This is a genomic window from Halomonas sp. HAL1 (genome assembly GCF_030544485.1).
GTDB classification, from domain to species: domain Bacteria; phylum Pseudomonadota; class Gammaproteobacteria; order Pseudomonadales; family Halomonadaceae; genus Vreelandella; species Vreelandella arctica.
In genome coordinates, this window is sequence record NZ_CP130610.1 from 1,200,514 (window position 1) to 1,258,184 (window position 57,671).

General features: G+C 54.5%; 47 protein-coding genes, 7 tRNA genes and 3 pseudogenes (2 of these 57 only partly in view). 32 read left to right on the forward strand and 25 right to left on the reverse strand.

Going from position 1 to position 57,671, the window contains the following annotated elements; genetic code table 11:
- The 8 genes from Q3Y66_RS05710 to Q3Y66_RS05745 form a co-directional block, all read right to left on the reverse strand.
- On the reverse strand, nt 1–697 hold the 5' portion of the coding sequence (locus tag Q3Y66_RS05710) for an isocitrate lyase (protein ID WP_008958442.1). 902 nt of this gene lie to the left of the window's left edge; 697 of the gene's 1,599 nt are visible here — the first part of the coding sequence; it begins with the start codon at nt 695–697; its stop codon lies beyond the left edge, outside the window.
- 392 nt (nt 698–1,089) lie between these two features.
- A complete protein-coding gene (locus Q3Y66_RS05715; protein WP_008958441.1) occupies nt 1,090–1,515 on the reverse strand; it encodes a GNAT family N-acetyltransferase in 426 nt (141 codons plus the stop codon).
- Complete coding sequence (locus tag Q3Y66_RS05720) at nt 1,515–2,705, reverse strand: cupin domain-containing protein (protein WP_008958440.1); 1,191 nt, start codon at nt 2,703–2,705, stop codon at nt 1,515–1,517. Before Q3Y66_RS05720 ends, Q3Y66_RS05715 begins: the two co-directional genes overlap by 1 nt.
- 77 nt (nt 2,706–2,782) lie before the next feature.
- The gene (gene purB, locus Q3Y66_RS05725; protein ID WP_008958439.1) at nt 2,783–4,168 is read right to left on the reverse strand and encodes an adenylosuccinate lyase; all 1,386 of its coding nucleotides are present in this window, start codon (nt 4,166–4,168) and stop codon (nt 2,783–2,785) included.
- Nucleotides 4,169–4,249: 81 nt separating this feature from the next.
- Nucleotides 4,250–4,891 (reverse strand): high frequency lysogenization protein HflD, encoded by a 642-nt coding sequence (gene hflD, locus Q3Y66_RS05730; RefSeq protein WP_008958438.1) that lies wholly within the window; start codon nt 4,889–4,891, stop codon nt 4,250–4,252.
- Nucleotides 4,888–6,060 (reverse strand): tRNA 2-thiouridine(34) synthase MnmA, encoded by a 1,173-nt coding sequence (gene mnmA / locus Q3Y66_RS05735; protein WP_050805307.1) that lies wholly within the window; start codon nt 6,058–6,060, stop codon nt 4,888–4,890. The genes hflD and mnmA overlap by 4 nt, the downstream gene beginning before the upstream one ends.
- A gap of 82 nt (nt 6,061–6,142) precedes the next feature.
- A complete protein-coding gene (locus tag Q3Y66_RS05740; RefSeq protein ID WP_008958436.1) occupies nt 6,143–6,583 on the reverse strand; it encodes an NUDIX domain-containing protein in 441 nt (146 codons plus the stop codon).
- Nucleotides 6,580–7,203, reverse strand: a complete 624-nt coding sequence (locus Q3Y66_RS05745) for a pseudouridine synthase (protein WP_008958435.1) — start codon at nt 7,201–7,203, stop codon at nt 6,580–6,582. Before Q3Y66_RS05745 ends, Q3Y66_RS05740 begins: the two co-directional genes overlap by 4 nt.
- A 213-nt stretch (nt 7,204–7,416) precedes the next feature.
- Here Q3Y66_RS05745 and Q3Y66_RS05750 point away from each other — a divergent pair, with 213 nt between their 5' ends.
- From Q3Y66_RS05750 to clpA, 3 genes are all read left to right on the forward strand, one after another.
- Nucleotides 7,417–9,651, forward strand: coding sequence for an NADP-dependent isocitrate dehydrogenase (locus tag Q3Y66_RS05750; protein ID WP_008958434.1), 2,235 nt, complete (start codon nt 7,417–7,419; stop codon nt 9,649–9,651).
- A 310-nt stretch (nt 9,652–9,961) separates the two neighbouring features.
- Nucleotides 9,962–10,270 carry an ATP-dependent Clp protease adapter ClpS gene (clpS, locus tag Q3Y66_RS05755; protein WP_008958433.1) on the forward strand — a complete coding sequence of 103 codons (309 nt, stop codon included), beginning with the start codon at nt 9,962–9,964 and terminating at the stop codon, nt 10,268–10,270.
- A gap of 140 nt (nt 10,271–10,410) precedes the next feature.
- Nucleotides 10,411–12,687, forward strand: coding sequence for an ATP-dependent Clp protease ATP-binding subunit ClpA (clpA, locus tag Q3Y66_RS05760; protein WP_008958432.1), 2,277 nt, complete (start codon nt 10,411–10,413; stop codon nt 12,685–12,687).
- Between the two features lie 187 nt (nt 12,688–12,874).
- Here clpA and infA read toward each other — a convergent pair whose 3' ends face one another.
- From infA to aat, 3 genes are all read right to left on the reverse strand, one after another.
- Entirely contained in the window at nt 12,875–13,093 is a 219-nt protein-coding gene (infA, locus tag Q3Y66_RS05765; RefSeq protein WP_007111068.1) for a translation initiation factor IF-1, read from the reverse strand.
- A 131-nt stretch (nt 13,094–13,224) separates the two neighbouring features.
- Nucleotides 13,225–13,959 carry an arginyltransferase gene (locus Q3Y66_RS05770; protein WP_035586988.1) on the reverse strand — a complete coding sequence of 245 codons (735 nt, stop codon included), beginning with the start codon at nt 13,957–13,959 and terminating at the stop codon, nt 13,225–13,227.
- A gap of 36 nt (nt 13,960–13,995) precedes the next feature.
- Nucleotides 13,996–14,742 (reverse strand): leucyl/phenylalanyl-tRNA--protein transferase, encoded by a 747-nt coding sequence (gene aat / locus Q3Y66_RS05775; RefSeq protein WP_008958430.1) that lies wholly within the window; start codon nt 14,740–14,742, stop codon nt 13,996–13,998.
- Between the two features lie 170 nt (nt 14,743–14,912).
- Between aat and Q3Y66_RS05780 the strand changes: the two genes are divergently transcribed.
- The gene (locus Q3Y66_RS05780; RefSeq protein WP_008958429.1) at nt 14,913–18,104 is read left to right on the forward strand and encodes a DNA translocase FtsK; all 3,192 of its coding nucleotides are present in this window, start codon (nt 14,913–14,915) and stop codon (nt 18,102–18,104) included.
- Between the two features lie 225 nt (nt 18,105–18,329).
- Nucleotides 18,330–18,980 (forward strand): outer membrane lipoprotein chaperone LolA, encoded by a 651-nt coding sequence (lolA, locus tag Q3Y66_RS05785; RefSeq protein WP_008958428.1) that lies wholly within the window; start codon nt 18,330–18,332, stop codon nt 18,978–18,980.
- Nucleotides 18,981–19,030: 50 nt separating this feature from the next.
- Here the strand turns inward: lolA and Q3Y66_RS05790 are convergent, their stop codons facing one another.
- Nucleotides 19,031–20,365 carry a replication-associated recombination protein A gene (locus Q3Y66_RS05790; RefSeq protein WP_008958427.1) on the reverse strand — a complete coding sequence of 445 codons (1,335 nt, stop codon included), beginning with the start codon at nt 20,363–20,365 and terminating at the stop codon, nt 19,031–19,033.
- 237 nt (nt 20,366–20,602) lie between these two features.
- Here Q3Y66_RS05790 and Q3Y66_RS05795 point away from each other — a divergent pair, with 237 nt between their 5' ends.
- From Q3Y66_RS05795 to Q3Y66_RS05815, 5 genes are all read left to right on the forward strand, one after another.
- Nucleotides 20,603–21,148 (forward strand): hemerythrin domain-containing protein, encoded by a 546-nt coding sequence (locus Q3Y66_RS05795; RefSeq protein ID WP_008958426.1) that lies wholly within the window; start codon nt 20,603–20,605, stop codon nt 21,146–21,148.
- Between the two features lie 151 nt (nt 21,149–21,299).
- Nucleotides 21,300–22,097: a glutamate racemase gene (murI, locus tag Q3Y66_RS05800; protein ID WP_008958425.1), complete on the forward strand. Its 798-nt coding sequence runs from the start codon at nt 21,300–21,302 to the stop codon at nt 22,095–22,097.
- A gap of 50 nt (nt 22,098–22,147) precedes the next feature.
- Nucleotides 22,148–23,269 carry a tRNA (uridine(54)-C5)-methyltransferase TrmA gene (gene trmA / locus Q3Y66_RS05805; protein WP_008958424.1) on the forward strand — a complete coding sequence of 374 codons (1,122 nt, stop codon included), beginning with the start codon at nt 22,148–22,150 and terminating at the stop codon, nt 23,267–23,269.
- A 173-nt stretch (nt 23,270–23,442) separates the two neighbouring features.
- Entirely contained in the window at nt 23,443–28,266 is a 4,824-nt protein-coding gene (locus Q3Y66_RS05810; RefSeq protein ID WP_008958423.1) for an NAD-glutamate dehydrogenase, read from the forward strand.
- 110 nt (nt 28,267–28,376) lie between these two features.
- Complete coding sequence (locus tag Q3Y66_RS05815; protein WP_008958422.1) at nt 28,377–29,393, forward strand: quinone-dependent dihydroorotate dehydrogenase; 1,017 nt, start codon at nt 28,377–28,379, stop codon at nt 29,391–29,393.
- 125 nt (nt 29,394–29,518) lie between these two features.
- Here Q3Y66_RS05815 and rmf read toward each other — a convergent pair whose 3' ends face one another.
- A complete protein-coding gene (gene rmf, locus Q3Y66_RS05820; RefSeq protein WP_007111057.1) occupies nt 29,519–29,728 on the reverse strand; it encodes a ribosome modulation factor in 210 nt (69 codons plus the stop codon).
- 344 nt (nt 29,729–30,072) lie between these two features.
- Between rmf and rlmKL the strand changes: the two genes are divergently transcribed.
- Both rlmKL and Q3Y66_RS05830 read left to right on the forward strand, forming a co-directional pair.
- Nucleotides 30,073–32,310, forward strand: a complete 2,238-nt coding sequence (gene rlmKL, locus Q3Y66_RS05825) for a bifunctional 23S rRNA (guanine(2069)-N(7))-methyltransferase RlmK/23S rRNA (guanine(2445)-N(2))-methyltransferase RlmL (RefSeq protein WP_008958421.1) — start codon at nt 30,073–30,075, stop codon at nt 32,308–32,310.
- Between the two features lie 29 nt (nt 32,311–32,339).
- The gene (locus Q3Y66_RS05830; protein WP_008958420.1) at nt 32,340–32,675 is read left to right on the forward strand and encodes a glutaredoxin family protein; all 336 of its coding nucleotides are present in this window, start codon (nt 32,340–32,342) and stop codon (nt 32,673–32,675) included.
- Between the two features lie 12 nt (nt 32,676–32,687).
- Here the strand turns inward: Q3Y66_RS05830 and Q3Y66_RS05835 are convergent, their stop codons facing one another.
- Nucleotides 32,688–32,969 (reverse strand): WGR domain-containing protein, encoded by a 282-nt coding sequence (locus tag Q3Y66_RS05835; RefSeq protein WP_008958419.1) that lies wholly within the window; start codon nt 32,967–32,969, stop codon nt 32,688–32,690.
- Nucleotides 32,970–33,082: 113 nt separating this feature from the next.
- Here Q3Y66_RS05835 and pdxB point away from each other — a divergent pair, with 113 nt between their 5' ends.
- Nucleotides 33,083–34,240 carry a 4-phosphoerythronate dehydrogenase PdxB gene (gene pdxB, locus Q3Y66_RS05840; RefSeq protein WP_008958417.1) on the forward strand — a complete coding sequence of 386 codons (1,158 nt, stop codon included), beginning with the start codon at nt 33,083–33,085 and terminating at the stop codon, nt 34,238–34,240.
- 76 nt (nt 34,241–34,316) lie between these two features.
- Here pdxB and htpX read toward each other — a convergent pair whose 3' ends face one another.
- From htpX to Q3Y66_RS05880, 8 genes are all read right to left on the reverse strand, one after another.
- Entirely contained in the window at nt 34,317–35,222 is a 906-nt protein-coding gene (gene htpX / locus Q3Y66_RS05845; RefSeq protein WP_008958416.1) for a protease HtpX, read from the reverse strand.
- A 152-nt stretch (nt 35,223–35,374) separates the two neighbouring features.
- Nucleotides 35,375–36,622: a pyridoxal phosphate-dependent aminotransferase gene (locus Q3Y66_RS05850; protein ID WP_008958415.1), complete on the reverse strand. Its 1,248-nt coding sequence runs from the start codon at nt 36,620–36,622 to the stop codon at nt 35,375–35,377.
- A gap of 94 nt (nt 36,623–36,716) precedes the next feature.
- A complete protein-coding gene (ylqF, locus tag Q3Y66_RS05855; protein WP_008958414.1) occupies nt 36,717–37,673 on the reverse strand; it encodes a ribosome biogenesis GTPase YlqF in 957 nt (318 codons plus the stop codon).
- A 97-nt stretch (nt 37,674–37,770) separates the two neighbouring features.
- Nucleotides 37,771–38,169 (reverse strand): peptide-methionine (R)-S-oxide reductase MsrB, encoded by a 399-nt coding sequence (msrB, locus tag Q3Y66_RS05860; protein WP_008958413.1) that lies wholly within the window; start codon nt 38,167–38,169, stop codon nt 37,771–37,773.
- A 126-nt stretch (nt 38,170–38,295) separates the two neighbouring features.
- Nucleotides 38,296–39,882 (reverse strand): gamma-glutamyltransferase family protein, encoded by a 1,587-nt coding sequence (locus Q3Y66_RS05865; RefSeq protein ID WP_008958412.1) that lies wholly within the window; start codon nt 39,880–39,882, stop codon nt 38,296–38,298.
- Between the two features lie 40 nt (nt 39,883–39,922).
- Nucleotides 39,923–41,248: a TRAP transporter large permease subunit gene (locus Q3Y66_RS05870; protein ID WP_008958411.1), complete on the reverse strand. Its 1,326-nt coding sequence runs from the start codon at nt 41,246–41,248 to the stop codon at nt 39,923–39,925.
- 3 nt (nt 41,249–41,251) lie between these two features.
- Nucleotides 41,252–41,761, reverse strand: coding sequence for a TRAP transporter small permease subunit (locus Q3Y66_RS05875; RefSeq protein WP_008958410.1), 510 nt, complete (start codon nt 41,759–41,761; stop codon nt 41,252–41,254).
- 1 nt (nt 41,762) lies between these two features.
- Nucleotides 41,763–42,866, reverse strand: a complete 1,104-nt coding sequence (locus tag Q3Y66_RS05880) for a TRAP transporter substrate-binding protein (protein ID WP_008958409.1) — start codon at nt 42,864–42,866, stop codon at nt 41,763–41,765.
- A 332-nt stretch (nt 42,867–43,198) separates the two neighbouring features.
- On the opposite strand from Q3Y66_RS05880, the gene Q3Y66_RS05885 reads away from it, so the two are divergent.
- The 12 genes from Q3Y66_RS05885 (at nt 43,199) to Q3Y66_RS05940 (ending at nt 48,307) form a co-directional block, all read left to right on the forward strand.
- Nucleotides 43,199–43,274 (forward strand) — tRNA-Glu (locus Q3Y66_RS05885).
- Between the two features lie 54 nt (nt 43,275–43,328).
- A tRNA-Gly gene (locus tag Q3Y66_RS05890) sits at nt 43,329–43,403 on the forward strand.
- A gap of 94 nt (nt 43,404–43,497) precedes the next feature.
- Nucleotides 43,498–43,573 (forward strand) — tRNA-Glu (locus Q3Y66_RS05895).
- Nucleotides 43,574–43,628: 55 nt separating this feature from the next.
- Nucleotides 43,629–43,703: transfer RNA gene (locus Q3Y66_RS05900), tRNA-Gly, on the forward strand.
- 85 nt (nt 43,704–43,788) lie between these two features.
- Nucleotides 43,789–43,864 (forward strand) — tRNA-Glu (locus Q3Y66_RS05905).
- Nucleotides 43,865–43,891: 27 nt separating this feature from the next.
- Nucleotides 43,892–43,966 (forward strand) — tRNA-Gly (locus tag Q3Y66_RS05910).
- A gap of 257 nt (nt 43,967–44,223) precedes the next feature.
- Nucleotides 44,224–45,192 (forward strand): ABC transporter ATP-binding protein, encoded by a 969-nt coding sequence (locus Q3Y66_RS05915; RefSeq protein ID WP_008958510.1) that lies wholly within the window; start codon nt 44,224–44,226, stop codon nt 45,190–45,192.
- The gene (locus Q3Y66_RS05920; RefSeq protein ID WP_008958511.1) at nt 45,189–45,962 is read left to right on the forward strand and encodes an ABC transporter permease; all 774 of its coding nucleotides are present in this window, start codon (nt 45,189–45,191) and stop codon (nt 45,960–45,962) included. Before Q3Y66_RS05915 ends, Q3Y66_RS05920 begins: the two co-directional genes overlap by 4 nt.
- Before the next feature lie 36 nt (nt 45,963–45,998).
- Nucleotides 45,999–46,832: an NADPH-dependent 7-cyano-7-deazaguanine reductase QueF gene (gene queF, locus Q3Y66_RS05925; RefSeq protein ID WP_008958512.1), complete on the forward strand. Its 834-nt coding sequence runs from the start codon at nt 45,999–46,001 to the stop codon at nt 46,830–46,832.
- Nucleotides 46,833–47,048: 216 nt separating this feature from the next.
- Nucleotides 47,049–47,609 carry a nitroreductase family protein gene (locus tag Q3Y66_RS05930; RefSeq protein ID WP_008958513.1) on the forward strand — a complete coding sequence of 187 codons (561 nt, stop codon included), beginning with the start codon at nt 47,049–47,051 and terminating at the stop codon, nt 47,607–47,609.
- Nucleotides 47,610–47,611: 2 nt separating this feature from the next.
- A complete protein-coding gene (locus tag Q3Y66_RS05935) occupies nt 47,612–48,118 on the forward strand; it encodes a YiiD C-terminal domain-containing protein (protein WP_008958514.1) in 507 nt (168 codons plus the stop codon).
- A gap of 101 nt (nt 48,119–48,219) precedes the next feature.
- Nucleotides 48,220–48,307: transfer RNA gene (locus tag Q3Y66_RS05940), tRNA-Ser, on the forward strand.
- 481 nt (nt 48,308–48,788) lie between these two features.
- On the opposite strand, the pseudogene Q3Y66_RS05945 reads toward Q3Y66_RS05940, so the two are convergent.
- A pseudogene (locus tag Q3Y66_RS05945) lies at nt 48,789–49,923 on the reverse strand (transposase).
- 646 nt (nt 49,924–50,569) lie between these two features.
- Between Q3Y66_RS05945 and pxpB the strand changes: the two are divergent.
- The 7 genes and pseudogenes from pxpB to Q3Y66_RS05980 form a co-directional block, all read left to right on the forward strand.
- Nucleotides 50,570–51,244, forward strand: a complete 675-nt coding sequence (gene pxpB / locus Q3Y66_RS05950; protein ID WP_008958517.1) for a 5-oxoprolinase subunit PxpB — start codon at nt 50,570–50,572, stop codon at nt 51,242–51,244.
- The gene (locus tag Q3Y66_RS05955) at nt 51,241–52,206 is read left to right on the forward strand and encodes a biotin-dependent carboxyltransferase family protein (protein ID WP_008958518.1); all 966 of its coding nucleotides are present in this window, start codon (nt 51,241–51,243) and stop codon (nt 52,204–52,206) included. The genes pxpB and Q3Y66_RS05955 overlap by 4 nt, the downstream gene beginning before the upstream one ends.
- Nucleotides 52,193–52,621, forward strand: a complete 429-nt coding sequence (locus Q3Y66_RS05960; RefSeq protein ID WP_008958519.1) for a hypothetical protein — start codon at nt 52,193–52,195, stop codon at nt 52,619–52,621. Before Q3Y66_RS05955 ends, Q3Y66_RS05960 begins: the two co-directional genes overlap by 14 nt.
- Nucleotides 52,608–53,381, forward strand: a complete 774-nt coding sequence (locus Q3Y66_RS05965; protein ID WP_008958520.1) for a LamB/YcsF family protein — start codon at nt 52,608–52,610, stop codon at nt 53,379–53,381. Before Q3Y66_RS05960 ends, Q3Y66_RS05965 begins: the two co-directional genes overlap by 14 nt.
- Nucleotides 53,382–53,409: 28 nt before the next feature.
- Nucleotides 53,410–54,312 (forward strand): LysR family transcriptional regulator, encoded by a 903-nt coding sequence (locus Q3Y66_RS05970; RefSeq protein WP_008958521.1) that lies wholly within the window; start codon nt 53,410–53,412, stop codon nt 54,310–54,312.
- A gap of 361 nt (nt 54,313–54,673) precedes the next feature.
- A pseudogene (locus Q3Y66_RS05975) lies at nt 54,674–55,232 on the forward strand (IS630 family transposase); the annotation flags it as partial.
- Nucleotides 55,233–56,204: 972 nt separating this feature from the next.
- A pseudogene (locus tag Q3Y66_RS05980) lies at nt 56,205–56,531 on the forward strand (transposase); the annotation flags it as partial.
- A 36-nt stretch (nt 56,532–56,567) separates the two neighbouring features.
- Here Q3Y66_RS05980 and Q3Y66_RS20935 read toward each other — a convergent pair.
- Nucleotides 56,568–57,152: a transposase gene (locus Q3Y66_RS20935; RefSeq protein ID WP_368411716.1), complete on the reverse strand. Its 585-nt coding sequence runs from the start codon at nt 57,150–57,152 to the stop codon at nt 56,568–56,570.
- Nucleotides 57,056–57,671: the 3' portion of a transposase DNA-binding-containing protein gene (locus Q3Y66_RS05985; protein ID WP_368411722.1), read on the reverse strand. The gene runs 329 nt beyond the window's last position; the window shows 616 of its 945 coding nt (coding positions 330–945); its start codon lies beyond the right edge, outside the window; the stop codon is at nt 57,056–57,058. The genes Q3Y66_RS20935 and Q3Y66_RS05985 overlap by 97 nt, the downstream gene beginning before the upstream one ends.

Below are 57,671 nucleotides of genomic sequence, written 5' to 3' on the forward strand. Positions count from 1 at the left end.
GGGGCACGGTGACTTTACCGTCCTGGTGACCGCACTGCTTCTCATCGGAGACCTGATTTTCCAGCTGGATGCAGCAGGCGCCCGCTTGAATAAACTTTTTGGCGAGCAGGTAGGTGGCTTCTGCGTTACCAAAGCCAGCGTCGATATCGGCGATGATCGGGACGATATGGGTTTCATAGTTGTCGATTTTACCGACCAGTTCCTGCTCTTTTGATTTGTCGCCAGCCTCTTTGGCTTCATCCAGGGCACGGAACAGGTGGTTAAGCTCCCACGCATCAGCTTGTTTCAGGAAGGTATAGAGTTCTTCGATGAGATTCGCGACAGAGGTTTTTTCGTGCATTGACTGGTCGGGCAGCGGGCCGAACTCGGAGCGCAGCGCGGCCACCATCCAGCCGGAAAGGTAGAGGTAGCTACGCTTGGTGGTGCCAAAGTGCTTTTTGATCGAGATCAACTTCTGCTGACCAATAAAGCCGTGCCAGCAGCCCAGCGACTGGGTGTACTGTGAGGTATCAGCATCATAGGCGGCCATATCCTCGCGCATGATTTTGGCGTTGTAGCGCGCAATATCCAGGCCGGTGTGAAAGCGGTTTTGAGCACGCATACGGGCGGCGTACTCCGGTTTGATGGCTTCCCATTTGCCGCCTTGCGCTTCGCGTAACTGGGCCATTGCTTTGATATCGTCGAGCAGTCCTGTCATGAGCTTATCCTCTTCGGGCTGGATAGTGTTTCGCAAATCAGCTTTTGCTTATGCTGCACCTGCGAAATTGTATTTAGCATTATTGAATTTCTTGATTGTGTCTCTAGGCCAATCGTCTCTCATGCAAACGTCTTGAAAGCTGGAAGCAGTAACGCTAGAGACCTCAGCTACAGCGTTGAGCGGGGTGATGGATTGACCAAATCGGCTTAACGCTGCAATGCAATAACTATCCACGAGGATGGCGCCTTCAACAATTGACACTTGGGGGCAGAGGTCGTTGTAACCCGACGACAGGGAGGTAGAGGAAGGGAGGGTTTGTGTAGTGGTTTTTCGTCAAACAGGCATAAAAAAGCACTGCCGAGGCAGTGCTAGAGATTAATCAAGAGGGCTTATTAATCGAGCGAAAGTGTCATTTCTCGATGTGGAATGCCCGCATCCAAGAATTCATCGCCATGAGCGACGAAGCCCAGCCGCTCATAAAACGCCAGCGCATGCACCTGAGCGCTCAGGGCCACCTGGGGGTGGCCCGCATGACGTGCCGCCTCAATCGCAGCCTGCATCAGCAGTACGCCAATACCGGTGCCGCGGGCATTAGCGACTACCGCGACACGGCCAATGTGCGCATCGGGAAGCAGGCGTGCGGTGCCCACTGGCTGGCCGTCAAGCATAGCGAGAAAGTGCTGGCACGCGGGATCCAGTCCATCCCACTCCTCTTCCTGTGGCACGTTCTGCTCATCGATAAACACCTTGCGGCGGATCTCGCTAGCCGCCGAGCCAAGTGTCTCCCAGTCACCAGTGCTAATGTGAGTAATGGCCATTAATACTCCTCGTCGTCCTCACTCTCATCGCTCATAAAGCCCAAGCTGCCGGTGTTGACCAACTGGGTAATAAGCGCGGCGGCACCGTCAAGCTCAAGGTCTTCAGCGTAAAGGGGCGTGGTGTCGGCTAGGCGTTTGGCTAATTCAGTTGAACAGGCGTGGCCGTCACCATCCACAAATAGCGTGGTACCGCTGGTATCGCGGCGCCAGGCAAAGCGTGAGCCAGGCATATGGTAGAGCGGTTCACCCTCTTGTAGTTGAGCAACAAGCGCTGCTTCGGTTAGCGGTGTTTCAAGCGGCACTACTTGATCAACATATTTTGGCTGGGTCATCACTCGACCAAACCACTGGGCAACTTGGGTCGGGTTATCCAACGTCGACATAATTAGTTGACGCATGCGCTCAACGGCGGCGTCGTCCAGCTCACCGGCCTGCTCGGCAGGCGCCATGCCCGCATCACTATAACGCTGTGATGCAGGAAGCTGTTCGCCCAAATAATCGGCATAGGAGGTAATCGCCTCATCGGCGGAGGGCGCGCGAAAGCCAATCGAGATCGTCATACAATCATCGCTTTGGCTCACACCGTGATGTGCCCAGCCGGGGGGTAGATAGAGCATGTCGCCGGGATCAAGCACCCAGTCGGAATCCGGCTCTACGGTGAATTCTTTCAGGATGCGGAGATCGATACCTTGGATGATCGGCGCATCTTCCGTGAGCTTGCCGCCCAACTGCCAGCGACGATGGCCGCTGGCTTGGAGTAAAAAGACATCGTATTGATCGATATGCGCGCCCACGTTGCCGCCAGGAGGCGCGTAGCTGATCATGACGTCATCGAGCCGCCAGCGTGGCAGGAAGTCAAACTCGTCCATTAGCGCGGCGACCGCAGGCACGTAATGGTCAACGGCCTGCACGAGAAGACTCCAGTTGTTCTCTGGCAGTCGTTCAAAGGTGGCTTCATCAAAGGGGCCGTGGGAGACCTGCCAAGGCCCATCGGGGCCTTCTTCTTCGACCAGGCGCGCCTCTACGCCAGGCTCGCAGGCGAGTCCCGCCAGCTCATCAGCTTCAATCGGGCTAATGAAGTCGGGCATTGCGCCACGAATCAGCAGCGGCTTTTGCTGCCAATAATTGGCCAGAAAGTCTGCGGCGGTAAGATCGCCCAGCAGTGTTAGCGGCTTATCGTGATGGTTCATGGCGTGTCCTGGTGTAGTGGTCGCAGTAACGTTGGTCACAGCAAGTTGGTCACAACAAATGGGTTACAGCAAATGGGTTATAGCGAGTCTAGCTGATGTGTCAGCGCTTCGGCCTGTGCCTTAGCATTACCAATATAGTTGGCCGGTGAGAGTGCCTTCAATTCGGTTTTGACGTCGCTGGGCAGTTCAAGCGTATCAATAAACGCTGCAAAGCCCGCTTGGTCAATACGTTTGCCCCGGGTCAACTGCTTGAGTTTTTCATAGGGCTTCTCGATGCCGTAGCGGCGCATCACCGTTTGAATCGGTTCGGCGAGCACTTCCCAGCTGTTATCCAGGTCAGCGTCTAAACGTTCAGGGTTGGCTTCAAGCTTGCTGATGCCTTTGAGGCTGGCGTGATAAGCAATCAAGCCATAGGCCAGGCCGACGCCAAGGTTACGCAGCACGGTGGAGTCAGTCAGGTCGCGCTGCCAGCGGGAGATCGGCAGCTTTTGCGCAAGGTGGCTAAGCACCGCGTTGGCCAGGCCCAGGTTGCCCTCGGAGTTCTCAAAGTCGATTGGGTTAACTTTATGCGGCATGGTGGATGAGCCAATTTCGCCCTCGACCGTGCGCTGCTTAAAGTAGCCCAGTGAGATGTAACCCCATACGTCTCGATCAAAGTCGATCAGGATCGTATTGAAGCGGCAAATGGCATCAAACAGTTCGGCGATATAGTCATGAGGTTCGATCTGAGTCGTGTAAGGGTTGAACGTTAGTCCCAGGCCTTCCACAAAAGTACGCGCATTGGCTTCCCAGTCGATCTCAGGGTAGGTGGTCAGGTGGGCGTTGTAGTTACCCACGGCGCCATTGATTTTGCCAAGCACTTCCACCGCTTCAATCTGCTTAAGCTGGCGCTTAAGGCGGTAGGCAACGTTGGCCATCTCTTTGCCTAATGTGGTCGGGGTGGCGGTTTGACCATGAGTACGCGACAGCATGGGCTGGGCGGCATGGGCAATTGCCAGCTTGGCGATTTCGTCAGCCACTTCGTGCATGGTGGGCAGCATGGCTTTTAAGCCGTCGCTGAGCATCACACCGTAAGAGAGGTTGTTGATATCTTCGCTGGTGCAGGCAAAGTGAATGAACTCGGTGACTGCGTGGAGCTCGGCCTGACCGGCGATCTTCTCTTTCAGGAAGTACTCAACCGCTTTGACGTCGTGATTGGTGGTGCGCTCAATCTCTTTGATCCGCTCGGCATCGGCAATCGAAAACTCACGAATCAACTGCTCAAGAAACGCCGTCGCTTCAGCGGAGAGGGGCGGCACTTCAACGATTTTCGTGTGCTCGGCCAAGCGCTGCAACCAGCGAACTTCCACAATCACACGGGCGCGGATCAGGCCGAATTCGCTGAAGTGTTCGCGCAGGGCGGCGGCTTTAGAGGCGTAGCGGCCGTCAACGGGGGAGAGGGCGGTCAAAGCAGAGAGTTGCATGGCATGGTTTCCAGGAAGTTCGAAAGAAAATTAGTCGAGAGCAGATTAATCGAGAACAAGTCGGTCAAATAGATCGGCGGACTAGTTGAGGCTGTCCAGTGCACGGCGTAGCGCTTTGCGCTGAAACACGAGCTTCCAGCGCCGACCGCCTTGCTGGTGCCACAGTAGTCCAAAGCGAATGCCAGCCATTAAGCAGGCGCGAACGCGTTCAGGCATCATGCGACTTTGCAGCAGGGATGGGTCGCCTTGCACCACAATGCGGGTTTTAAAGGTGGAGATCGTCTCTTGGTACGCCTCCCCTAGGCTGGCGACCACGTTTTCATGGGTGGGGCCGAAGTGCTCGGCCTGACCCTGGATACGGGTAAGCTTTTGGCCCAGGGAATCCATCATGCCGGTATTGGTGCGCAGCTTATTCATCAGCATGAGCAGTGAAAAACCGTAACGCAGTACCACCGGGTTCGCCTGCTTGCGACCTACCAGAGCTTCCAGCGTGTCCAGGCCGCGGCGCAAGTTGTTGGGGTGGCCGCCATAGATGGCTTCGAAGCTTGCCGGATTGGTATCCACGGTGGCTTCAATCAACGTTTCCCAGGCGCGCGGGTCTACCTGACCGGTGCGGGCGAGTTCGTCCACCAGACTGGCGGCTTGAAACACACCGGCCAGCGCCAGCGCTTGGCGAGCTGCCGGGGAATCAGGCGCGCGATGAATCGGCGTAGTGGGGTTCATGCAGCAGCCTCCGCGGCTTTCTTCCAGGTGGCACGAATAACGCCGCCGCCCAAGCAAATGTCGCCATCGTAAAGCACCAGCGACTGGCCAGGCGTGACTGCCCACTGCGGATCATCGAAGGTGACCTCTACGCCGCCGTCGGGCAGTACGCGTATTTCACAGCCGCAGTCACTTTGCCGGTAGCGCGTTTTGGCGGTAAAGCGACCCTGCTGAACCGGCGGCTCGCCTGCCACCCAGTCCATCGCCTCGGTGGCCAAGGTGTCGGAGTAAAGCAGTTGATCGTGCTTACCCTGCACCGCGATCAGTACGTTGCGATCCAAGTCTTTCGCCGCCACGTACCAGGGCTCTTCTGAGTAGTTGGCAAGCCCACCAATGCCTAGCCCCTGGCGCTGGCCAAGGGTGTAGTACATCAGCCCCATATGTTTGCCGATGACATCGCCATCCGGCGTTTCAATGGTGCCAGGCTGGGCGGGTAGATACTGCTGAAGGAAGTCGCGAAAGCGCCGCTCGCCGATAAAGCAGATACCGGTAGAATCTTTTTTCTTGGCGGTAATCAGTCCATGCTCTTCTGCCAGCGCACGCACGGCGGGCTTTTCCAGTTCGCCCACGGGGAACAGGGTGCGGGCAATGGCGGCTTCCGGCACCGCATGCAGGAAATAGCTTTGGTCTTTATTACCGTCGAGCCCTTTCAATAGGCGCGGTCGGCCTTCACGAACGCCTTGGCGAACATAGTGGCCGGTAGCGATTTTGTCGGCCCCGAGCATTTCGGCGTACTCAAGAAACACCTTAAACTTGATTTCCCGGTTACACAGAATATCCGGGTTGGGCGTGCGGCCCGCTTTGTATTCGGCTAAAAAGTGCTCAAATACGTTATCCCAGTACTCGGCGGCAAAATTAGCAGTATGCAGCTTAATACCCAGCTTTTCGCAGACAGCCTCGGCGTCGGCGAGATCCTCTTTGGCCGTGCAGTATTCAGTGCCGTCGTCTTCATCCCAGTTTTTCATAAACAGGCCTTCCACCTCATAGCCTTGCTGCATGAGAAGAAGGGCAGAAACGGACGAGTCAACGCCGCCGGACATACCGACAATCACTTTTCCATTAACGGCTGTGGCGGATGACACAGTAGTGGATGAGCTTGGTGTAGTTGGGTCAGTGGATGACATGGGCATCCTCAGTTGAAGTAGGGTGCAAATATGCAATGCGCAATTGGGCGAGGATTATACACGATGGGGAGTGACTGCTTCGAGTGCTTCACTCGCGAATCACCGCCAGCGGGTAACACGGCCCGCTGAGTGCATCCTCAATACGTTTGAGTACCAGTGGGCTGCGAAGGCGTGACTGCTGTTCCAAGGCGCGTATTTGTTCCAGCGTTAGCCAATGGGTGGCGGTAATGTCAGGGTCCAGGGCGAGGTCGAGCTGTTCCAGCGGCGTGCCGATAAAGCCGTGGCTGTGAAACGTTTGCCCTTCGTCGGTATGAAAAACGTATAGGCCCAGGTAGCCGGTAAGCGACACTTGCCAGGCAGTCTCTTCCACTACTTCACGCAGAATGGCTGTAATGGGCCCCTCGCCAGATTCGATATGCCCGGCGGGCTGATTAAATACGTTATGCGGTCCGCCGCGCTGCTCTTCCACCATTAAGAAGTGCTCGCCTCGCTGTATGACACAGGCAGCAGTGCTGTGAATAAGGCTCATGATGGCTTCCTGCGTTTCGCGGCGGGTCGTGCTCGCTGAGCCGTTCGCTTATTTGGGGTTGTATTCGCCGGTCGGGGCGCGTGTAGGGTCTCTTTACGCCACTCGCCAGGCGCTAACCCTTCCAATGTCCAGGGGCCAATGGAGACGCGAATCAAGCGCAGCGTAGGAAAGCCTACGTGAGCGGTCATACGGCGAACCTGGCGATTGCGCCCTTCGCTAATGGTTAGCTCCAGCCAGCTAGTCGACGGGTGGCGCTTGGGGTCGATAGGAGATTGGCGCAAGGCGGTGGTGGGAGGCTCCATTCGGCGAGCCTTCGCTGGCTGGGTCGGGCCATCTTTGAGGGTAATGCCCTGACGCAGCGCCTTGAGGGCCGTGTCATCTATTTGCCCTTCGACCTGCGCCCAGTAGGTTTTGGGCTGTTTGTGGCGTGGATGAGAGATGCGATGAATCAACTCGCCGTCGTCGCTGAGCAGCAGCAGGCCTTCAGAGTCGTAGTCAAGCCGCCCAGCAGGGTAAATGTCTTTGACATCAATATATTGAGCCAGTGTTTGGCGTCCTTCGCGGTCGCTGAACTGGCTTAATACTTGAAACGGCTTATGCAATAGATAGAGGTTGCTCATGACATCTCGTTACTCTTTTTACTTTCTATGCGCTCTTTGGACGGGACATGTCGACAATGCGCATGGCGGACAGCGCTGGTATACTCCGGCCTAGCTGCTGGGGCGTGCTGGGGGCGTCATCGTTATAAACAGGCTAGAGACCCGGCCATTAGTGAACTCGCGCTCCGCTCAAGATTTCTTGCAATCGTAGTGACAAGAGAGGTTAACGCAAAAATGACCAAAACGCCGAAGATCATCTATACGCTCACCGACGAAGCCCCCGCGCTTGCGACGTACTCCCTGTTGCCGATTATCGATGCCTTCACCGATTCAGCGGGTATCCAGGTAGAGACGCGCGATATTTCACTGGCCGCTCGGATTATCTCTCAGTTTCCTGATTACCTGAGCGAAGAGCAACAGATCGGCGATCACCTGGCCGAGCTTGGCGAACTGACCAAGACCCCAGAAGCTAACATCATCAAATTACCTAACATCAGTGCTTCACTGCCTCAGTTAAAAGCGGTGATTAAAGAGCTGCAGCAGCAGGGCTACAAGCTTCCTGACTACCCGGAAGCGCCCCAGACTGACGAAGAGAAAGACATTCAGGCGCGTTACGACAAAACCAAAGGCAGTGCCGTTAACCCGGTGTTGCGTGAAGGTAACTCAGACCGCCGCGCACCGCTGTCGGTTAAAAATTATGCGCGTAAATACCCGCACCGCATGGGCGAGTGGAGCAGCGACTCCAAGTCCCACGTGGCGCATATGAGTGAAGGCGATTTTTACGGCAGTGAGAAGTCGGCGCTGATTGAAAAAGCTACCGATCTTAAGATTGAGCTGGTCGCTAAAGATGGCAGCACAACAGTGCTCAAGCAGAAAACGCCAGTACTCGAAGGCGAAGTCGTTGACGGTGCGGTGATGAGCCGTAACGCGCTGCGTCGTTTCGTGGCGGAAGAAGTGGCCGACGCCAAAGCTAAAGATGTGCTGTTCTCGCTGCACCTCAAAGCGACCATGATGAAAGTCTCTGATCCGATCATGTTCGGTATGGTGGTTAGTGAGTTCTATCAGGACGTGCTTAGCAAGCACGCGGATGAGCTGAAGCAGGCAGGCTTTGATCCCAATAACGGTATTGGCGATCTCTACTCGGCAATTAAGTCGCTGCCTGCAGAGCGTCAGAAGCAAATTGAGGACGAGATCCAGGCGCTGTATGCCGAGCGTCCACGCCTTGCAATGGTGAATTCTCATAAAGGCATCACCAACCTGCACGTGCCCAGCGACGTGATTATCGATGCGTCCATGCCTGCGATGATTCGTGACTCCGGTAAGATGTGGGGTGCCGACGACCAACTGCACGATGTTAAAGCGGTAATTCCTGATCGCTGCTACGCCGGTATCTACCAAACCGTGATCGAAGACTGCAAACAGCACGGTGCGTTTGATCCGACCACCATGGGCAGCGTGCCTAACGTCGGCCTTATGGCGCAGAAAGCTGAAGAGTACGGTTCTCACGACAAGACCTTCCAGATTCCCACCGACGGCACCGTGCGGGTCACGGATGCCGACGGCAACGTCGTGCTTGAGCACAGCGTAGAGCAGGGCGACATCTGGCGTATGTGCCAGACCAAAGATGCCCCGGTTCGTGACTGGGTGAAACTGGCGGTGAACCGCGCTCGTGAAAGCGGCACCCCGGCTATTTTCTGGCTGGACGCGCAGCGCACCCACGATGCTCAGCTGATCAAGAAAGTAGAAAGCTACTTGAAAGAGCATGATACCGCTGGCCTGGATATTCGCATCATGACGCCGGAAGACGCGATGCGCTTCTCGCTGGAGCGTATCCGCAAGGGCGAAGATACCATCTCCGTGACCGGTAACGTTCTGCGTGACTATCTGACCGATCTGTTCCCGATCATGGAGCTCGGTACCAGCGCCAAGATGCTTTCGATCGTACCGTTGATGAATGGCGGTGGCCTGTTTGAAACTGGCGCTGGTGGCTCTGCCCCTAAGCACGTTCAACAGCTGTTGGAAGAGAACCACCTGCGTTGGGACTCACTGGGTGAATTTTTAGCCTTAGCCGCTTCGCTTGAGCATCTGGGCAGCACGTTCGATAACGCCCGAGCGAAAATGTTAGCCAAGGCGCTCGATCAGGCCAACGGTAAGTTCCTGGATAGTAACAAGTCACCTTCACGCAAAGTGGGTGAACTCGACAATCGCGGTAGCCATTTCTATTTAGCGCTATACTGGGCAGAAGCCTTGGCTGAGCAGAGTGGTGATGCCGAAATGCAGGAACTGTTCGGTCGCTTAACCGAAGCGCTAAAAGCCAAAGAGGCGACGATTGTCGATGAGCTTAATAGGGTGCAGGGCCAGCCTACCGATATTGGTGGCTACTACCATCCTGACCATGAGTTGACGGACAAAGTGATGCGTCCCAGCAAGACCCTCAACGAGACGTTATCCATCGTCGCTAAAGGCTAATCGCTCCCGTCTTCGATTTAAGCCTGAACCCCCGCCCGCTTGGCTTGGTGGGCGGGGTTTTACACTGCCTTCGCTACTACATCCTGTGATATTTTACTTTTTCCATGAACCCTTGCTGATCGGCAGCGTCTTACGTTCTAGTAAATTCGTTATAGCTGTAAATTCGCCATCGCTGTGAATTAGCTATAGTGAAACGTAGCGATGCTTGCATCGGTCAGTCTTGAGACAACCAACCGTGCTGCTTATGTCCAACCTAGAGAGTTCATACTTGGTCGATTTTCCCGTCTACGCGGGAATGACACGTCCAGATATGCCCGATGAAGATGGCGATATAGCGGTGCAGCCGGCAGAACCAGCGCTGGCGCAACCGCCGCTTTATAAGGTGGTGCTTCATAATGACGACTACACGCCGATGGAATTCGTTATTGAAGTACTACAAGGTTTTTTCAACATGGATAGCGAGACGGCCGTTCAGGTCATGCTCGCGGTACATACCCAAGGAAAGGCCACTTGCGGCGTGTTTACGCGCGATATAGCGGAAACCAAAAGCTATCAGGTAAACGAGTACGCCCGTGAGTGTGAGCATCCGTTGATAAGTGATATTGAGGCCGCCAATTAAAAAGCGTTGAGAAATAATTGGTGGTGAGGCTTGCAACCGTGCCATTTGTACCCGATGTTGAGAGTGCCGGTCGATTAAACTGATCCGACGCAAGCCCTAGGTGGCGATACGCCCTAGGTAGTAGCGAAAAGGGGACTGCCATGCTGAGCAAAGAACTTGAAATGACCCTGAACACGGCCTTTACCGTGGCCCGCTCCAAGCGCCACGAGTTTATGACCGTTGAGCACCTGCTGCTAGCGTTGCTGGATAATGCCTCAGCGGTAGACGTACTGAAGGCGTGCGGGGCTAACCTCGACAAACTGCGGTCCGATCTGCAGGATTTTATCAACTCGACCACCCCGCTGATCCCAGAGGGTCAGGGTGATCGTGAAACACAACCCACGCTCGGATTTCAACGCGTTTTACAGCGTGCGGTTTTCCATGTTCAGTCATCTGGTAAGAGCGAAGTATCCGGCGCGAATGTGCTGGTGGCTATCTTCTCTGAACAAGAGAGCCAGGCGGTTTACTTCCTTAAACAGCAAAGCGTAGCCCGCGTTGACGCGGTGAATTACATTGCCCACGGTATCTCTAAAGTGGCTGGTCACGGGCCATCTCCTTCGCCCTCGTCAGCAGAAAATGAAGATGCAGAAGAGGGAAGCAACGAAGGTGCTGCACACCCGCTTACTGGTTATGCCACTAATTTGAACGAGCAGGCGCGGCTGGGCAAAATCGATCCGTTGATTGGCCGCGACCATGAGCTTGAGCGCGTCGTTCAGATCCTGGCGCGTCGTCGCAAGAATAACCCGCTTCTGGTGGGTGAGGCTGGCGTAGGTAAAACCGCGATTGCTGAAGGTTTGGCCAAACGTATTGTTGAAAAAGACGTGCCCGATGTCATTGCCGACGCAGTGGTTTACTCGCTCGATATGGGCGCGTTGCTGGCGGGCACCAAATACCGCGGTGATTTTGAGAAACGTCTTAAGAGCCTGCTTGGCGAGCTTCGTAAACAGCCTAACGCAGTGCTTTTCATTGATGAAATCCACACCGTCATCGGTGCGGGTGCCGCCTCCGGCGGTGTGATGGATGCGTCGAACCTGCTTAAGCCGATGCTCTCTTCGGGCGAGCTACGCTGCATTGGTTCAACCACGTTCCAGGAATTCCGCGGTATCTTTGAAAAAGACCGTGCGTTAGCGCGCCGCTTCCAAAAAGTGGACGTAATGGCGCCGTCGGTTGACGATACCATCAAGATCCTCAAAGGTCTGCGTTCACGCTTTGAAGAGCACCATGAGCTTAAGTACACCGACGGTGCATTAGAAAGCGCAGCGCGGTTGGCGGATCGCTATATCAATGATCGCTTCCTGCCTGACAAAGCGATTGACGTGATTGACGAGGCGGGCGCTCACCAGCGGCTATTACCGCCGGAAGTGCGCGCTAAAACGATTGACGTTGAGCAAGTAGAAGCCGTCGTGGCCTCTATTGCGCGTATTCCGCCGAAGAGTGTTTCAAGCTCTGATCGTAAGCTGCTTGAAAAGCTCGACCGTGACCTGAAAATGCTGGTCTTTGGTCAGGATGAAGCAATCGATAGCCTCTCAGCGGCTATTAAGCTGTCCCGTGCGGGGCTCAAAGCGCCCGACAAACCGGTGGGTAGCTTCTTGTTTGCTGGTCCCACCGGGGTGGGTAAAACCGAAGTGGCCAAGCAGCTTGCGCATATTATGGGCATTGAGCTGGTTCGCTTTGATATGTCGGAGTACATGGAGCGTCATACCGTTTCGCGTCTGATTGGTGCGCCTCCAGGTTATGTTGGTTATGACCAAGGTGGCCTGTTGACCGAAGCAGTCACTAAACAGCCGCACTGTGTACTGTTGTTGGATGAGATTGAAAAAGCGCACCCGGAAGTCTTCAACCTGCTACTGCAAGTGATGGATCACGGTCGCTTAACGGATAATAACGGACGCGAAGCGGATTTCCGCCACGTTATCCTGATCATGACCTCTAACGCCGGTGCCGAGCAGGCGTCACGCCGTTCGATTGGTTTCCAGCATCAAGACCACTCGACCGATGCCATGGAAGTGATCCGTCGCACGTTCTCGCCAGAGTTCCGCAATCGCCTGGATAGCATTATCCAGTTCCACTCACTGCCGGTTTCTGTTGTACGCAACGTGGTCGACAAGTTCTTGATAGAACTGCAGGCGCAGCTGGATGAGAAGCGTGTTCAACTGGATGTGGACGACATGGCGCGGGATTGGCTGGCCGACAAAGGCTATGATCCTGATATGGGTGCACGCCCAATGGCGCGCCTCATTCAAGAGAAGCTGAAGAAGCCATTAGCCGAGATGATTCTGTTTGGTGAGTTGGCTGATCAGGGTGGCATTGTTCATGTCAGCCTGGAAGAGGGCGAACTTCACCTTGCCACAGAAACGGAAATGGCCGATGCGCCCTGAAAAGGGCGCTAAGGCGCTTAAAAGCTAATCGCGCTTGTTTACTACAAGCAGCCAAAACGCAGCGCCCTGTCATTGACGGGGCGTTGTCGTTTTTAGTGAACAGCCATTGACGCTGATCGGCGCTGTCGTTAAACACAGTCTAGCGGGAACAGTTGAGATCAGCCGAACGCGTTAACGGTGCAACGACTTAGCGCGAACGGTATACGATACGGCCTTTAGAAAGATCGTAAGGTGTTAGCTCTACTTTTACCTTATCGCCGGTCAGAATGCGGATATAGTTTTTGCGCATTTTGCCAGAGATGTGAGCGGTAACAACGTGACCGTTTTCCAGCTCAACACGAAACATGGTGTTCGGAAGGGTATCGACGATAACGCCTTCCATTTCAATATGATCTTCGCGTGCCATATAGGCATGTCCTCACTTATGAGTTAGTAATGTAATAATCGGTCAGAATTTGAGTGCTGCTAGGTGGGCACTCAAGAAACAGCGATATATTGTGCCGTAAGCCTGCCGTCAAGGCAAAAAAGCTTACGTCTTTAGCGAATTAACTGCCGCCAATGGCGCCCATCAAGAATTTCTAGCGGCGCAAAAGCCTGTTTGTAGCGCATCTTACGGCACTCTTCGATCCAATACCCTAAATATAGGTGCGGAAGCTCTTTTTGTCGGCTGAGCTCTACCAGTTTGAGAATGGCAAAAGTGCCGAGTGAACGCTTATCCAGTTCCTCGCTAACGGCAAAGAAGGTGTAGATGGCGGATAGGCCATGTTCCAGTTGGTCAAAGGCAGCCACGCCGACCAGTTCGTCGTGAAGGTACATTTCCATGAGATGAGCATAGGGCTCATCAAGAGTGAGAAACGTGCGGTACTGTTCACGGCTGGGCGGATACATATCACCGTCAGCATGGCGCTGACGAATATAATCAGCGTAAAGCGAGTAGTGGGTGGATGCAAAGTAAGCGGGCATGATGCGGATGCTAATATCGGCATTGCGACGCCAGATTTTACGCTGTGTGCGATTAGACTCAAACTGCTCAACCGGAATACGCACCGAGCGGCAGGCGTTGCATCCTTCGCAGTGAGGACGGTATAGATGACGCCCGCTGCGACGAAACCCTAGCAGTGCCAGCGAGTCATAGACGCCAGGCACAGGTGACTCCTGAGGGTCGAGGAACAGCGTCGTCGCCTCTCTGCCGGGTAAATAGCTGCAAGAATGAGGCACGGTAAGGAAGAAGCGCAAATCCCGCACCGGGCGACGCGGAGTGTTACTACTCACAGCTTGCCTCCTGGGTGAAACAGAATGAGTTCATCTCTAATCGTTATCCTCAGTAGCAATCGCCTTCAGCCACAGCGATGCAGGAACAGCCGGTATTTCAACGGGTGATGAGGGTAACGTAAACGCCTTATCGGGTAACCAGTTTTTAAGATAGTTGATGAATGCCTCGCGAGCGACTGTAATAGCGCCCAGGCTGGCCAAGTGAGGGGTATGCATTTGGCAGTCGATGAGCTTACCATCATGCTCGCGCATAGCCCTGGCTAGGTGGGCTAGCGCTACCTTGGAGGCGTCTGGTGTGCGGGAGAACATCGATTCGCCAAAAAACACCGGCCCCATTGCGATACCATACAGGCCACCTACCAACTGTCCGTTTTGATGGACTTCAATGCTATGGGCAATGCCGAGTGCATTTAGCTGGCTGTAAGCGTCGCGCATTTCGGCAGTGATCCAGGTGCCGCCTTCTTCGTCGCGGGGGGCGGCACAGGCCTGAATAACCTGATCGAAGTGTTGATCCAGGGTGATATGGAAGCCACCATGGCGTAATCGCTTGGTCAGACTACGACGCTGCTTAAATTGCTCGGGTAGGAGTATCATGCGCGGGTCTGGACTCCACCATAAAATGGGGTCGTCATCGCTGAACCACGGAAAGATTCCCCGCCGGTAGGCTTCTACCAGCCAAACGGGGGAAAGCTCTCCACCGGCTGCCAGCAGGCCGTTGGGGGAATCCAGGGCCGTAGCGGTGGTTGGAAAGTTAGGATATGGCGAGGAAAGCCAAGGTAGCATTACTTGCTCCTGTTGCTACGTGCTTTTACTAAGCTCTTGAGATGAGTTCTTGTGCTGAGCTCTTGTATTGAGCGCTTAGATAACAGCTCTGTGACGGCGGAAGGATGCTCGGTATCATGCAAACTCGCAAGTGGATTAAAGACGCCATTGAGGTGTAAAGGGAGAGTCGCTTGAAAGTGAATAAAGCAGTCAACAAGCGAACGCAGCGTAGCGCGCGTCAAACACCACCATCGGCTTCTTCTGCGCGTGTTAACGCCGCAAAGGATAAGGCTCGCCGTTTTGGCCTGCGCTTACAAGGCTCCGTGCGCGAAGGCGTAGTGGTGTTACTGCTAGCGCTGTGTGTGTTTTTATTATTAGCCTTATTTAGTTACCACCCCTCTGACCCAGGCTGGTCTTACCAAGGGCCGGAAACGGACATACGTAACTGGATGGGACAGGTGGGGGCCTGGTTAGCCGATGTTCTCTATTCACTGCTAGGGGCCAGTGCGCTGTGGTGGCCGGGGATGTTTGGTTTTGCCGCCTGGTGGCTGATTCGATCGCGCCAGGTACGTTTTGAACTCGACCCGGTCGCGATTGCCGTGCATGCGGGTGGTTTAGTCCTCCTTATTTTTGGCACCACCATGTTAGGTGCGCTGCACTTTTATCATCCTGACAGTATGCTGCCCTACGCCTCTGGCGGCATTTTAGGGGAAGGCTTGGTCGGTGCGCTAAGGCCTTTAGTAGGCAGTGGCGGCGTTGGCTTAATCGCCGCAGCGCTCATTTTAAGCGGCTTTCCGTTATTTAGCGGCATGTCGTGGCTGCAGGTGGCGGATGAGCTCGGTAAGCGCATATGTCGCCTGGGTGGCTGGCTATCGGCTCGTCGGCAGGCAAGCCGCATGCGCGCAGCGCAGCGAGCGGCCGCGAAACCCGCCCCTGCGGCGAAGTCTCAAGTAAAACCCGAGCTAGCGCCCAAAGCTTCATATGTTGAGGATAAGTCTGCTGAGGTTAAACCTGCTGAAGCCAAGCCTGCTGACGTTAAGTCGACTGAAGCTAGGCCGACTGCTGAATCGGTAGGTGTAGGTAAAAGTGCCACGGGTCGCGAACGGCGCGAGCCAGGTTTCTCCATGCCGTTTGATAACAGTGTCACCGACCATTCAGCCGCTACTGAGCACAGCAGCGAGACCACCGATACCTCGATTCCCTGGGAAACTGCGGCTTTTTCAAGCAATAAGCACGTGCCTGCTAAATCACCTGCCGCTACCGAGGAGCCAGCAGTGTCGGCGCCTGCAAAGGCGTCAGTGCCGCCAGTAGATAAAGCCGCAGAAGAGGCGGAGGTGCCGGCACCCCCAGCGCCGCGAGAAAATGCCTTTGTCCAGGCAGAGGAGCCGGCAATAGCGCCTGAGCCCGTTCTCAAGGAAAACGATGAGCCCAAGGAAGCCGACGTCTCCTTCCCGCTACATGCCTCGCGTCAGGAAGCGTCGCCGGCACCTGCTGCAAGTAACTTCTTTGTCAGCGACGAAGCGCCTGATGAGAAAACGCATACTCAGTCAGCGCCTGCTGAACGCCGCAGTGAGCCGACGCTCAGCGAGTCACCTGAAGCTGTTCCTAGGCGCGCCATGGAGCCTGAGCCCGCACGTAAGCCTGAGCGTGTGGCTGAAGTCGTCCCGGAGCCAGTGTGGGACGACGAAGAGATGGACGATGAGTTATATCAGCCAGAGGAGCCAAGCGAACCAGCGCCAGTGCCTACGCCAGCTGCACGCCAAGAGCCCACTTTCTCGCCTGATGTTCAAACGCAAGAATCTGACGAAGGCCCCGCGCTGTGGACCGTGGAGCATTTGCAGAGCCAGCGGCCTGCCTTTGAGACTCTGGACGAGCCCGAAGGCGATGTGCCGAGCCTGCAACTGCTGACACCTGCTGAACCGCATCAGCCCAATTACAGCGATGAACAGTTGGCCGACATGGCCGAACTGCTTGAAGTACGGTTGCGCGAATACGGTGTTAAGGCGGAAGTCGTCGATACCTGGCCTGGGCCCGTGATTACCCGCTTTGAAATCAAGCCTGCTGCGGGCGTGAAGGTCTCCAAGATCAGTAATCTTGCCAAAGACCTGGCGCGCTCACTGATGGTGAAGAGTGTGCGGGTGGTGGAGGTTATTCCCGGGCGACCCACGGTGGGGATTGAAATACCCAACCCCAACCGCGCCATGATCCGCCTGCGCGAAGTGATCGACTCCGACCGTTATCAGCAGGAGACGTCACCGCTCACCATGGCGCTTGGTCAGGATATTGGCGGCAGCCCTGTGGTGGCCAACCTGGGCAAAATGCCTCACTTATTGGTAGCCGGTACCACCGGGTCGGGTAAATCAGTGGGCGTTAACGCCATGCTGATCTCGATGCTGCTTAAGGCGAAGCCCAGCGAGCTGAAGCTCATCATGGTCGACCCTAAAATGCTGGAGCTGTCGGTCTACGATGGTATCCCCCATTTGTTGGCGCCAGTGGTCACCGATATGAAAGAGGCGGCCAACAGCCTGCGCTGGTGTGTGGCCGAGATGGAGCGCCGCTATAAGCTGATGGCGGCCATGGGTGTGCGTAATATCGCAGGCTTTAATGGCCGCCTGGATGAAGCCGAACGCGCCGGTGCCCAAGTGGCAGATCCGTTGTGGGAGCCACAGCCCTGGGAAGTGCACCAGCCGCATCCGGTATTGGAGAAGCTGCCCTATATCGTGGTGGTGATCGACGAATTTGCTGACATGTTCATGATCGTCGGCAAAAAGGTCGAAGAGCTGATTGCCCGCCTGGCACAAAAGGCCCGCGCCGCGGGTATCCATTTGATTCTAGCGACACAGCGCCCCTCGGTGGACGTTGTGACTGGCTTGATCAAGGCCAATATTCCTTCGCGGATGGCCTTTCAGGTGTCATCGCGCATCGATTCGCGCACAATTCTTGACCAGGGCGGTGCTGAAAGTTTGCTCGGGCACGGTGATATGCTCTACCTGCCTGCTGGCTCTGGGCCGCCTAATCGTATCCACGGTGCCTTTGTGGATGATGATGAAGTGCACCGGGTGGTCGATGACTGGAAGCGTCGGGGCGCACCGGAGTACATCGAAGAGATCCTCTCAGGGGGCGTCTCAGCCGATGCCTTGACCGGCCTTGAAGCCGAAGGGAGCGATAGTGACGATGCCGAACAGGATGCGCTTTATGATGAGGCTATCCAGTTTGTTACTGAAACACGCAAAGCGTCGATTTCTGCTGTCCAGCGCCGCTTCAAGATCGGCTACAACCGGGCCGCTCGCTTGGTTGAGGCCATGGAGGGCGCTGGTGTAGTGACCTCAATGGGTTCCAACGGCGCCCGGGAAGTGCTTGCGCCACCTCCGGTAGGCCATTAACCCTTGGTAAGGGGCACAATTATGCAATAAGCGTGGAAGTCGCGCCGCGGGTGAAACCCTGCGGCGTTTTTCACGTCTTAGTCCTACATGAACAGTTGTACATGAGCAGTCATACATGAGCGGTCGGACGGTTAAACTGACGTTACACATTCGATTTTTTTTCTTTGTTTTTACCTTTAATTATTGAGCAACCGTTATCTGGCAACGATTGCCTAGGGAGATCATATGCGCGATACGCTAAAAGGACGACCTTCATCACTGGCATTTGCCGCAAGCGCCTTGGGTTTGACCTTTGGTGCGCCGGTATGGGCGGATGATGCCGCTGAACGGTTAACTGAGCGCCTGGATCCGCTTGAGAGCTATCAGGCTACTTTTGAGCAGCAGATTCTTGATGGCAGTGGCGAGCGTCTACAGAGCGCGCGTGGCGAGATGTGGCTTTCGCGCCCTGGGTTGCTGCGTTGGGAAGTGGAAGCGCCGTATTCGCAAACCGTCGTGTCGGATGGCGACGATGTGTATATGTATGATCCCGACCTTGAGCAAGTCACCGTTCAGGCGATGGATGATCGCGTCACCCACACGCCCGCGCTGCTGCTGTCGGGCAGCGTGGATGAGTTAACCGAGAGCTATGAGGTGTTCTACGAGCAAGATGGCGGCGAAGACGTTTTTACGTTGGTGCCTATCTCAGCCGATACGCTTTTCGAAGAGTTAAGCATGGTATTCGATGCTGACACATTGACCGAGCTGTGGATGATGGACAGCACCGGGCAGCGCACGGCTATTACCTTCAGCAACATTACCAGCAACGGCAACATCGACCAGAGCATGTTTGACTTCGAGATTCCCGAAGGCACCGATGTTATCCGCGAACAGCTTTAAATAAGAGCTGTAAGTGTGCAGTAGAGAGGCAGCACACCAGATGAGGCGCCCTAGGGCGCCTCATCTGCTTCCTGATCACGGCTTTCACGCCACGCCATTATTTCTCCAAAGCGCTTCTCCTGACCGAAAGGGCTCGGCTTAAAGAAGGTGGCTTTAGGTAGCTCTTCAGGCCAGCAGTCATGGACGCTACCCGCCGGATAGCCGTCTGGCTCGTTGTGGGCATAGCGATAGCCTTCACCATGGCCCAACTGCTCCATGAGTTTGGTGGGCGCATTGCGCAGGTAGGTTGGCACTTCCACCTGAGGTTGCTGACTTACATACTGCTTGGCCTCACTCCAGGCGCGATCAATGCGGTTGCTTTTAGGCGCCACCGCCAAGTGAATGGCTGCATGGGCAATCGCCCGCTGGCCTTCGTAATCCCCCAGGCGCAGGTAGGCGTCCCAAGCAGCAATCACCAGCGGTAGGGCGCGAGGGTCGGCATTGCCGACATCCTCTGAGGCAATGGCCGTCAGTCGGCGCACCACGTCCAGCGGGTCGCCGCCACCCTGCATGAAGCGCGCCATATACAGCAGCGCGGCATTAGGCCGTGAAGAGCGGATGGATTTGTGGATGGCCGAGAGCAGGTCGTAGTAGGCGTCACCCTGCTTATCGAAAGCGCTGGCTTGGTGACCAATCACATCCGCCAGTACGTCCTTATGGAGTACTTCACGGCCCGCTTCCTGGGTGGCGAAATCACACGCGGTTTCTAATAACCCAAGCGCCCGGCGAGCATCACCTGCGCTGGCATGGGCTAGCGCGCTTAATACTTCGTCTTCAACGTGAATATCGCGTTTTCCCAGCCCGCGTTCAGCGTCGTTAAGCGCTTGGCGCATCACTGTAATCAACTCATCCTGAGTGAGCGATTTCAATACGTAAACCCGTGCACGGGAGAGCAGCGCCGAGTTGACCTCAAATGATGGGTTTTCGGTAGTGGCACCAATCAGCGTGAGCAGCCCCGACTCCACATGGGGCAGTAGGGCATCCTGCTGACTCTTGTTGAGACGGTGAATCTCATCTAAAAAGAGGATGACCGTGGATGACATTTGCTGGGCACGTTCTACGACGGCACGAATCTCTTTCACCCCGGCCATCACCGCGCTGAGGTGCTCCAGGTGGGCTTGAGAGGCTCTGGCTAAAAGCTCTGCCAGCGTGGTCTTGCCCACCCCCGGCGGCCCCCATAGAATCATCGAACGCACGATGCCTGATTCTGCCATACGGCGTAGCGGTTTATCCGGCCCCACCAACGCCTGTTGGCCTACGTAATCGTCCAATTGGCGTGGGCGCATACGAAAGGCTAGCGGGGCGTCTTCTGAAGGTGCTGCGTGGGCGCTATCAAAAAGGTCCATGTAAACTTCCGTTGTCAATCGGGGCGTAGAACTACTTATTTGTTACAAGTGTCTGTGGTAAAGCGCAGCTTGTCGAACTACCTTTGGCGTAACCTAACAGAAAGATGCGCTTGCTAGGATAACGCCATAGAGGCATTGTTAATGATAACGCCTGTTAGTTGCTATGCCCCTATGATTGCATGCCGTCAGCTTAATCAGGCAAAACGGCAGGCATGACACGATAAAGGAGACGGCTCAATGTTAAACCAACTGCGTCTAGATCATGCCAATATGGCCCGGATGCTTCATGTGCTACAGCTGAAGCAAAAAACGTTAGCACAGGGAGAGCGGCCCAACTTCAAGCTGATGCGTGAGGTAGTCGATTACATTTTATCCTACATGGATGGTTTTGCCGCCCCGCTGGAAAAGGTCTGCGTTGAGCGGTTACAGGCTAAAGCGCCCGACCATAGTGCGCTTACCGAACAGATGGCCAATGATTATCGTGAGTTAAAGCCTCGCTTGCAGCGCCTCTCCAGCGATATCGACATGATTCTGATGGACAATGTGCTGCCCATGGATCGTTTTGCTGAAGATCTAAAAGATTATTTAGAGGCGCATCGGGCCTACTTGCGCCACGAGCGTGAAGGGCTGTTCCCGCTAATTGATGAGCACTTTAGTCAAGAAGATATGGAAAAGCTTCGCGAGGCGCTTCCCGCCGGTGCGGAACAAGAGTTAGAGCGCCTGCAGCAAGCCTACCCCGAACTCTACGCCGAACTGCGAGGGGCTGATGTGCCCGCGGTATAGCCCGGAAAAACGACTTAAGCGGGTAGCGACAATCAATAAATTCATAGGCGGGGCATGCTAAACTGGCGGCCCCGTTTTTATTGGGTGTCAGTTTAACCATCGACCAGCTCGGCGCTGATGAATGAAGCAGGATAGTGATGCAAAGAGAGTCATGAAAGGCCCCGTATTAATTTTTGATTCCGGTGTCGGCGGCCTGTCGGTGACGCAATCGCTGCGTCAACACTACCCTGATGCTGCTATGTGCTACGCCTGCGATAATGCTTGGCTGCCTTATGGGCTGCGCGAAGACGCCGCGCTAACCGAGCGCATCGTGGCGGTCTGTCAGGCCGCCGTCGACGCTTGCCAACCGAGCGTGCTGGTTGTCGCCTGCAACACCGCAAGCACCTTGGCGTTGGAGCATCTGCGCCAACAGTTAGCTATTCCCGTGGTAGGTACTGTGCCTGCTATCAAACCTGCGGCTGCGATTAGCCAAACGCGGCATATCGGTTTATTGGCCACCAGGGCCACGGTAGCGCGGCCCTATACCCAGCGCTTAATTGATAGCTTCGCCAGTGACTGTGCCATCACGCGCGTTGCCGCCGATGCCTTAGTGGTGGAAGCAGAAGCCTATCTGGCTGGCATTACGCCCAATACAGAGCGTATGCAGGCGGCATTGGCGCCGTTATGGCAAGCCATCACTGCTCCTGCCGAGCATCCCAAACTAGATACCGTGGTGCTCGGCTGCACTCATTTTCCGCTGTTGAAACCCTGGCTAGAGCAGCTTGCCCCTGCGCCTTTACATTGGATTGATTCTGGTGATGCTATCGCTCGGCGTGTGGCGCAAGTGGTTGATGAGCTATCCAGCGATCACCACGATGGTCGCTGTTATACAACTGCGCCCGCTGCGAATCTGACCGCTGGTTTAGCGCGCTATGGGTTTAAAGCGCCCCAATTGCTAAACGTGCGTTAATGAACATTATTTGTCGCTACTATTTCTGAACCCATTCAAGAGGAGCAGCCTTGGCTATCCCCGTCGTAGAACCTGAGCGTTATGCCGAGCAGTTGGCCGCCAAGCGCGACTATCTGGAAAGTACCTTTGCGCCTTTCCAGCCACCGGTACTGGAGGTGTTTGAATCGCCGCCCGGCTACTACCGCCAGCGTTGCGAGTTTCGCATTTGGCATGAAGAGAACGATCTCTTCTATGCCATGTTTGAGGTCGATCCTGAGAACCCGAAAAATAAGCGCGTCATTCGGCTGGATCAGTACGCCGTGGCCAGCGAGCGAATCAATCAGCTCATGCCACAGCTGCGTGAGGCCTGTCTCGCGTCTGACGAGCTGCGCCGCAAGCTGTTTCAGGTGGAATTTTTAACCACGCTCTCTGGCGAAGCGCTGGTCACACTGATTTATCATCGCCCCTTAGGTGACGAGTGGGAACGCGAAGCGCGCGCGCTAGAAGCTGAACTCGGCATCATGATCATTGGTCGTTCCCGCAAGCAGCGCATTGTGCTGACCCGTGACCATGTCTGGGAGCGCCTAGAGGTAGATGGCCGCACGTTGCACTATCAGCAGGTCGAAAACAGCTTTACCCAGCCCAATGCGCATATCTGCCAAAAAATGCTCAGCTGGGCGCGGGAAGTGACCGCTAAGCAGCAAGATGAAGGCGCAAAGAAAGATCTGGTCGAGCTCTACTGCGGAAACGGCAATTTCACCATTGCGCTCGCCGAGAATTTCCGTCGCGTGTTGGCCACGGAAATTTCCCGCACGTCGGTCGCCAGTGCCAACGTCAACTTAGAAGCCAATGGGGTCACGAACGCGCAGATTGGTCGCATGTCAGCAGAAGAGTTTTCGCAGGCGCTGAAGGGCGAAAAGGCCGGACGTCGCGTGGCGGAAATGGGACTGGATGATTACGATTTTTCCACCGTGCTGGTAGACCCGCCCCGCGCCGGGCTAGATGAACAGAGCTGTGAACAGCTCAGCGAGTATGCTCAGATCGTCTATATTTCATGCAACCCGGCCACATTGGCTGAAAACTTGACCATACTGACCAACACTCATCGGATAGAGCGCTTTGCGCTATTTGACCAGTTCCCGTTTACCGATCACTGTGAATGCGGGGTGTTGTTAACGCGGCGGGACGTTTAAGCAAAAAGTTAATGTTCTAACGGCCTAATGCGTAAACGGTATGCGCCATGAACAACATGTCATGTGATTAGGGACGCGACGATAGGTAGCGTAAGCTAGACGCTATGTTGGCCTAAAGGCCTATTGTCCTTCGTTTTTTGGCCGATTAATGGCCTAGGCAGTCGAGGTGATGGATGCACTACGTTGCGATTGAAGAGAGTCGTCAGGATCTTTTGAAGCAGCTTCAGGAGCGATTATATGCGCGTCTGGAGCCTGCTCGAGCCGCGACAATTGACGCCTTTGCTCGACACTTTTATGCCACCGTGCCGGTGGAGGATCTCGTCGATCGTCGCCTGGACGACCTGTATGGTGCAACACTGTCAATCTGGCAGTTTTTACAGCACCACGACCCCAAAAAACCTAAAGTGCGCGTTTTTAATCCAGACTTTGAAGAGCACGGCTGGCAGTCAACGCATACCTTTGTGGCCGTGCTGCATGAGGATATGCCGTTTTTGGTCGACTCGGTGCGTATCGAGCTCAACCGTCGCGGCTTAACGGTTCACGCGATTCAAAACGCCGTGCTGGCGGTTGCTCGTGATGACCGTCACCAGTTACAGGCGCAGGCCTCACCTCGCGATGAGAACGCGCCGGAAGCCCGCGAGTCACTAATTGTTATTGAAGTCGATCGACACACCGACGTGGCGTTGCTTGAGAAAATCGAAAGCAACCTGAACGACGTACTACGCGATGTGCGCACCGCCGTGGGTGATTACGACGCTATGTGCGCGCAAATTACCGCGTCGATTCAAGAGCTTGAAAAAAATTGCCCGCCGCAGATCGACCCTGACGACCACGAAGAGGCGATTGCTTTCTTAGAGTGGCTGCTCAAGGACAACTTCACCTTCTTAGGCTACGACGAGTATCTACTGGAAGGTAACGAACTGCAGCGCGATGCCAATAGCGTACTGGGCGTGTTCCGACTGGATCAGCCGCGCTACTGCGAGCGGATTCGTACCGAAGAGGGCGTGGATGAGCACAACGACTATGTGCTGGTGCCGCAACTGCTGTCGTTTGCCAAGAGTGCCCATCACTCCCGCGTGCATCGTCCTACCTATCCTGACTACATTACCGTTGATCGTTACGATGACGACGGCAACGTGATTGGAGAACGGCGCTTCTTTGGTCTGTTCACCTCGACGGTTTATAACGAATCACCGCGGAACATTCCGCTGCTACGCCGTAAGCTAAAAGCGGTGATGGATATCGCAGGGTTTAATCCTCAGGGCCACAACGGCAAGCAGTTGCTGCAGGTGCTGGAAGTTTACCCCCGCGATGACCTGTTTCAAATCGACACCGAATCATTGGCGAGCACTTCGCTGGGTATTCTCAATATCCGCGAGCGCCGCCAGGTGCGGCTGTTTATCCGCGCCGATATCAGCGGCAAGTTCTACTCCTGCTTGGTGTTTGTGCCCCGCGACGTATTCTCGACGGATCTGCGCCAGCGAATTCAAAATGTGCTGTGCGATGAGCTGGATGCCCACTTTGGCGATTTCAATACCTACCTATCCGAGTCGGTACTGGCACGCATTCAGCTGATTCTGCGCTTCAACGGCGATGCGCCCAGCGATTACGATCTTAAGCGCCTGGAGAGCAAGGTGGCGCGGCTGGCGCGTAGCTGGCGCGATGACCTGCACAACGCCATGGTGGAAGGGTTTGGCGAAGAGCGTGCCAACCACCTGATGGATCACTTCCGCGAAGCATTCTCAGCGAGCTATCGTGAAGATTTTTCCGCACGCACCGCGGTGTTTGATGTCCAGCACTTGTTAACGCTGAACAACGGCGACGACTTATCGCTGTCGCTCTACCGTCCGCTGGAAGAGCAGGGCGGTGGCGTTAATCTAAAGCTGTTCCATCGCGGCACCCAGATTCCGCTTTCCGACGTGCTGCCGATGATGGAAAACCTCGGCCTACGCGTGATTGGCGAACGCCCCTACGATATCAACTCCCCTGAACAGCGCTACTGGATTCACGACTTCGAGCTTGAGCACAGCGGTGCGGATGTCAGCTTGGGTGATATGCGCGACGTATTTACCGAAGCCTTCAAACGCATCTGGACAGGCGAAGCCGATAACGATGCCTTTAACCGCCTGATTATCGGCGCAGGGCTGGATTGGCGCGAAGTGGCGATGCTGCGCGGCTATGCGCGCTATTTGAAGCAGATCCGCTTTGGCATGTCTCAGGACTACATTGCCGCCACATTGGCCAACTATCCGGCCATCACCCGCGAGTTGGTTGAGCTATTCCGCCTGCGTTTTGATCCTGAGCAGCATGACCACGCCACCGACGAGTGCATCGCTAGCTTAAACGAGCGACTGGAAGGTGTTGCTAGTCTTAACGACGACCAACTGCTGCGTCGCTTTATGGAGTTAATTCTCGCCACGCTGCGTACCAACTACTACCAGCTCGGCGAGGGCGGACGCTTTAAAGACTATATCGCTTACAAACTTGAGCCCTCCAAGGTCACCGGCATGCCCAAGCCGCGGCCAATGTTTGAAATTTTTGTCTGCTCGCCACGAGTTGAAGGTGTCCACCTGCGCGGCGGTAAGGTCGCCCGCGGCGGCCTACGCTGGTCTGACCGCTTTGAAGATTACCGCACTGAAGTGCTGGGCTTGGTGAAAGCGCAGCAGGTTAAGAACGCCGTGATCGTCCCTGTTGGCGCAAAAGGCGGTTTTGTCTGTAAGCGCATGCCGGAGAATGCCAGCCGCGACGTTGTGCAGAAAGAGGGCATCGCCTGCTATCAAATCTTTATCCGCGCGCTGCTGGATGTTACCGACAACCTGGTGGGTAGCGCTGTGGTGCCGCCGGAAAATGTCGTTCGTCACGATGGCGATGACGCCTATTTGGTGGTAGCCGCCGATAAAGGCACGGCGACTTTCTCGGATATCGCTAATGAGATTTCCCTGGAGTATGGCCACTGGCTGGGCGATGCCTTTGCCTCTGGCGGTGCCAACGGTTACGACCACAAGAAAATGGGTATCACCGCCCGCGGCGCCTGGGAGTCAGTTAAGCGCCACTTCAAGAACCTGGATGTGGATACCCAGCGGGATCTGTTCAGCGTGGTCGGTATCGGTGATATGGCCGGTGATGTGTTCGGTAACGGCATGCTGCTCTCCGACAAGATTCAGCTGGTGGGTGCCTTTAACCATCTGCATATCTTTGTTGACCCCAATCCAGACGCTGAAGCCTCCTTCGCCGAGCGCAAACGGCTGTTCGCCCTGCCACGCTCCAGCTGGGAAGATTACAGTCAGGAGCTGATCTCTGCCGGTGGCGGTATCTTTAGCCGCAGTGCTAAATCAATCGTTATTACCCCGGAAATGCAGCAGGTGTTTGGCATCCAGGAAACCCGCCTGTCGCCGAACGAATTGATCCGCGCGATGCTCAAATCTAAGGTGGATTTGATCTGGAACGGCGGTATCGGTACCTATGTGAAGGGCTCCGATGAAACCGATGCCGATGTTGGCGACAAAGCCAACGACAGCCTGCGCATCAACGGCAACGACTTGAACTGCCGCGTGGTGGGTGAGGGCGGTAACCTTGGTTTGACCCAGCGCGGGCGTATGGAAGCCGCCGCCAAAGGCGTGCGTGTCTATACCGACTTCATTGACAACGCCGGTGGGGTGAACTGCTCCGACCATGAGGTCAATATCAAGATTTTGATCGATGAAGTGGTCAAGCGCGGCGATATGACCGACAAACAGCGCAATCAGCTGCTGGCGGAAATGACCGATGAAGTGTCAGAGCTGGTGATTCTCGATAATTACCGCCAAAGCCAAGCGCTGGATCTATCGGCTATCCTTTCTGACCAGTCGATGGGGCCCTACCGCCGCTTTATCAGCGAGCTGGAGGCCACCGGGCAGATTGACCGCGAGCTGGAGTTCCTGCCTGCCGATGATGTGCTCAAAGAGCGAGCCAGCAACGATCAAGGGATGCGTCTGCCCGAGCTATCGGTACTGATCTCTTACGCCAAGAGTACCTTGAAGGGCGACTTGATCACCTCTGACGTGCCGGATGACCCGTATATTCACCGTCATCTGGAGCGGTTGTTCCCCTCGGTGCTGGTTGAGCGCTTTAAAGACGAAATGTACGAACACCGTCTTAAGCGTGAAATCGTGGCAACGCAGGTGGCCAACGATCTGGTCGACCATATGGGTATCGTCTTTGTACGCCGCCTAATGGACTCCACCGGCGCTGGGCGTGCCGACATCGCTCGCGCTTATATTGTGGCCCGCGATAGCTTCAACTTGCCCGGTCTATGGGCGCAAATTGAAGCGCTCGATAATCAAGTGCCGAATCGCATCCAGTACTCAATGATGCTCGACTTGATGCGCCTGATCCGTCGCGCTACGCGCTGGTTTGTGCGTCAGCATTTAGGGCTCTCGACACTGGACACTATCGAGTATTTTGCTCCTCGCCTGGCGCAGTTACAGGAAGGTATTGGTGAGTTGCTCAGCGGTGAAGAGCTTAGCGCCTGGAACTCGCGTCGAGACGAGCTGTTGGAGGCGGGCGTGCCGGATGCGCTGGCATCCACCGTGGCGGCGTCATCAAGCCTTTATGCGGGGCTGGGCATTATCCAGGCGGCGCGCCTGACCAACGAAAAACCCCAACGGGTGGCGGAAGTGCTGTACGAAATTGGCAGCCGCCTGGAGCTGCCGTGGATGATTCAGCAGGTAACTCAGCTGGAAGTGCGCGACGCTTGGCAGGCGCAGGCGCGGGAAACCTTCCGCGACGACATCGAGCGACAGCAGTTGGCACTGACCACCAGCGTACTGAAGCTTGATGCCGGAAGCCGCGATACCCAAGAGCGGGTGGCGCAGTGGTTGGATCAGCACGCCGATCTGCATCGCCGCTGGTGTCGTTTGATTGAAGAGGTGCGCGGCGGTAGTGAAGGGGGCTTTGCGCTCTTCGCCGTGGCGGTACGCGAACTGGTCGATCTGGCTGAAAGCGATAGCGAAGCCTAAATTTACCTAGTGATTCCGCTCTACAAAAGCGCGTCCTGGTTCTCCACCAGGGCGCGCTTTATTGCGTTATACTAATGCCCGTTTTCAGCCCCCGCTTCAAGAGATCCGCTATGTACAACCTCGCCCGCTCACTGTTCTTTCGCGTTGACCCAGAAACCTCTCACGGTATGGCGCTGGGTGCGTTGGATGCACTGCATCGGGTAGGGGGCGTTACACGGCTATTTGGCCAGCCGGTCGAGGATCCCGTCGAACTGATGGGGCTGCGCTTTGCCAATCGAGTAGGTCTCGCCGCGGGGTTGGACAAGAACGCCGACCACCTGGATGCGCTGGGCGCGCTGGGGTTTGGCTTTGTCGAGGTCGGAACAGTGACGCCTAAGCCGCAGCCAGGGAATCCTAAGCCTCGGCTGTTTCGCTTAGCGCAGCATGAAGCAATCATCAACCGCTTTGGTTTTAACAACAAAGGGGTTGCGCATCTGATCCAGCAGGTTAAGCAGCGTCACTACGGCGGCATTGTGGGCATCAATATTGGTAAAAACCTGACGACATCAGTAGAGCACGCCCTGGATGACTACCTGGTATGTCTAGATGCGGTGCACCCTTATGCGGATTACATTGCCGTTAACGTCTCCTCGCCGAATACCCCTGGGCTGCGTACCTTACAGTTTGGTGAACAGCTGGACGCGTTGCTGGGGCCTATTCGCGCTCGCGCCAACGAGCTTGATTCTCAAGCGGGCAGAAAAATTCCACTACTAATTAAGATCGCCCCGGATATGAGCGCGGAAGAAGTGGCGTTGATGGCAGAAAGTATTCAGCGCAATGCACTTGATGGCGTGATTGCTACCAATACGACGGTTTCCCGCGCGGGAGTAGAGGGTGACTCACAAGCGGAGGAGGCGGGTGGGCTTTCTGGAAAACCTGTCTTCGAGGCATCAAATCGCGTTATTCGCCAGTTACGTGAGCATCTACCATCGCTACCTATCATCGGTGTCGGTGGAATCGATAGTGCCGCTGCTGCCCAGGCCAAAATCGCGGCGGGCGCAGATTTAGTGCAACTCTACTCGGGGTTGATCTATCAAGGGCCTAAACTGGTCGGTGAGTGTGCAAGGGCACTGAAAGCTAACGGTTGAGCGTGCAGATGATTAGCAAAGCAGTGTGGGTATCAATGCGCACTAAAAAGCCCACTTGAAAAAGTGGGCTCACTGAAAACCTCTCGCTTAAAATCTTTCTTTTAGAATCTTGAAAAATAAAAACGTTAGGCCATGACTAAGGGGTTTTTGTGGATGCCCGAGATGCCTGTCATCCCATCCCACTGGTCACCGCGGCCTTCACGCCAACCGCTCATCCAGTATTCGCGTAAATTGATATCTTGACTGGGACAATCGTCGCGAGAACGACCCGATACACCCGCTTTGTAGCCGTGGACATAAGCCCGCTGGAAGCGATCACGTTTTTGCCGTTTCATTGGCTAACCTCTTTTCACGAAAGCCTTTGATAAGAAATAGGGTGTTATCGAAAACGAAAACAACCGCTATTCCGAGAGCTTGCTTCAAGAGCGAGACGCCGCTCCAACCCTGTTGTTTGGCACTCACGGGCTGAACGAGCCGAGCGGCTATCTCTTACAAAGAACACTCATATGTCATAGGCCTAGTTCTGAACCGACCCTGACAAGAAACGCATGCGTTTTTCAGTAGCTACTCTCTTATTGTTAGACCATGATGGGGTCATCTGTCGACTATCAAATTGTCATAAAACGTAAACTCATTTGCTATATACAGGGATATCGCGCCTTTACGCGCCGCTATTATCATGACCGAGTCGAACCAAACCGCTGCCCTGAACTTGCTCGCCACTTGCCCCAAAGGCATCGAAGGCCTGCTCCACGACGAACTCATAGCGCTGGGCGCCACGCCGGGTAAAACCACCGTGGCAGGCGTCTATTTCACTGCCAGCCAAGCGATCGCTTATCGTGTCTGCCTGTGGTCCCGGTTAGCCAACCGGGTCATTTTGACCCTGGTACGCGAATCGATGATCGATACCGCCGAGCAAGTGCGCGATGTGGTCGCCCGCATTGCCTGGACACAGCATCTGGCACCGGGCAAAACGCTGGCCGTCGATTTCCATGGCCGCAGCGAACACATTCGCCACACCCGCTTTGGCGCCCAAACCGTTAAAGACGGCATTGTCGATGCGCTTCAACTGGCCGGGCAGGAACGCCCCAATGTGGATACCAAAACCCCACATTTGCGCGTCTATGCCCACCTGCACCGGATGAATTTAACCATTGGGCTGGATCTCTCAGGTGAGAGTCTCCACCGCCGTGGTTATCGCCGTGACGTAGGCCATGCACCGCTAAAAGAGAATCTGGCGGCGGCACTGCTGGTGCGCGCAGGCTGGCCCGAGCGCTTAAAAGCGGGAGAGCCGTTGATTGATCCGCTGTGTGGTGCAGGCACGCTGCTGATCGAAGCCGCCATGATGGCCGCTGACCAAGCGCCTAACCTGAATCGTGAGCGGTTCGGCTTCCACGGCTGGGCAGGTCACGATGATCTCGCTTGGCAGGAACAGAAGCGCGAAGCCGATGCGCGCGCGTCGATTGGTCGCAAGCGCTGTAAAGCCCAGCTACTCGGCTTTGATCAGAGCCCTGCAGCACTGACGGCAGCGAAATCCAATGCCATGCGCGCGGGTATTCCAGCCTTGATAAGCCTGCATGGTCAAAGCCTTGTCCAGTTGACGCGACCCGAAACACTGACGGCTGAGAGCGGCCTGCTGATTACTAACCCACCCTACGGCGAACGCCTGGGTGAATTGCCTGAACTGGTGCGTCTATACGCCCAGCTTGGTGAGAAAGCCAAAGCGCTATTCCCCAGCTGGACCCTGGCGGTATTTACCGGTAACCCGGATCTAGGCCACCGGCTGGGCATGCGTGCGCACAAGCAGTACGCGCTTAAAAACGGTGCTCTGGATGCCAAGCTGTTGCTTATGGAGATTGGTGGCGCTGAGCATCCGCCTGCCGAGAGCGATACAAAGCCCGTCCAGAGCGAGAGCAGTGCAGTGGCGACGCCTGGTGAAAAGGCGAGCGAAGAGCAAGCCGCCCACAAAAACCAAGACAATGCGCAGATGTTTGCCAATCGACTGATTAAAAATCAGAAGCGCTTGAAGAAATGGCTGAAGCAGAGCGGTGAAACCAGCTATCGCGTTTATGATGCCGATATGCCGGAATACGCCCTGGCGGTGGATCGTTATGGTGATCGGGTACATGTACAAGAGTACGCGGCACCTAGCTCGATCAACCCAGCCCAGGCGCAAAAGCGCTTGTACGATGCCTTGGAAGTCATGCCCGAGGCGCTTAACGTTGATGCCAGCAAAATCTATATCAAACGCCGCGAACGCCAAACCGGCAGCGCCCAGTACCAGAAGCGGGCCGCCAGCGGTGAACGCTTTGAGGTGCAGGAGGGCGCAGCACGGCTATGGGTCAACCTGCGTGACTATCTGGATACCGGGCTGTTCCTTGACCATCGGCCGGTTCGGCGCATGCTGGGCGAAATGGCCAGCGGTAAGCGTTTTTTAAATCTGTTCTGTTATACCGCCACCGCGACCGTACAGGCGGCCTTGGGTGGCGCCAGTGACAGCGTGAGCGTGGATATGTCCAACACCTACCTGGAGTGGGCCAAGGACAACTTTGCACTGAATAAACTCGATACGCGCCTTCACCGTGTGGTGCGCGACGACTGTTTCCGCTGGCTGGAAACGGCCAACGCCGAGTTCGACCTGATCTTTATGGATCCGCCGACCTTTTCCAACTCCAAGAAAATGCGCGATACCCTTGATGTGCAGCGTGACCATCCGCGACTGGTGGAACTCGCCATGGCGCGCTTGGCACCGGGTGGCACGTTAGTGTTTTCGAATAATCAACGGCGTTTTAAACTCGATGACGCGCTTTACCAGCAGTATGCGGTCGAGGACATCACCGGGCGTAGCTTCGACCCCGATTTCCAGCGGCGTACGAATCTTCACCATGTGTTTATACTGCGCCACAAAGCGGCGTAAGAGAGCCATCGTATGAAAAGAGTCTTTGCATGATTCATCTATCGCTTTACACCACGCTGGGTTGCCACCTATGCACTCAATTGGAAGGGCTGGTGGCGACACTCGCCAATCAGAAGGTGTGGCTGCACCATATCGAAATCAGTGATGACGATGCGCTTGTCGAGCGCTACGGCGTGCGGATACCGGTGCTGGTGGATAGCGATGGCAATGAGTTGGATCGTGGCTTTGAGCTAGAACGCTTAAGCGATTGGTTGCGTGAACGCGGCTGGCTGGATGAAGCTGCCCTGGAAGCGTTTACCGCACCACCCGATACCTCCGCCCCCAAAGGGGCGCATGAGCGTGACGGGCGGCGCTTTCTGGGCTAACCCCTAGCGGCCCTAAAGTGTATCCAGTAGCGATAGTTGGCGCATGGCCTCCTGGCCCTCGGGAGTATGATCGGCCACGTCCAGTACCTTGCGAAAACCCCGCGAGGACTGGATGGTGGTTTCGTCCTCAAGCCACATCTGGGCCTGCTCCAGCGTGTCGGCTAGCTGATGCTTTAGACCGCCAAACTGAGTGCCGATTTGCCCCCAGGCGCGGCTGAAAATCCAGTCACCAAACATATCCTGGTGAATATGAACCAACACATAGTCATGGTTGGTTTCCCAGCGTACGATCACAACACTCTCCTTACTTAGCTTTTAAAAGATAGCCTTTAAAAGATAGCCTTTAAACACGCCTGCCCATCAAGCCGTCGCGGGCGGTATTGTAAAGCCCGGATACCCAAACGCCTATGAAACTTGTCATCGACGCCAATATCCCCGCTGCCGAGCACTGCTTCGGCCATTTCGGTACGCTCACCCGCGTACCAGGGCGGGAGATAAACGCCGCCCACCTTCGGGATGCCGATGCGCTCATCGTGCGCTCCATTACCCAGGTCAACGATCAGCTGCTTGCCGATAGTCCCGTTCGCTTTATCGGCACCTGCACTATCGGCACCGATCATATCGACCAGGCAGCGCTTGCCCAGCGCAATATCGCCTTCGCCAGTGCACCAGGCTGCAACGCCGAAGCGGTGGTTGATTATGTATTGAGCAGCTTGTTGACCCTGGCGGAGCGCGATGGCTGGCCACTTGGCGAGCGCACCGTGGGGATTGTGGGGGTGGGCAATGTCGGCAGCAGACTGCAGGCGCGACTAACCGCCATGGGCGTCGCAACGCTGGCCTGTGATCCGCCCAGAGCCGACGAGGAGGGCCAGACAGGCTTTCACTCGTTAGATGCCCTGATCGAGCGCTGTGATGTGCTCTGCCTGCATACACCGCTTACCCGTGAGGGGGCGCACGCCACGTATCAACTGCTCAACGCCCAGCGTATTGATGAACTGGCGCCAGGTAGTGTGTTGCTCAATGCTGGGCGGGGCGACTGCGTCGATGGATTGGCGCTGCGCAGCCGGTTGTCGGGTAAAGGGGACATTAAGGCGGTGCTGGATGTGTGGGAAGAGGAGCCGGATATCGATGCTGGCTTGCGTGATCTGGTTTCTATAGCAACACCGCATATAGCGGGGCACAGTTTGGATGGCAAGCTACGCGGCACGTGGATGATTCAACAGGCGCTAGCGCGTCACTGCGGCCAGCCCAGTGAATTTACGTTCGCCGATATTTGCCCGCCGCCCGCACTGGCATCGCTGCATTTGCAGCACGCGCTACCGCCAGAAGATGCGCTAAGGCTCTGCATGAGAGCGGTGTACGACGTACGCCGCGACCACGATGCTCTCCAGCGCCAAACGCTGCATCACGGCATGCACAAAGGCTTTGACGACTGCCGCGCCAACTACCCGCTGCGGCGCGAATTCTCCACGCTCAGTGTGCAGCTGTCAGGGGAGGCGGTAGCGCTGGAAGGCTTATTGCGTGGGGCGGGGGTTACGGTAACCGAGCAGGATAGTAAAAAATAAGCAGTGAAAAACAGGTGGCGAATAACAATAAGGCCCGCAGAGGCGGGCCTTAAATGTTTAGAGCTGCTGGACAATATTACTGACGATAAGCGGCTTCTTTCAGCGCACGGATGCGCTCATCCAGCGGCGGGTGGCTGGCAAATAGCTTTTCCACCAGCGAGCGTGTTTGGCCTTTGGTGATGGCCATGGCGCGTAGCGTGTCCGGCATTTGATCGGGCATTTCCGTTTCGGTTTTTAAGCGTGCCAGCGCACTGACCATCGCATTGGTGCCTGCCAAGCGCGCGCCCGCTTCGTCGGCGCGGTATTCGCGATAGCGCGAGAACCAGGCGACGATGGCCGAGGCCAAAATGCCGAACACAATCTCAGCGACCATGACTACTGCGAAGTAACCCATAAAGCCGAGCCCGCCTTCACCATCGCTACGGCTGCGCAGGAAGTTATCGACCAAGTGTGCCACTACCCGGGCAAAGAACATCACAAAGGTGTTCACCACGCCTTGAATCAGCGCCAGTGTTACCATGTCGCCATTGGCAACGTGGCCAATTTCGTGAGCCAGTACCGCCCGCACTTCTTCCGGTCGCATGCGATTCATCAAGCCTGCCGAGACGGCCACCAGTGCATCGTCCTTGTTCCAGCCCGTAGCAAAGGCGTTGGATTGCTGTGCCGGAAAGATGCCCACTTCCGGGGTTTTAATACCCGCTTCACGGGAGAGCTCCGCGACCGTGTCCAGCAACCACCGTTCGGTCGAGTTGGAGGGCGTTTCGATGATCACCGTGCCGGTGCTGCGCTTGGCCATCCATTTGGAAATGAAGAGCGAGATGATGGAACCCGCCATGCCGAACACAAAGCAGAAGATCAGCAGGCTGGTGAAGTTGATGCCCTGGCCGCGCAGGTAGCCTTCTACACCGAGCAAGCGCAAGGTGATACTGGCGACCAGCAAGACCGCTATATTGGTCGCTAAAAACAGCAGAATTCGCATCATGGTGCAGGTTCTCCCTCAACGTTTAGAAACCGGTTCATACACAGCCAGTGAAATGGTCACAGAATAGTTGCTTAAATACGTACTGTTCGTGGCAGTTTCAAGTCACGCTGCGTCAAATAGCTGTTTTAATCGGCATATTCACCTAGCTAGGCTCACTGCCGGTAGCGGGATAGGAAGTTGGCAAAACGGTCCAATGCATCACCGAGTTGGTCTGCCCAGGGCAGGGTCACAATGCGCACATGATCCGGCTCTGGCCAGTTAAAGGCGGTCCCTTGTACCAGCAATATTTTTTCCTGCAGCAGCAGATCAAGCACCATCTGCTGATCGTCTTTGATGTTGAAAACTTTCGGGTCCAGGCGCGGAAACGCGTAGAGCGCGCCTTTAGGCTTCACGCAGGAGACGCCGGGGATCGCGTTCAGTTTTTCTACCGTGATGTCTCGCTGGGCCAGCAGCCGCCCGCCGGGCAGGATTAAATCGTTAATCGACTGATAGCCCCCCAGCGCGGTTTGAATCGCGTGCTGGGCGGGCACGTTGGCGCACAGACGCATGGAAGCCAACATATTCAGCCCCTGGATATAGTCCTGAGCGTTCAATTTGGCCAAGGTGCCGGAGATAATCATCCAGCCTGAGCGAAAGCCCGCACAGCGATAGCTTTTGGAGAGCCCGTTCATGGTGATGACTAATTGGTCATCATCCGCCAGCGCGCCAGTGGCGGTGTGCTCGACGCCGTCGTACAGAATCTTGTCGTAGATCTCGTCAGAGAACACCACCAGGTTGTGCTGCTTGGCGATCGCCAATACTTCTTTGACCACCGCGGGCGGATACACCGCGCCGGTCGGGTTATTGGGGTTGATCAGCACAATGGCACGCGTGTGACTGGTGATCTTGGCGCGAATATCCGCCATGTCAGGTGTCCAGTCGGCCTGCTCGTCGCACAGGTAGTGCACCGCGTGGCCACCGGAAAGGTGAGCGGCCGCGGTCCATAGCGGGTAGTCCGGCGCGGGAATCAATACTTCATCGCCGTCGTTGAGCAGCGCCTGCATGGCCATCACGATCAGCTCAGAGACGCCGTTGCCGATGAAGATATCTTCGATACCCACGCCGGGAATCTGTTTGCGCTGGCACTCCTGCATAATGGCTTTACGGGCGGAATAGAGGCCTTTGGAGTCGCAGTAGCCCTGGGCAGTGGGCAGGTTACGCATCACATCCTGGAGAATCTCTTCCGGCGCCTCGAAGCCGAAGGGCGCGGGGTTGCCGATATTCAGCTTGAGAATTCGTTGGCCTTCCTCTTCCAAGCGCTTGGCGTGGTCGAGTACCGGGCCGCGAATGTCGTAGCAGACATTGTGCAGCTTATGAGATTTCTTTAGCGGTTGTGATTCGTGCGACTGCGGGGTATCCATGAGGTGTTTGTCCAAAAGTAGCTAGAAGCCCAAAAGTATCCAACGTCATTATGTGTTTACTAGGTCAAATGGTGACTTAGCAGTGCTCGGTTCATTATGCGTCGGAAAGGCCTTGATTGTCTTCGTCGTTTTGCACCGGGGGTGGCGGAATATCTGCAGGGGTTTCAAGCGTTAGCCTGCCCAGCTTGCCGTCGCGAAGTTCGTGAAGCAGTACTTCGGCGCCGCGGTGCAGATCAACCGCGCCGCCGGGGCGCAGGCCGCCACGGCGGGCAGCGATATCTTTTAAGATGGCGTTACCGTCGAAGCCAGCAATAGCGAGAAAATCAGGTTTCTTCGGACCGTCCGCATCAATATCGTGGGGGAGGTCCGGCGCGGTGTAAGGCGGCAGCGCTTTGAGCTTATAGCGCTCGGTCAGCGCTTCGGGGTAGCGCTTGGCAAGCTCTGCACTAGTGACAATCGCCACATCGGTGTATTCGATAGCGGTATCGCGAATGGCGCCGGTGGCGGCAAGGCGATAGGCGCTGGCCTGGTCTTCGATTTTGGGCCACAGCACGCCTGGGGTATCGGTAAGGGCTACACGTCCATCAATACGCACCTTTTGCTGGCGCTTGGTCACCGCTGGCTCGTTGCCGGTCTTGGCGATTTTTCGCCCGGCTAGGCCATTAATCAGTGTCGATTTCCCGACATTCGGTATACCCATCACCATCACGCGCACATCCCGGTCGGCGCGCACGGCACCGGCCAGCTCATGACACAGCTTAGGGATTTTCTTCAGCTCCCGGGTATTGGTGGTAGTGACCGCCAAGGCACGCATGTTCTCTTGGGCATCGAAAAATTCGACCCACTCGGCCGTCCGCTCTGGGTCGGCGAGATCGGCGCGGGAGAGAATTTTCAGCACCGGCTTATGGCGGGTTAGCTCGGCCAGCATCGGGTTGGCGCTGGAGTAGGGCAGACGCGCGTCGAGGACCTCGATCACGACGTCAATTTCAGGCAGCACCTCCTTAATCTGGCGGCGGGCCTTGTTCATATGTCCGGGGAACCAGCCGAGCATGGGTCTCTCCTGAAAGTACAAAAAATAGAGGCACAAAAAAGCGGGCGACCATTCTAACAGATGGCGCCCGCCTTGCTGTGCTTCCTTTTAGCGAGGATTACTCGTCGGGGTGAAACTCCAACGACACCGAGTTGATGCAGTAGCGCAAGCCGGTGGTATCGGGTGGCCCATCAGGAAACACGTGGCCCAGGTGTGCATCGCAGTGAGAACAGACGACCTCGGTGCGCTGCATGCCGTGAGTGGTATCCGTATGCTCTTCAACGCAGCGGCTACCCAGCGGCCGATCAAAGCTTGGCCAGCCGCAGCCAGCGTCAAACTTGTGCTCGTTCTCAAACAGTGGCGCATTACAGCAGACGCAGTGATAAATACCCTGAGCGTCGCGTACCTGATAATCCCCGGTGAACGGGCGTTCAGTGCCTTTCTCGCGTGCCACACGGTACTGCTCTGGCGTTAACTGCTGTTGCCACTCGTCGGGGGATTTTTCTATTTTCGCCATGGGGTTCTCCTCTCCCTCTGGTTTGCCACTCTTCAGAGGCTTATTAAGCAGGCTAGCTTAACACTCTCCTGAGTGACAGCGAGTCGCCTGCTCAAGTTCAGCATGGATGAAACGCCCATGGTGTGTTTACACGCTGGCCGCGCCGCCGTTACTGCGTGGGTCATGGGCGCTCTCTATCAATCCATCCGGGTGGTGCACGATGCCGCCCGCATGGCCCATGGTGTCGCTGAAGGCATCAGGCAGGACTTCCACATCGTGGCCAGCCGTCGCTAGGGCGGTTACAAGGGCATCGTCAAAACGCGCTTCGAGTTTTAAGTTAGTGCTGGTTTCACCCCAGGTACGACCCAACAGCCAGCGAGGCGCCGTGATCGACTGTTGAAGCGGCATGCCGTGCAGTGCATAGCGCGAAAATACCGCCGCCTGGGTTTGCGGCTGGCCTTCACCACCCATGGTGCCGTAAACCATGGTGCGGCCATCGGTAAACTTGGCCAGCGCCGGGTTAAGGGTATGGAAAGGCTTACGGCCAGGGGCTAGGCCGCGTAGGTCGTCGGGATTAAGCGAAAAGCTGATGCCGCGGTTTTGCCACAGCACGCCGCTTTCTGGCAGCACCACGCCGCTGCCAAACTCCCAATAGATACTCTGAATAAAGCTTACCGCACGGCCTTCGCGATCGACGGTGCCCATCCAAATGGTGTCGCCTGGGGCTGGCTTGTGTGGCCAGGGCAGGGCGCGTTGTGGGTCAATTTGAGCCGCTTCCCGACCAATATTCGCCTCGCTGAGTAACGCCTGCAGCGGTGTGGGTACACGGCCCGGGTCAGTCACGTTTTGGTCGCGTAGGATAAAAGCGCGCTTGGTGGCTTCGATGAGCCCGTGCAGGTGATCAAAGCCGTTGGGCTCGGTGGCCTTCAAGCGCTCGTAGATGCCTAAAATCATTAACGACGCCATACCCTGGGTCGGCGCTGGCAGGTTATACAGCGTGGCATCCTGGAGGGTGACTTCCAGCGGCGTGACGCGCTGGGCGCGGTAGGCGTGAAAGTCAGCCAAGCGCAGGGGGCTGCCCACTGCTTCCAAGTCTTTCGCCATGCTAGCGGCCAGTTCACCGCGGTAGAAGTCATCTAATCCGGCTTCCGCCAAACGCTTGAGGGTGGCCGCTAAACGTGGCTGGCGCAGCCGCTCACCTTCCCGGGGCACCTTGCCGTTAAGCAGCAGGGAATCACTAAAACCAGGGCTTTGAGAAAGGCGCTCAACGTGTTTGGCGGTGAGGGCTTCCTGGCTTTGTGTGACCGAAATGCCCGCTTCGGCATGGTGAATAGCGTCGGCCAGCAGCGTGGTGAGGGGAAGCTGTTTACCCCATGTTGACGCTACCTTCAGCGCTTCATCCCAGCCGCCAATGGTGCCCGCCATGGTGAGGGCGGCCTTTGGGCCTCGTTCAGGTATGTGCGATTCACCGGCGTAGAAATCCGCGTTGGCCAAGCCTGCCGCCGGGCCGCAGGCGTCGATGGCAATAGGCGCCTTGCCCGGTTCATGAATCAACCAAAAGCCATCACCTCCCAGGGCGTTCATATGCGGATAAACGACCGCAATAGCGGCAGCAGCAGCGACCATGGCCTCCACCGCGTTGCCGCCCTGCTTAAGCACATCTCGCCCGGCGCTAGCGGCTAGATGGTGAGGAGCGACGCAGCTGCCGCCGTAACTACGTTGAGTATGAAGCATCTTTGATTCCTTGTTATTAAGTAAGTGCTAAAGCAGGTCGTTACCAGCCAATGGCTTTGGGCAACCAGGTAGCAATGCTGGGAAAGATAAATACCAGCGCCACGGCAACAAACTGGAGGCCGATAAAGGGCAGCGCCCCTTTGTAAATATCCAGCGTGGTGACCTCTTTAGGCGCCACCCCCTTGAGGAAAAACAGCGACCAACCAAAGGGCGGGGTAAGAAACGAGGTTTGCAGCACCAGCCCTACTAGAATGCCCAACCACACCATATCAACGCCCATCTGGACAAAGAACGGTAAAAACAGCGGCAGGGCAATATAGCTGATCTCAATCCACTCCAGGAAGAAGCCCAGCACGAACATCAGCAGTAGCATGAACAGCAGTGCCCCTAGCTCGCCACCGGGCACCCAGTCGAACATGCGGGCCACAAGATGCTCGCCCCCCAGGCCACGGAACGCCAGCCCAAATACCTGCGCACTGATCAAGATAAAGAACACCATCGCCGAAATCACCAGTGTGGCCTTGGCGACCTCCTTGAGCAGCGTGAAGGACAGCCGACCCGAGCAGGCCACAAACACTAGCGCCCCCAGTGCCCCCATCGCAGCGGCCTCGGTAGGCGCGGCAATACCGCCAATAATCGAGCCCAATACTGCAAACACCAAGCCTACCGGCGGGCCCACCACGGTGATTACCTTCACCAGCAGTTGGCGCCGTCCCATCGCTTTACGCTCCTCAATAGGGATGGGTGGCATTAGGTGAGGGTAGAGTTTGGCGATTATCAAAATGGCAATAATATAAACCGCCGCGAGGGTTAGCCCTGGCACCATGGCCGCGGCGAACATCGTACCGACCGATTCACCCAAAATTTCGGCTAGCAGAATCAGCACCAGACTAGGCGGAATTATCTGACCCAGGGTGCCGGATGCGCAGATCATCCCGGTCGCAAGCGTTTTAGGGTAGCCGCGGCGTAGCAGTGTCGGCAGCGTGAGCAGGCCCAGCGTCACAATCGTGGCACCGACAATGCCCGTGGCAGCGCCTAACAAAACGCCGACTAAAATGATCGCCACGCCCATGCCGCCGGAAAGGCCGCCGAACAAATGGCCAATCACATCGATCAGCTCTTCGGCCAGCTTCGACTTCTCCAGCATCACGCCCATAAACACAAACAGCGGTATGGCCATAAAAGTGTAGTTGGTCACCACTCCGTAGATGCGGGATGGCAGTAGGTTAAACAGCATCGGGCCAAAGCCAATATAACCAAAGAAAAAAGCCGTTGCCGCAATACTGATACCTACCGGAATACCAATCAGCAAAAACACGAAAAAAGCCACGATCATGCCGATCGCTAGCCATTCATTTGGAGACATGCGTTATTCACCTCGTGTGGGCAGGGCAAACGCCTGACGCAGCGCGTGGGCCAACCCTTGCAGCGCGAGAAGGACAAAACCGAATGGAATGAGCGATTTGAGAAGCCAGCGAAGGGGAAGACCGCCTGGGTTAGGCGATGCTTCGCCGCGGCCGAACGACTGGGCTATCCAGGGCAGCGTCAACCAGGCGATATACAGCCCCATGACTAGCAGTAATAGCCCGCCGATCACCTCAATTACTCGCTGCAGACTCGCGGGGAAGCGTTCGTAGAAGACGTCCACGCGAACTTGCTCACCCATCAGCAGTAGATACGACATGCCAAACAGTGCGATAGGTGAGATCAGGTGCCACTGCAGCTCCTGGAGCCATACCGCACCCACGCTAAACACATAGCGCATCAACACATCGCCAGCGACCAAACCGACGAGTACCACGCAGGTCCAGGCGGCGATCCAGCCAAATAGCCGAACCACCGCCTCAACTCCGTGGACAAAAAATGCCACGGCGCGCATATCAGACTCCGATAATGTCGTTTAACCAGGCACGCTCACTGGCACCTGCCCAGCGGTCGTGGTTGGCTTTAAACGCCATGTAGCTATCGTGCACTTTGCGTACTAGTGGGTCAGCGTTGGCCTCTGTCGCCAGAGTATCCTGAGTGGCTTCGCGCAGCGCATCGACAACGGGGGTGGGGAGCATGCTGGCAGTAACGCCTTCGTTCTCGACCAGGTCGGTCATGGCTTCACCGTTCACGGCTTCGGACCAAGTGACGCTCTCCAAACAGGCTGCCATACAGGCGGTTTTAACGATCATCTGCAGATCTTCCGGCAGGCTATCCCAGTGGGTTTTCGAGATCAGTAGTTCGCCTGTGGTGGAGGGTTCGTGCCAGCCAGTGGTGTGGTAGAACTTGGCAGCGTTATGCAGCCCCATGCGACGGTCTTGGAAAGGGCCAACGAATTCAGCCGCGTCAATCACGCCACGCTCCAGCGCTGGGAATATTTCGCCACCGGGCAGTACACGGGCATCCACACCAAGCGAGGAGTACACCTGCCCCGCCAAGCCAGGAACGCGCATACGCAGGCCGTTTAGCTGACTAATGTCTTCAATGGGCTCGCGGAACCAGCCGGTCATCTGCACGCCGGTATTGTTCAGCGGGAAGGCCACCATGCCGTAGGGCTCATACACTTCGTGCCAAAGCTCCAAACCGCCGCCGTGGTAAAGCCACGCCATATGGCCCATAAAGCTCATACCAAACGGCACGGTAGTGAAGTACTGGGCGGCAAAGGTGGTGCCGGACCAGAAGTAGCTATTGGCGGCATTCATTTCGATGGTGCCGCTTTGAACGGCTTCGAAACCTTCAAAGGCTGGAATCAGCTCGCCGGAAGAGAAGTGCTGAATATTGAGGCGTCCGCCGGACATGGCGTTGATTTTGGCGATCACATCAGTAGGGCTGCCTGGGCCTTCCACGTAGAAGGGCGAACCGGGGCTGTAGGCATTGGTCATGCGCCAGTTAAAGCTTTCTGCTGACTGAGCGCGAGCGATAGACGGCGCACCCAGTACCAGACCAGCAGTGGAGGAGACGGCTGCCGTGGTGAGAAACTTGCGGCGGGATAAGGACATAGCACACCTCATTAATTGGGAAGTAGTCAGCAAGGGAACACAATGAGGTAGCAAGGGGCGTGCCATAAAAATCGATTTTATTATAAATAAAAGATTTTTAACGATTTTGTAGGAGGTCGAGAGAAGAGTAACACTAAGAAAAATAAGCGTTTGCACCGTTATGACGCCGAAATATCACGCTGAGCACTTTCAACGTGCATGGCTGTGTCGTAACCCCACGCTTTGCTTGTAGGTAATTGAAAGCTAGCCAATTAGGTTGGTGAAGGGGAGAGAGCTTGACAGCTCAATAAGGTCTGAGTAACATACGCGCCACCTCGACGAGGCATTGCAACGTCCCATTCGTCTAGTGGTCTAGGACACCGCCCTTTCACGGCGGTAACAGGGGTTCGAACCCCCTATGGGACGCCACTTATTCTTTTTCTTTCTAGAGCTAGAGTAAGCGGTCGTCAGGGTTATCGGAATGCGGGAATAGCTCAGTGGTAGAGCATCGCCTTGCCAAGGCGAGGGTCGGGAGTTCGAATCTCCTTTCCCGCTCCAATTAGGTGTGTGGTAAGTCAGGCGAGGTCGGGAGCTGGAACGCCAGCCCGGTCGAATCTACTTTCCCGCTCCATGTAATTGAAGTACTTACAGTGTCCCATTCGTCTAGTGGTCTAGGACACCGCCCTTTCACGGCGGTAACAGGGGTTCGAACCCCCTATGGGACGCCACTTCCGGTAGGTTAGGTAAAAAGCTTAGGCAAAAAGCTAAGCAAGTGTTCTATAAGCGGGAATAGCTCAGTGGTAGAGCATCGCCTTGCCAAGGCGAGGGTCGGGAGTTCGAATCTCCTTTCCCGCTCCAGTTTAGGTGTGTGGTTAGTCAGGCGAGGTCGGGAGCTGGAACGCCAGCCCGGTCGAATCTCCTTTCCCACTCCAGTTTTGATTTAGTCCCATTCGTCTAGTGGCCTAGGACACCGCCCTTTCACGGCGGTAACAGGGGTTCGAACCCCCTATGGGACGCCATCTAGCGTTATACGTCGTTTTTGCGTTGCGGGAATAGCTCAGTGGTAGAGCATCGCCTTGCCAAGGCGAGGGTCGGGAGTTCGAATCTCCTTTCCCGCTCCATGTAAACAGTGACAGGACGGTAGGCGAGGGTCGGAAGCTGGAACGCCAGCCCGGCGGAAGGCCGCCCCATCGAATCTCCTTTCCCGCTCCAAGCGCTCCTATGTTTACTCTTATTATTATTTTTTATGATGCATCAGCTACTTGCTGGGCGTCATTTTTTGCATGTCTGGCGCTCGCCTCGATTGCCCGACTTGAAAAAAGTCGTTTGCGCCCTAATGTTTCACCTTCTCTTCTTATTTTGCTGACAGGACATGTTCATGGCCGAACCGGCATTGTCGATCCGTGGCCTTACCAAAGTGTATGGCAACGGCTTTCAGGCACTCAAAGGTATTGATCTCGACGTCCAACAGGGCGATTTTTTTGCTTTGTTGGGCCCCAATGGCGCCGGTAAATCCACCACGTTAGGTGTGGTCTGCTCGCTGGTGCAAAAGACGGCGGGAAAGGTCACCATATTTGGCATTGATGTCGATAAAGATTTCGCCAAAGCCAAGTACCAGCTGGGTGTCGTGCCGCAAGAGTTCAACTTCAACCAGTTCGAAAAAGTGCTCGATATCGTGCTGGCCCAAGCGGGCTATTACGGCATGACCAGTCGCGAAGCCTTGCCTCGCGCTAAACAGCTGCTGACCGACCTTGGCCTATGGGAAAAGCGCAACGGCAACGCGCGCATGCTCTCCGGTGGTATGAAGCGCCGCCTGATGATCGCTCGGGCGTTGATGCATCGCCCCAAACTGCTGATTCTCGATGAACCAACCGCAGGCGTGGATATCGAGCTGCGGCGTAGCATGTGGGAGTACATGCGGCGGATTAACCAGGATGAAGGCACCACCATCATTCTGACAACGCACTACTTGGAAGAGGCCGAGAGCCTCTGTCGCAATGTCGCGATCATCAATAATGGCGACATTGTGCGCAATACCAGCGTGCGGGAGCTACTGGCCGAGCTTGATACCGAGACTTTCCTGATCGACTTGGCTGAGCCAGTCGCAGAAGTGCCCAACATCGAAGGTTTTGAGTTGCACCAGCTAGAGCCTACCCAGCTTTCGCTATTAGTCCATCGTGGTCAGCGTTTGAACGATGTGTTCAAAGCGTTGAGTGAGCAGGGCATCGAAGTGGTATCCATGCGCAACCGGGCCAACCGCCTAGAGGAGATGTTTGTGTCGATGGTGGAAGGCAGTGGTCAAGGGGCGATAGACCCGCGCGTCGAGAAGACGGAGGAGCGCGTATGAACGCTACGCAAACATTGATCGCTCTATGGACGCTGGTGCTCAAAGAGATCAAACGCTTCACCCGCATATGGCCGCAAACGCTGCTGCCACCTTCGATCACCATGGCGATGTACTTCATCATCTTCGGTAATCTCATCGGTTCGCGGATTGGTGACATGGGCGGCTTCAGCTACATGGATTTCATCGTCCCGGGGCTGATCATGATGTCGGTGATTACCAACAGTTACTCCAACGTAGCGTCGAGTTTCTTCTCGAACAAGTTTCAGCGTTCGATTGAAGAGATGATGGTATCGCCCATGCCCAACTGGGTGATACTGGCTGGCTTTATCTTAGGCGGCATGGCGCGTGGCCTTGGCGTTGGGTTGATTGTGACCGTGGTGTCGCTGTTCTTTACCCGCTTAACCATGGAGCATCCTCTGCTCACCGTGCTTGTTGTCGTGCTTACCTCAGCGCTATTCTCTATTGGCGGCTTTATTAACGCGCTACTGGCCAATAAATTCGACGATATTTCTATCGTGCCGACGTTTATTCTCACGCCGCTGACCTATCTGGGTGGGGTGTTTTACTCTATCTCGATGTTGCCCGATTTCTGGCAGGGCGTTTCCATGCTCAATCCGATTTTGTACATGGTTAACGTTTTCCGTTACGGCTTCTTAGGCGTGTCGGATATTCCCGTTGGCTGGGCGCTCGCTGCTATTTTTGCCTTTATCATTGTGCTGTTTAGCATTGCGCTTGCGATGTTGGAGCGCGGTAAAGGTATTCGCAGCTAAACGCATCAATCCGATTGAGAAGAGAGCTTTTATTACATGGCACATCGCCCAGACACGTTAGAGCACGCGCCGTTAGGGCGCGATTCTGCTTACCCTGAGCAGTATGACGCGGGGCTGTTATATCCGATCCCTCGCGCAGCCAACCGGGCGCCACTGGGGATTGAAGAAGGCGCGCTGCCGTTTGAGGGCGAGGACGAGTGGCACGCCTTTGAAGTCTCCTGGCTGAATAGCCGCGGCAAGCCCATTGTCGCCGTGGCACGCTTTCGATTACCCGCAAGCTCGCCCCATCTGATTGAGTCTAAATCCTGGAAGCTATACCTCAATAGCTTCAATCAAACCCGTTTCTATAGTCGTCAGGAAGTGATGGAAACGCTTGCCAATGACCTCGCGGTTGCGGCAGGTGCTGCGGTGAGTGTCGAGTTATTTGATGTGGATGCGCCTGAGCTTTCAGCACGCCCCTTACCGGGCGAATGCTTGGACGATTTAGATATTGCAGTAAGCGATTACACACCCAGCAGTGACCATCTAACGGTAGGGGAAGCGGTCGTCGAGGAGACACTCTACTCGCACCTGCTGAAATCTAACTGCCCCGTTACCGGCCAGCCAGATTGGGGAAGTGTGTTGATTCGCTATCAGGGGCCCAAAATCGATCGCGAAGGGTTACTGCGTTACCTGATTGGGTTTCGTCAGCATCAGGATTTTCACGAACACTGCGTTGAACACATCTTCACCGACCTAATGACCCATGCGAAACCAACGCAACTGCTGGTGCTAGCGCGTTACGTGCGTCGCGGTGGATTGGACATAAGCCCCTGGCGCGCAACGCCTGGTCTAACGCCGCCCACGCCGCTGCGCCTAGCAAGGCAGTAAGCGGCAGTGTTATAAATGACGATGCCATCAATGGCGGTACTAGGTTTTGTCTGAAAAGTCGGCGAGCGAAGGCCAGACAAGGCAAAAATCGGCGAAAAGACGGAGTTTACGTGGTGTAAATGAGTACTTTGAGCCGATTTTTAACGCCGTATGGTCGAGCGAAGCCAGTTTTCAGACAGAATCTAAGTAGCCCACCAATTGGATTTGGAGTTATTAATGGACGCACTCACGCTACTTCACGAACGCAGCTCGATGGGCAAGCTGATTGAGCCAGCGCCTAGCAGCGAACAGCTAAGCGATATATATCAAGCTGCGTTGCGGGCGCCTGACCATAAAGAGCTGCGCCCTTGGCGCTTTATAGAGTTCAGTGGGGAAGGGCGTGAGCGCCTGGGCGAACTATTTGCTGAGGCGGAGTTCCAGGAAAATCCTAGCGCCGACGACGATACGCTCAACTCGGCGCGCAAAAAGCCGCTTCGTGCACCGATGATTATCGCCGTGATTGCCAAGGTCACGCCTGAGCTCGAAAAAGTGCCCAAAATGGAGCAGGTGATATCCGCTGGCTGTGCCGCCCATGGCATTCTCCTAGCCGCTCACGCACTCGGCCTGGGGGCTATGTGGCGCAGTGGAAAGTACGCGTTTGATCCGGTGGTACGCAAAGGGCTAAGCCTGGATGAAGATGACGAAGTCGTCGCCTTTATCTACCTGGGTACCCTGGGGGGTCGTCATAAACCGGTGGCGCAGCATAACGTTGCTGACTTTGTAGAGCGTTGGGACTAACCATGAGCGTATCCCGTCAACCAGGTGTACCCCACCCACGTTTGCCGTTGCCAGAAGGCCAGCCAGACGACTTGGTCGCTTTCCAGCAGTGGCTGAGTGACGCCATTCCCATGGTGAGCGCGTTAGGTATTAGCGAGATGACGCGCCACCGCGATTCGCTCACGTGGCAGTTGGCACTTGAGCCCAACCTAAACGATAAAGGCACAGGCTTTGGCGGTGCGCTCTCGGCGCAAACCACGCTGCAAGGCTGGTGCTGGGTAACGCTATGGTTACGTGAAAAAGGGCTGGCAAGGGATGTGGTGGTTGCAGAAGCCAGTCAGCGCTTTCTTGCGCCAGTAACCGACGATTACCGCCTAGTGTGTAAGCCAACAGAGCTAAATGGGCCGGAGCAACTTGCCAGCAAGCTCGCTGAACGCGGTAAAGGACGCATTGCGTTAACCCATCAGCTCTATTGTGGCGAGACGCTCTGCCTGGAAGCCAGCGGCAGCTACGTTGTGTTGCCAGCCTAAGGGCTTATTGGCCTGAAAAGGCTTGCTATTTCGAGGCTTAGCCAATAGTATATGCGCCGTTCTGTTGCGAAAGGTTTAGCCTTTAAACAGAGCAAAAACGCGGAGGGGTGTCCGAGTGGTCGAAGGAGCACGCCTGGAAAGTGTGTAAGCCGCAAGGCTTCGAGGGTTCGAATCCCTCCCCCTCCGCCAAGAATTCTAATTAAGCCGCTGATTTCAGCGGCTTTTTTGTGCCTGTAATTTAACCAGCCCATACCCCAGCCCATACTTTGGTTTTGGCTTTCACTGAATAGAAAAAAGCCTCTCTGGACGCTCTCTCTTCGTTAGTCGTTTTTTGATACTCGCCTCCAAGGCTCAATTCCATCAAAAGCTTGACCGATGCACGCTCGTGAGGAGGAGGTGACAGCCTCTCTTCATTCAGATACTGTCTTCTTAAGAATTATGAATGGTAGCCACTGGCTGGTAACGACCGAGGCTGTGTGAAAACCCAAAATCAGTTGGCGATTACAGTGCTTAGCCGTTTTGGCACCACTAACGGGCCAGCAAGGCAGTTCAGAGCGCGTTCATTCATTCTGCCAATATCTGAGTTAGTTGAGAAAAAGCCTAGGCAGAACTCACTAAAAAGCGCTATTGGCTACTACAGGTATGGCAGAACTAGGTCAGGATCAAGGCCCTATGCCCTCATCGCCTGGATCAAACCCTTGGTGCCAAGGATATTCATGACGCGTTTCATGTTGTAGGCAAGGATATGAAGACTCATTTCCGTGCTGACGTTCTTAAGGCTCTTAGTCAGGAAGTGCGTCGCTCCCATCCACGCTTTTAACGTGCCAAAGGGATGCTCAACCGTTTGACGACGGATGCGCATTATATCCGGCGCCTGATCAAGGCGTGCTGTTACCGCCTCCAGAATCTCTTCGTGTTCCCAGCGTTTGATGCGCCGATTGATACCCGTGGTGCACTGCGACTTCATTAAGCAACTCGGACAGGCCGAACTCCAATAGCAATGTAGCGTCTGGCCTTTTTCGACGTTCTTGAAGCGCCAAACCAGTCGCTCTCTCGCGGGACAGCGATATTCATTACGTTCAGGCACATACCGGAACGCTTCCCTGGGAAACATACCTTTGGCCTGGTTTGGCGAGGTTTTAGGCTTAGGGAGATACGTCGTAATACCGGCCTCATAACAGGCAAGTATTTCATTACCTGTAAAATAACCGCGATCAGCGACGACGTGGAGATCACTGACGCCGCTAGCATCGCGTGCTTGCTTGGCCATCTGGTAAAGCTGACGCCGGTCACTGCCGACATTAGTGACTTCATGGGCGACAATCAGATGATGCTGGCTATCGACAGCCGTCTGAACGTTGTAGCCCACCATTCCCGTTCCTCGCGCGTTCATGGAACGAGCGTCAGGGTCTGTCAACGAAACTTGCTGTTCAGGTGCCTCGGTTCTTTGAATTTCAATGGATTGCAGTTGTTGAACTTCTTCTGTTAGGGAGGCGATCTTTTCCTTCAACCCTGACGTCTGCACTTCTGTGACAACGGAGGAGTGTGAGGCGCTCCGTTAGCCACATGAGCTCAATATTCCGCTGCGCCTCACGTTCCAAACGGCGGCTGGGTTGCACGCGGTTGAGGTAACCGTACAGATAGATTTTTAGAAATACAGCGGGATGATAGGCGGGCCGCCCCGTTGCATGGGGATCAACACCTTTGAAACCCAGCTGTTTGAGGTCGAAGGCGTCCACGAAAGCCTCAATGGCCCGAACCGGATTGTTTTCAGAGACGAAATCATCCAGGAGTTCAGGAAACAACTTAGCTTGGGACCGGGATTCACCCCCCCTGAGCTTCCTGCTATCGCTTGGCGAGCATGCGCGATTCGAGATGTCTCGTTTCAGGCAAGGAGAAGATCCGCTTGTCAGGAAATATGAGATGACCACGCAAGTGTTACCGTCATCAATTGGCCGGTCAAGGTTGCTATAAGTCCGGTTACGCTGATACCGAGAGCGTGTCAGGATACGACGAGTATCCGGCAGGCCACGGTATGACAGAAAGGGAACAGATAGTGCTTAGGCCTGCTCCATGCTCATTGAAAGTCAAGACAGGTAAGTCTGAAGGTAGGCTTAGCAGTGGCCTAACTACAGGGAGGTGCTAGGATAATTATAATTCCTAAAAGCGATATGTATTGATGCATATATATCACTGTATGGATGGTGACAAGCTAGTAAGATCAAGAGAACGCAAGCAATTATTAGAAAGCAGATATATTTCACACGAATAACTAGATGGCACTCACCGCAGATAAATACTAAAGCATTGTGCTCGGGCTGCGGAGCGGTACAGGCTAGGGAAAAGTAAAATATACTTAGCCTAGCTTGCCGCGCATCGAAGAAGAGAAAGTATCGTAATAATATGCTATCTCACATTTTAATGTGATGGAGCCTAGAAAAGGAAAACTTTATGATTTTAGAAAATAAGGATGCAATAAGAATAAGGCGACTAAGCTTAGATGCAATAATAATTGAAGTAGGTTTGTCGACCGAACCTAATATGGAAATGCAGAAATTAGTATGGGGCTTGGATCATATAATACACGAATGGACAGGCGTGAGAGAAACAGTTCCCGGTGTAAATAATCTATTAATCCGCTTTAATGATCCGCAAAGGATTGATCAGAACATATCATTAATCGAAAAACTAACAACAAGTAAGAGTCATTTGGCCGCACCTCAGGGGAAGCTACACAGATTCCAAGTGAGTTATGGTGGGGTAGGAGGCCCAGACCTTACCGAAACGGCCGCCTATTGTGGCTTGACAGTAGATGAATTCGTCTACAAGCATGCCTCTATTCGATACATGGTATTTTGTATTGGTGCTCATCCGGGATTTGGCTATTTAGGTGGGTTGCCAAAAGCGATCTGGGCATCCCGCTTAGAAAAACCCCGCCCTCATGTTGAAGCTGGAAGTGTCGCTATTGGGGGAAGCCAGACAGGTATTATTGGCTCAAGCTTAGCTAGCGGCTGGAGATTGATCGGCACCACCGAAGCGGAGCTATTTTCTATTGATAAAGAACCCCCAGCATTACTAGAAGCTGGTGACTGGGTAGAGTTCGAAATAAAAGAGGTGCTGGGGTGATTGAAATAGTGAAATGCGGCCCTCAGACTACTATTCAAGATCATGGTAGGGAGGGATATAGCAGATACGGAGTAGGTAAATCAGGGGCGCTCGATCAGCTTGCGCTTCGGCTTGGAAACTTATTGGTCGGAAATACGGGTAATGAAGCAGCTATAGAAATACTCGTACATCCTCTGATAGTCAGATTCGAAGATAGCTACGATATATCTGTTACTGGAGCAGATGCATGCTTGGAATTTAATGATGGCAGCAAGGAACTATGGCCAGCTTGGACACGATTTAAAGTTCAGGCAGGGGAGCAACTTACAATAGGCCCAGCACGCGGAGGTACTATTAGCTATCTCTGTGTTAGAGCTGGATTAGACGTTGAGCCTATAATGGAATCACGTAGCACTGATCTGAAAGGTAAATTTGGTGGGTTTCAAGGCAGAATGCTGCAGCCAAAAGACAGGCTGCAGGGCCTAAAAAATGAAAATAAAGAGATGCACTCATTAGGTATAATTCCTCCGTATCTCTATCCAAAAGAAGAAGTTATAAAGTTGAGAATGATTGCGGGGCTAGAGTTGGCGTATTTGGATGAGGAGCAACAAAAGAATCTTTTTAGTACTGAATGGATAATTTCAAGACAAAGCAACCGAGTTGGATGCCTACTAGAGGGCAACAGTATAAATTTTGAGACACCGATAGAAATGCTATCGCACGGCCTACTGCCCGGATTGGTACAGCTTCCTCCGAGTGGTAAACCTATCATTCTCCAGCAAGATGCTCAGGTTTCAGGAGGGTATCCACGCCTTGGATGCATAATTGAAGAAGACTTAAGATTCATTGCTCAGGCTCGTCCAGGTCAAAAAATATGCCTAGTGTGCATAGCTTATGACGAAGCAATAAACATCAAAAAAGGCCAAGAGTTATACTTGCTTGAAATAGCGCGACTCCTGGAGGCACAAGATGTTGGATATTAAGAGTATTGAAGAACTTTGCAACTTAGTCTCACGAAAAAATCTCAGCTCATTGCTGATAAAGAATAGTAATAAATATTCATTAAAGATTTTAAAGTCAATGAATGGTAATAAAAGCCCAGTTTCCTTGGCCCCTACTGCTGAGCCTAAAGGAATCAACCTAAAAGTTGTTACTTCGCCAGCAGTTGGGCTATGGGTTGGCGAGCATCCCGGCTACCAAACATCTAGATTAAAAAAAGGAGATTTAGTCAGAGCAAAGGATATTGTTGGATATCTTAGGATTAAACATATTTTGTTACCGGTAAGAGCATGCCAGAGCGGAATCTTCGAGAGCTGGATGGTTGAAGATGAAGATTTATTAGGTTTTGATGACAATATTTGTAATATAATTGTGGAGTCGAATAATGAAACATGTTGATATAAATGCAGACATGGGTGAAGGGTATGGCCATTATACAATCGGTGACGATTCAGCCTTACTGCAGATAGTAAGCTCTGCTAACATCGCTTGTGGGTTTCATGCGGGAGACCCAATAATTATGAGTAGAACTATTGAACTGGCGAAAGCACAGAACGTTGATATTGGTGCTCACCCCGGATTCCCTGATATACATGGTTTTGGCAGAAGGCGCTTTGTAGACTTTAATGAACAAGAAATAAAGTCAATGTTGGCTTATCAAGTTGGCGCGATAAAAGCCATAGCCTCGATGCACGGCGCTAAGGTAAGCCATTTTAAGGTACATGGGGCTCTAGCAAATATGGCTGCTAATGATGAAATTCTTTCTAGGGCGATAGTGGATTGTGTTAAAGAAGTAGATAAGAATTTACTCTTCGTGATTCCCCCTTTCTCAGTAACTGAAAAAGTAGCTGAAAAGGCAGGCTTGAATATTGCGAGGGAAGTGTTTGCAGATAGGGCATACGGGGATAACGGATATCTTCTACCCCGTAGAGAGAAAGGTGCTGTTATCCATGATACAGATTATGCCGCTAAGCGTGTTCTCCAAATGGTAGAAGAAGGACAAATTGAGACTATAAATGGCAAAAAACTGAAAGTCAGCATTGATAGCATATGTGTACATGGTGATAACCCTGAGTCTTTAAATATAGCTAAGCAAGTCAAAATGACTTTGGAGAAAAATGGCTGGAAAATTAAGCCACTCTCTTTGATTAGTGAATGAACACTTACATGTTTAGGTGCGAAGCAAGATGATAACCTTTAAGCAGATTGAAACTTTATATTGGATATCAGAGCTGGGGAATTTCTCAGCTGCGGCTGACAAACTTAACACAACCCAGTCAGCAATATCTAAACGTATTAGCGAGCTTGAGACTGCTTGCAATATAGAGCTTTTTGACAGGACTGGAAGAAATTCCAAGCTTACCGACAAGGGAAATGAACTTTTGATGATGTCAAAGGGTCTTCTGGATAGACGAGAGGAGATCCTTGAAAGAATGTGCAGCAAGGACGTTCTTTATAAGCGGTTTAGGATTGGAGTGACAGAGCTAACAGCCTTAACGTGGCTTCCCAGTTTAGTTAAAATGATTGAAGATAACTATCCACGTGTCATGCTTGAACCACAAGTGGAGCTTAGTTCTACTCTATTCTCGAAGCTAAATGACGACTCTCTTGATTTGGTCATAGTTCCTGATGTAATGGAGGATGTGCGTTACAATGTTGTTCCTTTGAAATCAGTCGAAAATGCCTGGATGTGTAAGCCGGGCTATTTTAGCATAGACAAGCCGATAAAACTGCAAGAACTGTCGCAATTAAATGTTTTAGCACAAGGAGCTAACTCTGGGACTGGTCTCATCTATGATAGATGGCTTACTCAGCATAATATTAAAACATCTAAAAGTTTAACAAGCAATAATTTGGTTGCGCAGATCGGACTGACTTTATCTGGCATAGGCGTAAGCTATCTGCCTTACAAAGCTTTTCGTCCTTTAATAGAGAGCGGCCAGCTAAACATTATAGAAACAGTTCCTAAGTTACCTCAGGTTCGTTATGCAGTGATATATCGTTCGGACCGTAACTCTCAATTATACCAAGATGTTGCGGACTATGCTCAGGCCTGCTGCGATTTTTCAAAGTTATTAATCGTTTGTTAATGGACATGTTAATGTGGCAGTCAAACTGTTACTTCCGCCTGTAAAAATCAGCTGCGCAGCTTGACTGACTTATAGGTTTGATGAGTGCTTTTTTCCTGGGTTGCACCTTTTTCGTTTCACAACCCTACGTCCACTGGAAGGAGTTGAATACCCCCTATCCTCCGTCCAAGGTCGCTAAGCTAGGCCATAGTGGCTCTGTAATTAAGCAATTTATTCTTAACATTGTTATAAGCGCTTGCTATGCTTGCATTAATTATAGCAAAGTAATTTCCATTTTTGATATAAAAGAGAATAGCTAGCATTGAGCTATTTCGAGCGCTAAGTGCCTAATCATAAGTTTTAACGTATTATCCGTATTAAGATCTTTGACACGGATAGACCCACGACAAGGCGCATCGTTACCCCTCTCACAGCACTTAGCAGCAGGCGTTGACCTACGCCTATCACCAGGCGGATAAACGAACCTTACGCCGCCGTGCCCATGCCATTCTGTTGTTTCATCAAGGGCATACGGTCAATCAAATCAGTGAGATCCTTCAGGTCAATCGCGATACCGTCTCAAGATGGCTCAACCACTGGGAAGCGTCAGGCCTCGACGGGCTCATCGACAAGCCGCGCTGTGGCCGGACGCCGATCCTGGATGAGCATGACCACGAGCGATTGCAGGAGCTCGTGGCCGAGCATTCTCACCAGGTTCGAACTTTACAGGCTCGCCTGCAAGAAGAGACGGGCAAGACGATCAGCAGGGTGACCCTCCATCGGGTGTTGAAAAAAATCGCTATAGTTTCAAGCGTATCCGGCACTTACTAAAGAGCCAGCGTGACGGAAAGGATTTTCGCAACACCCAAGGCCTCTTGAAGGCACTTCACGCGCGTGAAGATCGAGGCGAACACGAGCTGTACTACTTTGATGAGTCAGGTTTGATGAGTCAGGTTTTTCGGTGTGCCAGGTAAAGCCTGGTCATCCAGGATACCGAAGAGGTTGAAAGGGTGAATTGAAACTAGTGGGTGAAAGTCCCACCCGGCCAAGGTTAGCCACCAGCCGGTAGCGAGTCTTGCGTGGTGTCGAGTAATTGCCACTGCGAAGCGTAGACAGCAAGTGAACAGGCCGTGTGATTGAGCCCCGAAATCTGATTTGTGGCAGCTGCCGACAGTGTTGAAAAGCTGGAAGGCTACACAATCTTGCGGTATGGCTTCGCAAGGAGGGCTGCCGGGGTCGGAGAGCAGGGCATGTTAACACAGGGGTTTCCCAGGAACCTGGGAGGCCCGTCCTTCTCCCCCGAAGGGCAAGGGTACAGGCACGGGGCTGCCTGCGGCGAAAGCTCCCGGTCCGGTGCTGTCGTGCTTGGTGGTACCGGAAGCGAACCACAGGCACTCGAGAGGTACGGCCAGGCGACGACAAGAAGCCGGTCGGATGGAGGGGCGGGAGTCGGAGTCGCTCATAGTACCGAGGAAGGCGGGGAACCTACTCGACGGGACCCGCTGGAGGGAAGGGGCGGCCAATCATCTGAACTGCACGAGGGCAACATGACAGGTGCACAGGAACCTGAAGTCATGTCAACGAAACAAGTGCGGATAGCAGCGCTGGCAGAGCGCTTCCCGCAACGTGCCTTCACGTCACTGGCGCACAACATTGACGCCCAGTGGCTGAAGACGGCCTACCTGATGACGCGCCGCGATGGTGCCGTCGGGATTGATGGCCAGACGGCGGACGACTTCGTGCGCGACTTCGAGGCCAACATTTTCCCAAAGGGGATGGGCGCACCACACGGCCGATCGGCATCCCCACCTTCGCAGACAAGGTCCTGCAACGCGCTGTGGTGGCTCTGCTGGAGCCGCTCTACGAGCACGACTTTCTGGACGTCTCGTACGGCTTCCGGCCGAGGCGCTCGCGCGCTGGGTAAAACCTTGCACTACCTGGATAACCAGTGGCCCCGGCTGACCCGGTTCCTGGACGATGGCCTGCTCCCACTGGACAACAATCCGGCGGAGAACGCTATCCGCCCGTTCGTGGTGGGGCGTAAAAACTGGCTGTTCAGCCACACCCCGAGCGGCGCTCACGCCAGCGCGGCGATCTATAGCCTGATCGAAACCGCCAAAGCCAATGGCCTGTCGCCTTACGACTACTTGCAGTACGTCTTCGAGACCCTGCCGACCCTCAACGATGATGAACTCAGCACGCTGCTGCCCTGGCAGTGGAAAGAAACCTTACCCATCTGAAGAATGACTGCCTAGATGTAGTTAGTGGACTTGCAATTACCCACAAGTCGATGATGCATCTGGATTGGCAGCTTGGAATCCAGCAACGAGATCTGCTAAGCGGATGAAGCCTCGCCATAGAACGGTGGATCCTGGGAGAGGATCACTTGAGCGATCCAGATAACCACCCAGGCGAGCGACAGCGGTCATATAAAAAGCTGTATCGCGTCGTGTGCCTTGTCTGTTTGACGGCATTGATCGGTCGAGAAGAGCTCTTTCAATATCAGTAAAAACAGCTGCAGGAGAGGTCGTTGAGGATTGGCGCCGCAGTATAGTCAACCATGATATTCGCCAGGACACGACACAGCAGAGCGCAATGCAGTTGGCAAGTCGATCTGCGGTAGCGAGACGTATATCCTCAATGCGGCAACCCGTTTTCAGCGTCTTGAAGAATGTCTCGATATTCCAACGCCGTGAATACCAAATAAGCTTTTGCACTGCGTCGGCGTGAGTGGCAACGGGAAGGTTAGTGGCCAACTTCCAGATTATAGGGAACGCCCTTCGGGCGGGTTTTTCTCTTCTGCAAAAATAATACCAAGCTTCTGTTTTGGGTATTTTTTCTGTTTTCCAATCGGTGGACAAACTGTCATCTTTGCATGCTTGACCGATAGGGTCGCCTGCTGTTGATTGCCTCGCTTGTCACGAAAGTGAATATCGTGTGTTCCACTGACCTGAGTCTCGGCCATCACTTGAGAAATCGTAGTGCCTCCCTCCTCGGCGAGACGATCAACGCAACTGCGGATCAAAAAGTAAGTGCCAAGATCTTGAGCCAGACAAAAGAGTTCAAAAATGTCACTCTCGCGATCACCGATATGCACGCACCGTTCAGGTGAACCTGCAAGCTCAGTAGAACGCTGCAGGTTGTCGAGCCAACGCATGCTTTCTTTCTGCTCGATGGGTACGCGGGTCGGATTAACTTTGCGCTTGAGAGCTTCTGTGCCTTTGAATTTATTCCGCGTCCAGAATTTGGCAGCTGTCAGGCCCAAGGGCAGCCCTTCCGTTGTGATAGCCAGACTAGCGTGCATTAAAAGCCCGCAGACGGTATGTTTAAGGTGCCGTCCTTCTTTCATCTTGCGCCCGGTTGATTCATTGATGAAACCA

Coding starts and splice junctions, on each gene's coding strand:
- Q3Y66_RS05715 (WP_008958441.1), bottom strand. CDS start 1,515: ATGGCCATTACTCACATTAGCACTGGTGACTGGGAGACACTTGGCTCG.
- Q3Y66_RS05720 (WP_008958440.1), bottom strand. CDS start 2,705: ATGAACCATCACGATAAGCCGCTAACACTGCTGGGCGATCTTACCGCC.
- purB (WP_008958439.1), bottom strand. CDS start 4,168: ATGCAACTCTCTGCTTTGACCGCCCTCTCCCCCGTTGACGGCCGCTAC.
- hflD (WP_008958438.1), bottom strand. CDS start 4,891: ATGAACCCCACTACGCCGATTCATCGCGCGCCTGATTCCCCGGCAGCT.
- mnmA (WP_050805307.1), bottom strand. CDS start 6,060: ATGCCCATGTCATCCACTGACCCAACTACACCAAGCTCATCCACTACT.
- Q3Y66_RS05740 (WP_008958436.1), bottom strand. CDS start 6,583: ATGAGCCTTATTCACAGCACTGCTGCCTGTGTCATACAGCGAGGCGAG.
- Q3Y66_RS05745 (WP_008958435.1), bottom strand. CDS start 7,203: ATGAGCAACCTCTATCTATTGCATAAGCCGTTTCAAGTATTAAGCCAG.
- Q3Y66_RS05750 (WP_008958434.1), top strand. CDS start 7,417: ATGACCAAAACGCCGAAGATCATCTATACGCTCACCGACGAAGCCCCC.
- clpS (WP_008958433.1), top strand. CDS start 9,962: ATGCCCGATGAAGATGGCGATATAGCGGTGCAGCCGGCAGAACCAGCG.
- clpA (WP_008958432.1), top strand. CDS start 10,411: ATGCTGAGCAAAGAACTTGAAATGACCCTGAACACGGCCTTTACCGTG.
- infA (WP_007111068.1), bottom strand. CDS start 13,093: ATGGCACGCGAAGATCATATTGAAATGGAAGGCGTTATCGTCGATACC.
- aat (WP_008958430.1), bottom strand. CDS start 14,742: ATGCTACCTTGGCTTTCCTCGCCATATCCTAACTTTCCAACCACCGCT.
- lolA (WP_008958428.1), top strand. CDS start 18,330: ATGCGCGATACGCTAAAAGGACGACCTTCATCACTGGCATTTGCCGCA.
- Q3Y66_RS05790 (WP_008958427.1), bottom strand. CDS start 20,365: ATGGACCTTTTTGATAGCGCCCACGCAGCACCTTCAGAAGACGCCCCG.
- Q3Y66_RS05795 (WP_008958426.1), top strand. CDS start 20,603: ATGTTAAACCAACTGCGTCTAGATCATGCCAATATGGCCCGGATGCTT.
- murI (WP_008958425.1), top strand. CDS start 21,300: ATGAAAGGCCCCGTATTAATTTTTGATTCCGGTGTCGGCGGCCTGTCG.
- Q3Y66_RS05810 (WP_008958423.1), top strand. CDS start 23,443: ATGCACTACGTTGCGATTGAAGAGAGTCGTCAGGATCTTTTGAAGCAG.
- Q3Y66_RS05815 (WP_008958422.1), top strand. CDS start 28,377: ATGTACAACCTCGCCCGCTCACTGTTCTTTCGCGTTGACCCAGAAACC.
- rmf (WP_007111057.1), bottom strand. CDS start 29,728: ATGAAACGGCAAAAACGTGATCGCTTCCAGCGGGCTTATGTCCACGGC.
- rlmKL (WP_008958421.1), top strand. CDS start 30,073: ATGACCGAGTCGAACCAAACCGCTGCCCTGAACTTGCTCGCCACTTGC.
- Q3Y66_RS05830 (WP_008958420.1), top strand. CDS start 32,340: ATGATTCATCTATCGCTTTACACCACGCTGGGTTGCCACCTATGCACT.
- pdxB (WP_008958417.1), top strand. CDS start 33,083: ATGAAACTTGTCATCGACGCCAATATCCCCGCTGCCGAGCACTGCTTC.
- htpX (WP_008958416.1), bottom strand. CDS start 35,222: ATGATGCGAATTCTGCTGTTTTTAGCGACCAATATAGCGGTCTTGCTG.
- Q3Y66_RS05850 (WP_008958415.1), bottom strand. CDS start 36,622: ATGGATACCCCGCAGTCGCACGAATCACAACCGCTAAAGAAATCTCAT.
- ylqF (WP_008958414.1), bottom strand. CDS start 37,673: ATGCTCGGCTGGTTCCCCGGACATATGAACAAGGCCCGCCGCCAGATT.
- msrB (WP_008958413.1), bottom strand. CDS start 38,169: ATGGCGAAAATAGAAAAATCCCCCGACGAGTGGCAACAGCAGTTAACG.
- Q3Y66_RS05865 (WP_008958412.1), bottom strand. CDS start 39,882: ATGCTTCATACTCAACGTAGTTACGGCGGCAGCTGCGTCGCTCCTCAC.
- Q3Y66_RS05870 (WP_008958411.1), bottom strand. CDS start 41,248: ATGTCTCCAAATGAATGGCTAGCGATCGGCATGATCGTGGCTTTTTTC.
- Q3Y66_RS05875 (WP_008958410.1), bottom strand. CDS start 41,761: ATGCGCGCCGTGGCATTTTTTGTCCACGGAGTTGAGGCGGTGGTTCGG.
- Q3Y66_RS05880 (WP_008958409.1), bottom strand. CDS start 42,866: ATGTCCTTATCCCGCCGCAAGTTTCTCACCACGGCAGCCGTCTCCTCC.
- Q3Y66_RS05915 (WP_008958510.1), top strand. CDS start 44,224: ATGGCCGAACCGGCATTGTCGATCCGTGGCCTTACCAAAGTGTATGGC.
- Q3Y66_RS05920 (WP_008958511.1), top strand. CDS start 45,189: ATGAACGCTACGCAAACATTGATCGCTCTATGGACGCTGGTGCTCAAA.
- queF (WP_008958512.1), top strand. CDS start 45,999: ATGGCACATCGCCCAGACACGTTAGAGCACGCGCCGTTAGGGCGCGAT.
- Q3Y66_RS05930 (WP_008958513.1), top strand. CDS start 47,049: ATGGACGCACTCACGCTACTTCACGAACGCAGCTCGATGGGCAAGCTG.
- Q3Y66_RS05935 (WP_008958514.1), top strand. CDS start 47,612: ATGAGCGTATCCCGTCAACCAGGTGTACCCCACCCACGTTTGCCGTTG.
- pxpB (WP_008958517.1), top strand. CDS start 50,570: ATGATTTTAGAAAATAAGGATGCAATAAGAATAAGGCGACTAAGCTTA.
- Q3Y66_RS05960 (WP_008958519.1), top strand. CDS start 52,193: ATGTTGGATATTAAGAGTATTGAAGAACTTTGCAACTTAGTCTCACGA.
- Q3Y66_RS05965 (WP_008958520.1), top strand. CDS start 52,608: ATGAAACATGTTGATATAAATGCAGACATGGGTGAAGGGTATGGCCAT.
- Q3Y66_RS05970 (WP_008958521.1), top strand. CDS start 53,410: ATGATAACCTTTAAGCAGATTGAAACTTTATATTGGATATCAGAGCTG.